The 47,822-nt window shown below is 69.2% G+C and carries 45 protein-coding genes and 4 pseudogenes; 33 read left to right on the top strand and 16 right to left on the bottom strand.

Annotation, left to right across the window (positions count from 1 at the left end; genetic code table 11):
- Positions 1 to 196: pseudogene (locus A5709_RS19180) on the bottom strand (lipid-transfer protein); the annotation flags it as partial.
- 44 nt (positions 197 to 240) lie between these two features.
- Positions 241 to 393: pseudogene (gene truB / locus A5709_RS27675) on the bottom strand (tRNA pseudouridine(55) synthase TruB); the annotation flags it as partial.
- Here truB and A5709_RS19185 point away from each other — a divergent pair.
- A pseudogene (locus A5709_RS19185) lies at positions 383 to 1,462 on the top strand (lipid-transfer protein); the annotation flags it as partial. The pseudogenes truB and A5709_RS19185 sit on opposite strands and share 11 nt — an antisense overlap.
- Before the next feature lie 142 nt (positions 1,463 to 1,604).
- Here A5709_RS19185 and mntR read toward each other — a convergent pair.
- Complete coding sequence (gene mntR, locus A5709_RS19190) at positions 1,605 to 2,297, bottom strand: manganese-binding transcriptional regulator MntR (RefSeq protein ID WP_067947237.1); 693 nt, start codon at positions 2,295 to 2,297, stop codon at positions 1,605 to 1,607.
- Between the two features lie 101 nt (positions 2,298 to 2,398).
- On the opposite strand from mntR, the gene A5709_RS19195 reads away from it, so the two are divergent.
- Positions 2,399 to 3,376, top strand: a complete 978-nt coding sequence (locus A5709_RS19195) for a bifunctional riboflavin kinase/FAD synthetase (RefSeq protein ID WP_068011367.1) — start codon at positions 2,399 to 2,401, stop codon at positions 3,374 to 3,376.
- Positions 3,377 to 3,388: 12 nt separating this feature from the next.
- Here A5709_RS19195 and A5709_RS19200 read toward each other — a convergent pair whose 3' ends face one another.
- Both A5709_RS19200 and A5709_RS19205 read right to left on the bottom strand, forming a co-directional pair.
- Positions 3,389 to 3,874: an SRPBCC domain-containing protein gene (locus tag A5709_RS19200; protein ID WP_068121677.1), complete on the bottom strand. Its 486-nt coding sequence runs from the start codon at positions 3,872 to 3,874 to the stop codon at positions 3,389 to 3,391.
- Between the two features lie 3 nt (positions 3,875 to 3,877).
- Positions 3,878 to 4,219: a helix-turn-helix transcriptional regulator gene (locus tag A5709_RS19205; RefSeq protein ID WP_067947271.1), complete on the bottom strand. Its 342-nt coding sequence runs from the start codon at positions 4,217 to 4,219 to the stop codon at positions 3,878 to 3,880.
- A gap of 171 nt (positions 4,220 to 4,390) precedes the next feature.
- Between A5709_RS19205 and rpsO the strand changes: the two genes are divergently transcribed.
- The 4 genes from rpsO (at position 4,391) to A5709_RS19225 (ending at position 9,614) form a co-directional block, all read left to right on the top strand.
- Positions 4,391 to 4,660, top strand: a complete 270-nt coding sequence (gene rpsO / locus A5709_RS19210) for a 30S ribosomal protein S15 (RefSeq protein WP_068121681.1) — start codon at positions 4,391 to 4,393, stop codon at positions 4,658 to 4,660.
- A 308-nt stretch (positions 4,661 to 4,968) separates the two neighbouring features.
- On the top strand, positions 4,969 to 7,224 hold the full coding sequence (locus tag A5709_RS19215) for a polyribonucleotide nucleotidyltransferase (RefSeq protein WP_082953430.1): 2,256 nt from the start codon (positions 4,969 to 4,971) through the stop codon (positions 7,222 to 7,224).
- The gene (locus A5709_RS19220) at positions 7,202 to 8,584 is read left to right on the top strand and encodes a pitrilysin family protein (RefSeq protein ID WP_068121717.1); all 1,383 of its coding nucleotides are present in this window, start codon (positions 7,202 to 7,204) and stop codon (positions 8,582 to 8,584) included. The genes A5709_RS19215 and A5709_RS19220 overlap by 23 nt, the downstream gene beginning before the upstream one ends.
- Positions 8,585 to 8,588: 4 nt before the next feature.
- Complete coding sequence (locus A5709_RS19225) at positions 8,589 to 9,614, top strand: nitronate monooxygenase (RefSeq protein ID WP_068011364.1); 1,026 nt, start codon at positions 8,589 to 8,591, stop codon at positions 9,612 to 9,614.
- Here the strand turns inward: A5709_RS19225 and ald are convergent.
- The gene (ald, locus tag A5709_RS19230) at positions 9,611 to 10,726 is read right to left on the bottom strand and encodes an alanine dehydrogenase (protein WP_067950756.1); all 1,116 of its coding nucleotides are present in this window, start codon (positions 10,724 to 10,726) and stop codon (positions 9,611 to 9,613) included. The two genes, A5709_RS19225 and ald, sit on opposite strands and share 4 nt — an antisense overlap.
- A 99-nt stretch (positions 10,727 to 10,825) precedes the next feature.
- Here ald and A5709_RS19235 point away from each other — a divergent pair, with 99 nt between their 5' ends.
- On the top strand, positions 10,826 to 11,287 hold the full coding sequence (locus tag A5709_RS19235; RefSeq protein WP_067950758.1) for an SRPBCC family protein: 462 nt from the start codon (positions 10,826 to 10,828) through the stop codon (positions 11,285 to 11,287).
- A gap of 9 nt (positions 11,288 to 11,296) precedes the next feature.
- Complete coding sequence (locus A5709_RS19240; RefSeq protein ID WP_067950760.1) at positions 11,297 to 12,757, top strand: NAD(P)/FAD-dependent oxidoreductase; 1,461 nt, start codon at positions 11,297 to 11,299, stop codon at positions 12,755 to 12,757.
- Here the strand turns inward: A5709_RS19240 and A5709_RS19245 are convergent.
- Both A5709_RS19245 and A5709_RS19250 read right to left on the bottom strand, forming a co-directional pair.
- On the bottom strand, positions 12,744 to 13,250 hold the full coding sequence (locus A5709_RS19245; RefSeq protein WP_082953429.1) for a GNAT family N-acetyltransferase: 507 nt from the start codon (positions 13,248 to 13,250) through the stop codon (positions 12,744 to 12,746). The genes A5709_RS19240 and A5709_RS19245 overlap by 14 nt on opposite strands.
- Positions 13,251 to 13,252: 2 nt before the next feature.
- A complete protein-coding gene (locus A5709_RS19250; RefSeq protein ID WP_369827378.1) occupies positions 13,253 to 13,828 on the bottom strand; it encodes a TetR/AcrR family transcriptional regulator in 576 nt (191 codons plus the stop codon).
- A 169-nt stretch (positions 13,829 to 13,997) separates the two neighbouring features.
- Between A5709_RS19250 and A5709_RS19255 the strand changes: the two genes are divergently transcribed.
- The gene (locus A5709_RS19255) at positions 13,998 to 15,005 is read left to right on the top strand and encodes a Rieske 2Fe-2S domain-containing protein (protein WP_067950764.1); all 1,008 of its coding nucleotides are present in this window, start codon (positions 13,998 to 14,000) and stop codon (positions 15,003 to 15,005) included.
- Complete coding sequence (locus A5709_RS19260; RefSeq protein WP_067950767.1) at positions 15,002 to 16,084, top strand: dihydrodipicolinate reductase; 1,083 nt, start codon at positions 15,002 to 15,004, stop codon at positions 16,082 to 16,084. Before A5709_RS19255 ends, A5709_RS19260 begins: the two co-directional genes overlap by 4 nt.
- 7 nt (positions 16,085 to 16,091) lie before the next feature.
- Here A5709_RS19260 and A5709_RS19265 read toward each other — a convergent pair whose 3' ends face one another.
- A complete protein-coding gene (locus A5709_RS19265) occupies positions 16,092 to 17,438 on the bottom strand; it encodes an HNH endonuclease signature motif containing protein (RefSeq protein ID WP_067950769.1) in 1,347 nt (448 codons plus the stop codon).
- A gap of 103 nt (positions 17,439 to 17,541) precedes the next feature.
- On the opposite strand from A5709_RS19265, the gene dapB reads away from it, so the two are divergent.
- Genes dapB through A5709_RS19280 form a run of 3 tightly spaced genes read left to right on the top strand, consistent with a single transcriptional unit; the run spans position 17,542 to position 19,183 of the window.
- Positions 17,542 to 18,279: a 4-hydroxy-tetrahydrodipicolinate reductase gene (dapB, locus tag A5709_RS19270; protein ID WP_067950771.1), complete on the top strand. Its 738-nt coding sequence runs from the start codon at positions 17,542 to 17,544 to the stop codon at positions 18,277 to 18,279.
- Positions 18,276 to 18,731 (top strand): hypothetical protein, encoded by a 456-nt coding sequence (locus A5709_RS19275; protein ID WP_068011359.1) that lies wholly within the window; start codon positions 18,276 to 18,278, stop codon positions 18,729 to 18,731. Before dapB ends, A5709_RS19275 begins: the two co-directional genes overlap by 4 nt.
- Complete coding sequence (locus tag A5709_RS19280) at positions 18,728 to 19,183, top strand: flavodoxin family protein (protein ID WP_067950775.1); 456 nt, start codon at positions 18,728 to 18,730, stop codon at positions 19,181 to 19,183. The genes A5709_RS19275 and A5709_RS19280 overlap by 4 nt, the downstream gene beginning before the upstream one ends.
- 5 nt (positions 19,184 to 19,188) lie before the next feature.
- Here the strand turns inward: A5709_RS19280 and A5709_RS19285 are convergent.
- Positions 19,189 to 20,023, bottom strand: a pseudogene (locus A5709_RS19285) (thioesterase family protein).
- Positions 20,024 to 20,061: 38 nt separating this feature from the next.
- Between A5709_RS19285 and A5709_RS19290 the strand changes: the two are divergent.
- Both A5709_RS19290 and A5709_RS19295 read left to right on the top strand, forming a co-directional pair.
- The gene (locus A5709_RS19290; RefSeq protein WP_197520197.1) at positions 20,062 to 21,597 is read left to right on the top strand and encodes a class I adenylate-forming enzyme family protein; all 1,536 of its coding nucleotides are present in this window, start codon (positions 20,062 to 20,064) and stop codon (positions 21,595 to 21,597) included.
- A complete protein-coding gene (locus tag A5709_RS19295) occupies positions 21,594 to 24,833 on the top strand; it encodes a carboxyl transferase domain-containing protein (RefSeq protein WP_068121684.1) in 3,240 nt (1,079 codons plus the stop codon). Before A5709_RS19290 ends, A5709_RS19295 begins: the two co-directional genes overlap by 4 nt.
- On the opposite strand, the gene A5709_RS19300 is transcribed toward A5709_RS19295, so the two are convergent.
- Positions 24,834 to 25,181: a PE-PGRS family protein gene (locus A5709_RS19300; RefSeq protein ID WP_067950780.1), complete on the bottom strand. Its 348-nt coding sequence runs from the start codon at positions 25,179 to 25,181 to the stop codon at positions 24,834 to 24,836. It abuts the gene before it with no gap.
- A gap of 89 nt (positions 25,182 to 25,270) precedes the next feature.
- Between A5709_RS19300 and A5709_RS19305 the strand changes: the two genes are divergently transcribed.
- From A5709_RS19305 to A5709_RS19320, 4 genes are all read left to right on the top strand, one after another.
- Positions 25,271 to 26,041, top strand: coding sequence for an SDR family oxidoreductase (locus A5709_RS19305; RefSeq protein WP_068121687.1), 771 nt, complete (start codon positions 25,271 to 25,273; stop codon positions 26,039 to 26,041).
- Between the two features lie 2 nt (positions 26,042 to 26,043).
- On the top strand, positions 26,044 to 27,249 hold the full coding sequence (locus tag A5709_RS19310; protein ID WP_067950785.1) for an acyl-CoA dehydrogenase family protein: 1,206 nt from the start codon (positions 26,044 to 26,046) through the stop codon (positions 27,247 to 27,249).
- Complete coding sequence (locus tag A5709_RS19315) at positions 27,246 to 28,370, top strand: acyl-CoA dehydrogenase family protein (protein WP_082974277.1); 1,125 nt, start codon at positions 27,246 to 27,248, stop codon at positions 28,368 to 28,370. Before A5709_RS19310 ends, A5709_RS19315 begins: the two co-directional genes overlap by 4 nt.
- A 196-nt stretch (positions 28,371 to 28,566) precedes the next feature.
- Positions 28,567 to 29,781 carry a glycosyltransferase gene (locus tag A5709_RS19320; protein ID WP_068121721.1) on the top strand — a complete coding sequence of 405 codons (1,215 nt, stop codon included), beginning with the start codon at positions 28,567 to 28,569 and terminating at the stop codon, positions 29,779 to 29,781.
- On the opposite strand, the gene A5709_RS19325 is transcribed toward A5709_RS19320, so the two are convergent.
- Positions 29,770 to 30,519: a dienelactone hydrolase family protein gene (locus tag A5709_RS19325; RefSeq protein ID WP_067950788.1), complete on the bottom strand. Its 750-nt coding sequence runs from the start codon at positions 30,517 to 30,519 to the stop codon at positions 29,770 to 29,772. The genes A5709_RS19320 and A5709_RS19325 overlap by 12 nt on opposite strands.
- Before the next feature lie 153 nt (positions 30,520 to 30,672).
- Here A5709_RS19325 and A5709_RS19330 point away from each other — a divergent pair, with 153 nt between their 5' ends.
- The 9 genes from A5709_RS19330 (at position 30,673) to A5709_RS19370 (ending at position 39,891) form a co-directional block, all read left to right on the top strand.
- The gene (locus tag A5709_RS19330) at positions 30,673 to 31,473 is read left to right on the top strand and encodes a thymidylate synthase (protein ID WP_068121691.1); all 801 of its coding nucleotides are present in this window, start codon (positions 30,673 to 30,675) and stop codon (positions 31,471 to 31,473) included.
- Positions 31,470 to 31,967: a dihydrofolate reductase gene (locus A5709_RS19335; protein WP_067950792.1), complete on the top strand. Its 498-nt coding sequence runs from the start codon at positions 31,470 to 31,472 to the stop codon at positions 31,965 to 31,967. The genes A5709_RS19330 and A5709_RS19335 overlap by 4 nt, the downstream gene beginning before the upstream one ends.
- An 86-nt stretch (positions 31,968 to 32,053) precedes the next feature.
- Positions 32,054 to 32,755, top strand: coding sequence for a DivIVA domain-containing protein (locus A5709_RS19340; protein WP_068121693.1), 702 nt, complete (start codon positions 32,054 to 32,056; stop codon positions 32,753 to 32,755).
- An 18-nt stretch (positions 32,756 to 32,773) separates the two neighbouring features.
- Positions 32,774 to 34,018: a winged helix-turn-helix domain-containing protein gene (locus tag A5709_RS19345; RefSeq protein WP_197520199.1), complete on the top strand. Its 1,245-nt coding sequence runs from the start codon at positions 32,774 to 32,776 to the stop codon at positions 34,016 to 34,018.
- Positions 34,018 to 35,391: a type I restriction-modification system subunit M gene (locus A5709_RS19350; RefSeq protein WP_068121697.1), complete on the top strand. Its 1,374-nt coding sequence runs from the start codon at positions 34,018 to 34,020 to the stop codon at positions 35,389 to 35,391. Before A5709_RS19345 ends, A5709_RS19350 begins: the two co-directional genes overlap by 1 nt.
- A complete protein-coding gene (locus tag A5709_RS19355; protein WP_068121700.1) occupies positions 35,388 to 36,449 on the top strand; it encodes a restriction endonuclease subunit S in 1,062 nt (353 codons plus the stop codon). The genes A5709_RS19350 and A5709_RS19355 overlap by 4 nt, the downstream gene beginning before the upstream one ends.
- Positions 36,450 to 36,459: 10 nt before the next feature.
- A complete protein-coding gene (gene thyX / locus A5709_RS19360; protein ID WP_068121724.1) occupies positions 36,460 to 37,212 on the top strand; it encodes an FAD-dependent thymidylate synthase in 753 nt (250 codons plus the stop codon).
- A gap of 80 nt (positions 37,213 to 37,292) precedes the next feature.
- Positions 37,293 to 38,195, top strand: coding sequence for a 4-hydroxy-tetrahydrodipicolinate synthase (gene dapA / locus A5709_RS19365; RefSeq protein WP_068011376.1), 903 nt, complete (start codon positions 37,293 to 37,295; stop codon positions 38,193 to 38,195).
- Positions 38,196 to 38,214: 19 nt separating this feature from the next.
- A complete protein-coding gene (locus A5709_RS19370) occupies positions 38,215 to 39,891 on the top strand; it encodes a ribonuclease J (protein WP_068121704.1) in 1,677 nt (558 codons plus the stop codon).
- A 63-nt stretch (positions 39,892 to 39,954) separates the two neighbouring features.
- Here the strand turns inward: A5709_RS19370 and A5709_RS19375 are convergent, their stop codons facing one another.
- Genes A5709_RS19375 through A5709_RS19385 form a run of 3 tightly spaced genes read right to left on the bottom strand, consistent with a single transcriptional unit; the run spans position 39,955 to position 41,966 of the window.
- Positions 39,955 to 40,827, bottom strand: a complete 873-nt coding sequence (locus A5709_RS19375; RefSeq protein WP_068121708.1) for an SAM-dependent methyltransferase — start codon at positions 40,825 to 40,827, stop codon at positions 39,955 to 39,957.
- A 6-nt stretch (positions 40,828 to 40,833) separates the two neighbouring features.
- Positions 40,834 to 41,655 carry a mycofactocin-coupled SDR family oxidoreductase gene (locus A5709_RS19380; RefSeq protein WP_066950641.1) on the bottom strand — a complete coding sequence of 274 codons (822 nt, stop codon included), beginning with the start codon at positions 41,653 to 41,655 and terminating at the stop codon, positions 40,834 to 40,836.
- On the bottom strand, positions 41,652 to 41,966 hold the full coding sequence (locus A5709_RS19385; protein WP_067949997.1) for a putative quinol monooxygenase: 315 nt from the start codon (positions 41,964 to 41,966) through the stop codon (positions 41,652 to 41,654). The genes A5709_RS19380 and A5709_RS19385 overlap by 4 nt, the downstream gene beginning before the upstream one ends.
- A 175-nt stretch (positions 41,967 to 42,141) precedes the next feature.
- On the opposite strand from A5709_RS19385, the gene A5709_RS19390 reads away from it, so the two are divergent.
- Positions 42,142 to 44,628 (top strand): DNA translocase FtsK, encoded by a 2,487-nt coding sequence (locus A5709_RS19390; protein ID WP_156768104.1) that lies wholly within the window; start codon positions 42,142 to 42,144, stop codon positions 44,626 to 44,628.
- Between the two features lie 20 nt (positions 44,629 to 44,648).
- Here the strand turns inward: A5709_RS19390 and A5709_RS19395 are convergent, their stop codons facing one another.
- Positions 44,649 to 45,176: an amino-acid N-acetyltransferase gene (locus tag A5709_RS19395; protein WP_068121713.1), complete on the bottom strand. Its 528-nt coding sequence runs from the start codon at positions 45,174 to 45,176 to the stop codon at positions 44,649 to 44,651.
- Positions 45,177 to 45,214: 38 nt separating this feature from the next.
- Between A5709_RS19395 and pgsA the strand changes: the two genes are divergently transcribed.
- From pgsA to A5709_RS19415, 4 genes are all read left to right on the top strand, one after another.
- A complete protein-coding gene (gene pgsA / locus A5709_RS19400; protein WP_197501022.1) occupies positions 45,215 to 45,814 on the top strand; it encodes a CDP-diacylglycerol--glycerol-3-phosphate 3-phosphatidyltransferase in 600 nt (199 codons plus the stop codon).
- A 117-nt stretch (positions 45,815 to 45,931) separates the two neighbouring features.
- Positions 45,932 to 46,270: a transcriptional regulator ClgR gene (gene clgR / locus A5709_RS19405; protein WP_067949991.1), complete on the top strand. Its 339-nt coding sequence runs from the start codon at positions 45,932 to 45,934 to the stop codon at positions 46,268 to 46,270.
- Between the two features lie 128 nt (positions 46,271 to 46,398).
- Complete coding sequence (pspA, locus tag A5709_RS19410) at positions 46,399 to 47,223, top strand: phage shock protein PspA (protein ID WP_067949989.1); 825 nt, start codon at positions 46,399 to 46,401, stop codon at positions 47,221 to 47,223.
- Between the two features lie 10 nt (positions 47,224 to 47,233).
- Positions 47,234 to 47,822: hypothetical protein (locus A5709_RS19415; RefSeq protein WP_067949987.1), on the top strand; the 589-nt coding region annotated here is incomplete at its 3' end.

The raw sequence follows: 47,822 nt of genomic DNA on the forward strand, positions 1-47,822 counted from the left end.
CCCGCTGCCCGGACGTCGAATCGCCGGCGACGTAGCCGACGTAGCCCTGCTGCACCTCGCGGTAGTCGATCCCCGCGTCGGCCAGGGCGTTGGTCCCGGACTCGCGCGCCATGTCGGGGTAGTCCCAGCCTTCGCGGCGGCCGGGCTTCTCGAATTTCGTCATGCCGACGCCGACGACGTAAACCTTGTTGGACATAGCGCGCCCCTTCTTCGACAGGCTGGAGAGATCCGCGCCTCAGCCTATTCCTGGAGCGTCGCGGGTCTGATCACAACCACCGACTTGGTGCGTGAGCCCTCGTCGCGCAGCAGCGCGATCACCCGCCCGGCGGCGTCGCAGGCGGCGTAGACGCCGTCGATGCCGGCAGGCGCGAGCGCTCGCCCGTTGGCCGCCGCGGGGATCGACTACCGCGAGGTGCAGCAGGGCTACGTCGGCTACGTCGCCGGCGATTCGACGTCCGGGCAGCGGGCGCTCTACGAGCTGGGCATGACCGGGATTCCGATCGTCAACGTCAACAACAACTGCTCGACCGGCTCGACCGCGCTGTTCCTGGCGGCCCAGGCCGTCCGCGGCGGGATCGTCGACTGCGCCATCGCGCTCGGTTTCGAGAAGATGCAGCCCGGCTCGCTGAGCGGCGGCGCCCAGGACCGCGAATCGCCGATGGGCAAGCACGTCAAGGCAATGGCCGCGATCGACGAGTTCGCGATGCCCGTCGCGCCCTGGATGTTCGGCGCCGCCGGCCGCGAGCACATGCGCCAATACGGCAGCACCGCAGAGCATTTCGCCAAGATCGGTTACAAGAACCACAAGCACTCCGTCAACAACCCGTTCGCGCAGTTCCAGGAGTCCTACACGCTCGAGGACATCCTGGCGGCGCGAATGATCTCCGACCCCCTGACCAAGTTGCAGTGCTCGCCGACGTCCGACGGTTCCGGCGCGGCGATCCTGGCCTCGGAGAGCTTCGTCGACCGCCACGGGCTGGCCGGCCAGGCCGTGGAGATCGTCGGCCAGGCCATGACGACGGACTTCGCGTCGACCTTCGACGGGACCGCCAAGAACCTGATCGGCTATGACATGAATGTGCAAGCGGCGCAACAGGTCTACGACCAGTCCGGCCTGGGCCCGGAGGACTTCCAGGTGATCGAGCTGCACGACTGCTTCTCGGCCAACGAGCTGCTGCTGTACGAAGCCCTCGGCCTGTGCGGTCCGGGCGAGGCGCCCAAGCTGATCGACAACGGCGACACCACCTACGGCGGGCGCTGGGTGGTCAACCCGTCGGGCGGCCTGATCTCGAAGGGTCATCCGCTGGGCGCGACCGGGCTGGCGCAGTGCGCCGAGCTGACCTGGCAGCTGCGCGGCTCCGCCGACAAGCGTCAGGTCGACAACGTCAGCGCCGCACTGCAACACAACATCGGGCTGGGTGGCGCGGCCGTGGTCACCGCTTACCAGCGCGCCGAACGCTAGAGCGCGGCGGCGCCGGCGTCGAACGTGCTCTCAGGGCGAAAAATCGGGCGAAATTTCGCCATGACTGCACGTTCGGCGCTCTGAGAGTCAGCCCGATGGCGGCGACCCGCGGCGCCCGGCTTCGCCGCGCTTGCGATCGCCGCTAGCCCACCACCCAGACGGCCCGGGCGGCCGGGCTGCCCAGGTCGACCGTCGTCTCCGCGCCGTCGCCGGCTTCGATCGCCACCGAGATCATGCCGGCGAATTCCCGGCGGGTCAGCACCCGCAGCCGCGAATCGAGGTTGATGCCGACGTCGGCGAAATAGCGCAGCATCTCCGGGTCGGCGTCGGAGATGCGGGCCACCGTTCCGGTCTCACCGTCGCCGCACGCCCACAGCTGGCGGGCCGGCGGCGTGGGCACCTGCCCGTCCGAGGCCGGGATCGGGTCCCCGTGCGGGTCGCGTTGCGGGAACCCGAGCTTGGCGTCGATGCGGGCCACCAGCCGGTCCGACACCGCGTGTTCGAGCACCTCGGCCTCGTCGTGCACCTCGTCCCAGCCGTAGCCGAGCTCGTTGACCAGGAACGTTTCCAGCAGCCGATGTCGGCGCACCATCGCCAGCGCCGCGCGCCGACCAGCTTCGGTCAGGGTCACCGCGCCGTATTTCTCGTGATCGACCAGGCCCTGCTCGGCGAGTTTGCGGATCGACTCCGAGGCCGTGCTGGCCGAGACCCCGATCTTCTCGGCCAGCATCTTGGTGCTGACCTTTTCCCGGGACCACTCCTGGGCGTTCCAGATGACCTTGAGATAGTCCTGGCCGACCGCGGTGAGACCGCCACGCTCTTCGTCAGCCCTCACAACGAGAAAGTTTAGGCAACCCAAGCCTGATCGTGTGCTCCTCGACACCCTCGCGCCGGCGGATCTCCCGGTGGACGGCGGCGGGCCGTAGGCTTGCGGTCGTGCAGCGGTGGCGCGGCCAAGACGAGATTCCCACGGACTGGGGCAGATGCGTGCTCACCATCGGAGTGTTCGATGGAGTGCACCGGGGCCACGCGGAGATAATCGCGCATGCCGTCAAGGCCGGGCGCGCCCGCAACGTGCCGACCGTGCTGATGACGTTCGACCCGCACCCGATGGAAGTGGTCTACCCGGGCAGTCATCCCGCGCAGCTGACGACGCTGACGCGCCGCGCCGAACTCGTCGAGGAGCTGGGCATCGACGTCTTCCTGGTGATGCCGTTCACCAGCGACTTCATGAAGCTCACGCCGGAGCGCTACGTCCACGAGCTCCTGGTGGAACACCTGCACGTGGTCGAGGTCGTGGTGGGGGAGAACTTCACCTTCGGCAAGAAGGCGGCCGGGAACGTCGAGACCCTGCGGCGCGCAGGCGAGCGGTTCGGGTTCGCGGTCGAGTCGATGTCCCTGCTCAGCGAGCACCTGAGCAACGAGACCGTGACGTATTCGTCCACGTATATCCGGTCCTGCGTGGACGCCGGTGACGTGGTGGCGGCCATGGAGGCGCTGGGCCGCCCGCACCGCGTCGAGGGCGTCGTCGTCCGCGGCGAGGGGCGGGGCATGGAACTGGGATTCCCGACGGCCAACGTGGCGCCGCCGATGTATTCGGCGATCCCGGCCGACGGCGTGTATGCCGCCTGGTTCACCCTGCTCGGGCACGGACCGGTGACCGGCACCGTCGTCCCGGGCGAGCGGTACCAGGCCGCGGTGTCCGTGGGCACCAACCCGACCTTCTCCGGCCGCACGCGCACCGTCGAGGCCTTCGTCCTGGACACCACCGCCGACCTCTACGGCCAATACGTGGCGCTGGACTTCGTCGCCCGCATCCGCGGTCAGCGCAGGTTCGACTCGGTCAAGGAGCTGATCGACGCGATGGGCAAGGACACGGACCGCGCCCGCGCGATGCTCTTGGCGCAGGACTGAACTGCCGCGACTTCAGGAAACGACCAGGTCGTCGATCTGGTTGATCGCCGACGTGGAGCCCTCGACGACGCCCATGTCCAGCACTCGCTGAAGATCCTCGGCGGATTCGAAGGTGCACACGTAGGTCGCGCGCGTGCCGCCGTTGTGCTCGGTGAAGGTGTAGACGTTCTGCGCGACCGGCAGGTCGGGGTTCGGGTTGAAGTCGGGGTCGGCGAACCCGTCGAGAAACGAGAAGCTGTTCGGCTCGTCGACGGCGGTGATCTCCCAGTAGCCGGCGTACTTCTCGCCGTCCGGGCCGGTCATGAAGTAGGTCGTTCGGCTTCCCGGCGTGAGGCTGTGGCTCACCACGGTCGCCGGGTGGGACGGCGGCCCCCAGACCTGCTCCAGTTGCCGCGGGTCGGCGTACACCTGCCAGATCCGGGCCACCGGGGCGGCGAAGTCGGCGGTGATGGTCAGCGTCAGGGCGTCCGGGTCATGCTTGACGTCGGTCACGGGCATGGGTCAGTCCTCCTTGTTCGGGTCGGTCGAGATGAGTTCGTCGATGCGGGCGATACGGCCCCGCCACACCTGTTCCAGCTCGGTGAGCATGCCGGCGACCGACCGCACCGCCGCCACGTCACCGCTGGCCAACTGCTCGCGACCGCTGCGCCGTTTGGTGATCAGGCCGGCCTTCTCCAGCACGACGACGTGCTTCTGCACGGCCGCAAAGCTCATGTCGTATTTCAGGGCGAGCGAGGAAACCGAGTGCTCCCCGGCCAGCGTCCGGCGCATGATGTCGCGCCGGGTGCGGTCGGCGAGCGCGTGAAAGAGGGCGTCCACCCGATCTTCCTGGTCTACGGTCACCGGCACAACGTACAACCAAATGGTTGTAGGTTGTCAAGTGCTGGGCGCTGGCCTGCGATTTCGGTGGACGTCGCCGCCGCTGATAGACTCGCCAGCCGATACGGCGTGTGCTGCAGTCCGCGGTGGCCACGCACGAGAATTTTCGCGGCACCGATTGATGGAGATGTTTTCGTGGCGCTGACCGCCGAGCAGAAAAAAGAAATCCTGGGCACCTACGGCCTGCACGGCTCCGACACGGGTTCCCCGGAGGCGCAGGTCGCGCTGCTGACCAAGCGGATCGCCGACCTCACCGAGCACCTCAAGGTCCACAAGCACGATCACCACTCGCGGCGAGGCCTGTTGCTGCTGGTCGGGCGCCGGCGCCGGCTGCTGAAGTACGTCGCCCAGATCGACGTCGAGCGGTACCGCTCGCTGGTCGAGCGCCTGGGCCTGCGCCGCTGACCGCGGTCTACTGACCGCTAGGTCCGTCCGTGTAGAGTGAGAGCGTTCTGGGCCGGTTCGGCCCGAGCGAATATGGTGCGGCCGCGCAGATCCGCGTGTGCCGTTCCAGCGTGTCATGACGGGAGCAGCCCAGTCTGTATCGGGCGGTCTTCGGTAGTGGCTGCCGGGCTCTCCGGATCTGGAGCAGGTCGGCCGCTTCGATCGACGGCCGCGGCCGCATCCAGACTTTTTCCTCTCGTAGGAAGCTCTCGGGTTAAAGCGTGACGACGCGAAAAAGCTGAATACCCAGAGAGGCCGTACGGACACCTATGTCTGTCGCTGAAATTGAAGAAGGCGTGTTCGAGTCGACCGCCGTTATCGACAACGGGAGCTTCGGCACCCGCACCATCCGTTTTGAGACCGGCCGGCTGGCCCAGCAGGCCGCCGGCGCCGTCGTCGCCTACCTCGACGACGAGAACATGCTGCTGTCGGCGACCACCGCCAGCAAGAGCCCGAAGGAGCACTTCGACTTCTTCCCGCTGACCATCGACGTCGAGGAGCGGATGTATGCCGCCGGGCGCATCCCCGGCTCGTTCTTCCGCCGCGAGGGCCGGCCCTCCACCGACGCGATCCTGACCTGCCGCCTCATCGACCGGCCGCTGCGCCCGTCGTTCGTGTCCGGACTGCGCAACGAGATCCAGGTCGTCGTGACGATCCTGAGCCTGGACCCCAACGACCTGTACGACGTGGTGGCGATCAACGCCGCCTCGGCGTCCACCCAGATCTCCGGCCTGCCGTTCTCCGGCCCCGTCGGCGGGGTACGCGTCGCCCTGATCGACGGCACCTGGGTCGCCTTCCCCACCGTCGAGCAGCTCGAGCGGGCTGTGTTCGACATGGTGGTGGCCGGCCGCAAGGTCGACGATGACGTCGCCATCATGATGGTCGAGGCCGAGGCCACCGAGAAGGTCATCGAGCTCGTCGAGGGCGGCGCCCAGGCGCCGACGGAAACCGTGGTGGCCGAAGGCCTGGAGGCGGCCAAGCCGTTCATCGCCGTGCTGTGCACCGCGCAGGAGGAGCTGGCTGGGGCGGCCGCGAAGCCGACCGCCGACTACCCGGTCTTCCCCGAGTACGCCGAGGATGTCTACTACTCGGTCGCCTCGGTGGCCACCGACGAGCTGGCCAAGGCGCTGACGATCGGCGGCAAGGCCGAGCGCGACGCCCGCACCGACGAGCTCAAGGCCGAGACGCTCGCGCGGCTCGCCGAGACCTACGAGGGCCGGGAGAAGGAGGTCAGCGCCGCGTTCCGCTCGCTGACCAAGAAGCTGGTCCGCCAGCGCATCCTCACCGACCACTTCCGCATCGACGGCCGCGGCATCACCGACATCCGCGCGCTGTCGGCCGAGGTCGCCGTCGTACCGCGGGCGCACGGCAGCGCGCTGTTCGAACGCGGCGAAACCCAGATCCTGGGCGTGACCACACTGGACATGGTCAAGATGGCGCAGCAGATCGACTCGCTGGGGCCGGAAACCTCCAAGCGCTACATGCACCACTACAACTTCCCGCCGTTCTCCACCGGCGAGACCGGCCGCGTGGGCTCGCCCAAGCGGCGTGAGATCGGGCACGGCGCGCTCGCCGAGCGGGCGCTGATCCCGGTGCTGCCCAGCGTCGAGGAGTTCCCGTACGCCATCCGGCAGGTGTCCGAAGCGTTGGGCTCCAACGGCTCGACGTCGATGGGATCCGTGTGCGCGTCCACTCTGGCGCTGCTCAACGCCGGTGTGCCGCTCAAGGCGCCGGTCGCCGGCATCGCGATGGGGCTGGTCTCCGACGACGTCGAGATCGACGGCAAGACCGAGCGTCGCTTCGTCACGCTGACCGACATCCTCGGCGCCGAGGACGCGTTCGGCGACATGGACTTCAAGTGCGCGGGCACCAAGGACTACGTCACCGCCCTGCAGCTGGACACCAAGCTGGACGGCATCCCGTCCCAGGTGCTCGCGGGTGCGCTGTCCCAGGCCAAGGATGCGCGCCTGACGATCCTCGAGGTCATGGCCGAGGCCATCGACGGGCCCGACGAGATGAGCCCCTACGCGCCGCGGGTCACCACCATCAAGGTCCCGGTGGACAAGATCGGCGAGGTCATCGGGCCCAAGGGCAAGGTCATCAACGCCATCACCGAGGAGACCGGCGCGCAGATCTCCATCGAGGACGACGGCACGGTGTTCGTCGGCGCCACCGACGGGCCCTCGGCGCAGGCCGCGATCGACCGGATCAACGCCATCGCCAACCCGCAGCTGCCGACCGTGGGCGAGCGGTTCCTCGGAACCGTGGTCAAGACAACCGATTTCGGTGCGTTCGTGTCGCTGCTGCCGGGACGCGACGGCCTGGTCCACATCTCCAAGCTGGGCCGCGGCAAGCGCATCGCGAAGGTCGAGGACGTCGTGAACGTCGGCGACAAACTGCGGGTCGAGATCGCCGATATCGACAAGCGCGGCAAGATCTCCCTCGTCTTGGTCGAGGAGGACAGCGCTGCCCCAGCCGATGCTCCGGCGGCCGCCCCTGCCGATGCCGCGACCGCCAGCAGCTGACCTGCCCCGGCCGCGCCCGTCTCGTGCGGGCGCCCTGCGCCGGGGTAAGCAGATCGCCGAGGCGGAACCGGACCGCCAATCCGCACTGCGCCGCAGCACGCTTCCGGGCGGTCTTCGGGTAGTCACCGAGTACCTCCCGTCGGTGCGTTCGGCGTCCGTCGGGGTCTGGGTCGGCGTCGGATCGCGCGACGAGGGCGCCACCGTGGCGGGGGCGGCGCACTTCCTCGAGCATCTGCTGTTCAAGTCGACTCCCACCCGCAGCGCCGTGGACATCGCGCAGGCGATGGACGCGGTCGGCGGTGAGCTCAACGCGTTCACCGCCAAGGAGCACACCTGCTACTACGCGCACGTCTTGGACAGCGACCTGGAGCTGGCCGTCGACCTGGTGGCCGATGTGGTGCTCAACGGCCGGTGCGCGACCGAAGACGTCGAGCTGGAACGCGACGTGGTGCTCGAAGAGATCGCGATGCGCGACGACGATCCCGAGGACGCGCTGGGGGACATGTTCCTGGGGGCGATGTTCGGTGACCACCCGGTGGGCCGGCCGGTGATCGGCACCGCGCAGTCGGTGTCGTCGATGACCCGGACCCAGCTGCACTCCTTCCATGTCCGGCGCTACACGCCGGAACGCATGGTGGTCGCCGTGGCTGGCAATGTCGACCACGACGAGGTGGTGGCGCTGGTGCGTGAGCACTTCGGGCCGCATCTGGTGCGCGGGCGGCGGCCCATCGCCCCGCGCAAGGGCGCCGGGCGGGTGACCGGACGGCCCGGCTTGATGCTGGGCAATCGGGACGCCGAGCAGACCCACGTCTCGCTGGGCGTGCGCACCCCGGGACGTAGCTGGCGCCATCGCTGGGCGCTGTCGGTGCTGCACACCGCGCTGGGTGGGGGGCTGAGTTCCCGCCTGTTCCAAGAGGTTCGCGAGTTGCGCGGGCTGGCATACTCCGTCTACTCGACGGTGGACATCTTTGCCGACAGCGGCGCGCTGTCCGTCTATGCGGCCTGCCAGCCCGAGCGGTTCGCCGAGGTGATGCAGGTGACCAACGAGGTCCTCGAGTCGGTGGCCCGCGACGGCATCACCGAGGCCGAATGCCGCATCGCGAAGGGGTCGTTGCGCGGTGGCCTCGTCCTCGGCCTGGAGGATTCCAGCTCCCGGATGAGCCGGCTGGGCCGCAACGAGCTGAACTACGGCCACCACCGCAGCATCGAGCACACGCTGCGCAAGATCGACCAAGTGACCGTCGAGGAGGTCAATGCGGTTGCCCGCCGGCTGCTGAGCCAGCCCTACGGCGCCGCCGTCCTGGGTCCGTATGCCTCCAAACGGTCACTGCCCCAACAACTTCGGGCGATGGTAAATTAGCCCCGTGGTACTGGGCTTTTGGGACATCATGGTGCCCATCGTGGGCGCGCCGATGGCCGGCGGACCGGGCACGCCGGAGCTGGCCGCGGCGGTGTCCAACGCGGGCGGGCTCGGCTTCGTCCCGGGCGGCCATCGGAGTGCCGAGCGCTTCGCCGAGGACATCGCGGCCGCGCGGGCGGCCACCACCGGGCCCCTGGGCGTCAACCTGTTCGTTCCGCAACCCAGCGTCGCCGACTGGATGGCGCTGGACTACTACGCCGAAGAACTCGAGGAGATCGCGGACTACTACCAGGTCGAGGTGGGTCACCCGCATTACGGTGACGACGACGACTGGGAGCGCAAGCTCGAGGTGGTCGCCGACGTGCGGCCCGAGCTGGTGTCGTTCACCTTCGGTGTGCCGCCGCCCGACGTCATCCGGCGGTTGGGGGCGCTGGGGCTGCTGGTGATGGTCACGGTGACGTCGGCGTACGAGGCCGGGATCGCCGTCGCCGCGGGCGCGGACAGCCTCATCGTGCAGGGACCCGACGCGGGCGGGCACCGGGGCACGTTCGCGCCCGACATGGAGCCCGGTAACGAATCGCTGCACCACCTGATCGATCGCATCCGCCACGCGCATGAGGTGCCCGTCGTCGCCGCGGGCGGACTGGGCACCGCGCGGGACGTCGCCGCCGTGCTGCACCGCGGTGCGGTGGCCGCCCAGGTCGGCACCGCGCTGCTGCTCAGCGACGAAGCGGGCACCAGCGCCGCGCACCGCACCGCCCTGAAGAATCCGGTCTTCGGTACCACCGTCGTCACCCGCGCGTTCTCGGGCCGGTACGCCCGCGGCTTGGAGAACAACTTCACCCGCCTGCTCGACAATGTGGCGCCACTGGGCTACCCGGAGGTCAACCAGATGACCTCCCCGATTCGCGAGGCGGCGGCCGCCATGGAGGACCCGAACGGGATACCGCTGTGGGCCGGAACGTCGTTCAAGGAGGCCCAGCCCGGGCCGGCGGCCGACATCATCGCGAGCCTGGTGGAAGCCGACTAGGCCAGCACGCTCGCCGGATCGGTGAACGGCAGCCCCAGGTCGCTGGCCACCCGTTCGGACAGCAACCCGCCGTCGTGCGTCGAAAGTCCTTTTGCCAGAGCGGGATCCGACCGGCACGCCGCCTGCCAGCCACGGTCGGCCAGGTCGAGCACGTACGGCATCGTCGCGTTGGTCAGCGCCACGGTCGACGTCTTGGGCACCGCGCTCGGCATGTTCGCCACGCAGTAGAACTGCGTGTCGTGCACGGTGAACGTCGGGTCGTCGTGCGTGGTCGGCCGGGAATCCGCGAAGCAGCCGCCCTGGTCGATGGAGATGTCCACCAGGACCGCGCCCGGTTTCATCTGCGCGACAAGCGAATTCGAGACCAGTTCCGGTGCCTTGGCGCCCGGCAGCAGGACCGCCCCGATCAGCAGGTCGGCCCGCGTGACCGTGCCCTCCAGCTCGTACGCCGACGAGTAGCGCGTGCGGACCTGCCCGCCGAACTCCGCGTCGAGCTGCCGGAGCTTGCTGATGTTGAGGTCGAGCACCGTCACGCTCGCGCCCATGCCGTTGGCGACCCGGGCGGCGTTGTAACCGGCCGTGCCGGCGCCGATCACCACGACGTCGGCGGGTTTGACGCCCGGGACCCCGCCCATCAGCACACCGCGCCCGCCGTGGGACCGCATCAGGTGGTAGGAGCCGACCTGCGCCGATAGCCGACCGGCGACCTCGCTCATGGGGGCCAACAACGGCAGGCTGCCGTCGGCCGCCTGCACGGTCTCATAGGCGATTGACGTTGCGCGGGAAGCCAATAACGCATCGGTGCAGGAGCGGGAGGCGGCCAGGTGCAGATAGGTGAACAGCACCTGATGCTGCCGCAGGAGGCCGTATTCGGCCGGAATCGGTTCCTTCACCTTGAGCAGCAGATCGGCGTCGGCCCACACCTGTTCGGCAGAGTCGGCCAGTTGGGCGCCCGCCGCCTTGAACTCCTCGTCGGGGATCGACGACCCTTCCCCGGCGCCGGCCTGGACGAGCACCTCGTGGCCGCGGCGCGTCAATTCGGCGACGCCGGCGGCCGTGATGGCCACCCTGAACTCGTTGGCCTTGACCTCGGTCGGTACGCCGACTCGCATGGTTGCCCCTTGCTTTGGAAGTTCGCCCTCAAGTGTGGAGAAAGTTTTGATGGGCCGCAATCGAGGTGAGACCGCGGGGGCGCTGGCTATGATCGGCCCATGACTGACCCCTGCGTGTCGGAAACCGTGCAGGTCGACGCCCGCCCGGATGTGGTGTACCGGCTCATCACCGACCTGCCCACGCTGGCCTCGTTCGCCGAGGAGGCGGTGGCGATGGAGTGGCGCAAGGGCGATGCGGCGCGCCCCGGGGCGGTGTTCACCGGTCACAACGAGAGCGGCAAACGGCGCTGGAGCACCAAGTGCACGGTCACCGACGCGGAACCGGGCCGCCTCTTCGCGTTCGATGTGCGGCACTCCGTGCTTCCGATCGCGCGCTGGCAATACGACATCGTGGCGGCCGACGGCGGTTGTCGGGTCACCGAAAGCACGTGGGACCACAGGCCCGGCTGGTTCCGCAAGATCGCCAGTAAGGCCACCGGCGTCCCGGATCGCGTGGCGGCCAACACCGAACACATCCGGCTCACCCTGCAGCGCCTCAAGACGCGCGCCGAGTCCGAGTAGCCGGCGACCATGGGACGCGATCCCGCCCTAGCCGTCGTCGGAGCCGGCATGTCGGGCATGTGCATCGCGATCGCGCTGCTGCGCAACGGGATAACCGACGTGACCGTCTATGAGAAGGCCGACGAGGTGGGCGGGACCTGGCGCGAGAACACCTACCCCGGTCTGGTCTGTGACATCCCCTCGCGGGTCTACCAGTACACGTTCGCCCGTAACCCCAACTGGTCGCACCTGTTCTCGCCCGGCCGCGAAATCCAGGCCTATTTCCGCGACGTCGCCGACCGCTTCGGGCTGCGCGAGCGCATCCGGTTCGGCACCGAGATAGTGAGCGCGCGCTTCGAGGGCGGCCGCTGGCGACTGCGCACGGATGCCGGGGACGAATCGACCGTCGACTTCTTGATCTGCGCGACCGGAGTGCTGCATCACCCCCGGCTACCGGCGATCCCCGGTCTGCAGGACTTCGGCGGCCGGGCTTTTCACTCGGCGCGGTGGGATCATTCGGTCGAGTTGCGCGGCCGCCGGATCGCCATCATCGGCAACGGGTCGACGGGTGTGCAACTCGTCTGCGGCCTCGCCGGCCTCGCGGGCCGGGTCATGCTGTTCCAGCGCACCGCGCAGTGGGTGCTTCGGCTGCCCAACCCCCGGTACAGCCGGTTCACCAACATCACCCACAACAGGTTCGGCTGGCTCGACCGGATGGCCTACCGCTGCTACAGCTTCGGCTTCGACCTCTTCGCTGCCGGCCTCACCAAGCCGGGCCTGCGCCGAAAGATCATGGGGGCGTTGTGTCGCGTCAGCCTGCGCGAGGTCCGCGATCCCGACCTGCGCCGCGCCCTGACCCCGAACTACACGCCGATGTGCAAACGGCTGGTGATGTCCAACGGCTTCTACCGCGCGATGCAGCGCGACGACGTCGAACTGGTCACCGCCGCCATCGATCACGTGGAACGGCGCGGCATCGTAACCGACGACGGCGTCCTGCACGAGGCGGACGTCATCGTGCTCGCCACCGGATTCGACACCCACGCGTTCTTCCGGCCGATGCGGCTGATCGGCCGCGACGGCATCGCCGCCGACGACGTGTGGCGCGACGGTCCCCGGGCCTACCAAACCGTGGCGCTGCCGGGCTTTCCCAACTTCTTCATGATGCTGGGCCCGCACAGCCCGGTCGGCAACCTCGCACTCACCACCGTCGCCGAATCGCAGGCCGACCACATACTGCGGTGGATTCAGCGTTGGCGGCGCGGCGAATTCGACACGGTGGAGCCGACCGGGCCGGCGACGGATAGTTTCAACGCCAAGCTGCGCGCGGCGATGCCGAACACGGTGTGGACCACCGGTTGCCAGAGTTGGTACCTGAACAAGGACGGGGTACCCGAGGTGTGGCCCTTCACCCCGGGCGAGCATCGCGCCATGCTGGCGAACACCGATCTCGGACAGTACGACTTGCGCCGAAACGTCACCGCCGGCTGAGCCGGTAGCCCAGATGTGCGACCCTGACGCCGGGCAGGGGCTCCCAGTCCAGGGTGCGTCCGTCGGCGTGAAAGTCGTTCTTCTCGTAAAAGGTTCGCGCTTGGGTGTTGCGTTCCGCGCACCACAGGACGACGTCACCCGAGGGGCTTTCGGCCAGAGCGGTGGCGAGCAGGCGCTCCCCGACACCGCGCCGCTGGCAGTCCGCCGCGATGTACAGCGAGTCGAGTTCGACCTGCTCGGGTTTCGCCGGGTCCGGTCCGAACATCGTCATTCCGATTGTCCGGCAATCTGATTCGGCGACCCACATGCTCCAGCCGGTGCGCTGCAGGATTCGCGGGTACGCCAGCACGGCCCAGCGCCGCGGCGATCCGAGAACGTCGAGGGTGGTGTCCGGCAGGATGCCGGTCCAGGATTGCCGCCAGACCGGATAGTGCATCTCGGCGACGTTCGCGAGATCGGCCGGTCCGGCACGGCGGATCGTGATGCCGCCCATCGTCACGGGCGTGATTGCTCCAGATAGGCGGCCAGCGCGTTGGTCAGGCCCCGCCGCGCCATGTCCAGGTCCGCGTACGAGCCGAGCTGGCGCTCGGACACCAGCCCGCGCATGGCGCCGGGGATCAGGGCGGCCACCTCGCGCACCCGGTCCGGGTCGACGTCCAGACCGGCGAAGGCGTTCTGGCAGGTCTCCAGCCAGCTTTTGCCCCAAGAAAACAGCTCGGCGGCGGTGCGCGGGAACAGGCGCTCCAGCTCGGCGGGGTCGCGGGGGAGCGCTGCGCGCAAATTCTCGATCGCGCGGGAATCCGGCGACGCCAATCCGGTGTAGAGGGTGTCGATGATGGCGCCGACGCGCTCGCGCAGGGGCGCGTCCGGTGAGATCGGCGTCGACAGGGTCGAGAAGGTCGCGGCGCGCCGCTCGGCGGTGCGGTGCAGCACCGCCGCCCAGAACCCGTCGGTGTCGCCGAACTGGTACTGCACGGCGCCCCAGGTCGCGCCGATCTCCTTGGCGATGCGGTTGGCCGACACCGAGCCGGGGTTGCCCGACGCCAACGATTTGAGCGCGGCTTCGAGCATGCTCTCGCGCGTGGCGTTGCCACGCCGGTTGGGGCGCCGGTTCGCGGTTCCGGCCCCGCTCACCTGCCGAGTCATCTGCCGAGCCTATCGCACGCCCAAAGTTTCATAGAGGGTACTTTGATTTCTCGGGGGGCGCGGCCTATCATTCGTTTTCAAGGAGGGATTCCGCATGGCTAAGCCGCCGTTGTCGATGAAACCAACCGGCTGGTTCCAGGTCGCCTGGTCCGACGAAATCGGGGTGGGCGACGTGCACAAGATGAAGTACTTCGGGCAGGAGATGGTCGCCTGGCGGGCCGAGTCCGGGCAGCTCACCGTGATGAACGCCTACTGCGAACACCTCGGCGCTCATTTGGGGTACGGCGGCAAAGTCGTCGGCGAGGTGTTGCAGTGCCCGTTCCACGGCTGGCAGTGGAGCCAGGAGGGCCGCAACGTCTGCATTCCCTACCAGGATCGGCCCAACCGCGGGCGGCGGATCCGCACCTACCCCGTGGTCGAGCGCAATGAGTCGGTCTACCTCTGGCATGACGTCGAGCGCCGCGAGCCGTACTTCGACGCACCGGACGTTTTCGGCGCGTTCCGAGACGGCAGCGGCGCGGGCGGCTATTACCCGCAGCAGCGGTTGTACCGGCCAGCCCTGGAGCTTCACCCGCAGTACGTGCTCGAAAACGGTGTCGACTTCGCACATTTCAAGTTCGTGCACAACACGCCGATCGTGCCGGTGTTCACCCGCCACGACTTCGCAGAGCCGGTGTCGTTCGTCGACTTCACCATCACCTTCGAGGGTGACGACGGGCAGAAGATCGAGGACGTCAACAGCGGCGTCGAGGCCATCAACGGTGGTCTGGGCATCGCGGTGACCAAGAGCTGGGGGATGATCGACAACCGCACCATCTCCGCGGTCACCCCGGTCGACGAGTTCACCTCCGACGTCCGCTTCATGGTCTACATCGGCCGCACGCCGCACAAAGACCCGGCCCGCGCCGAGCTCAAGGCGACCGAGTTCGGCCGTGAGGTGATCCGGCAGTTCGAGCAGGACATCGAGATCTGGTGTCACCAGCGCTATTCGGATCCACCCGCGCTGGCCACCGACGAGTACGAGGGCTTCACGGCAATTCGCAAGTGGGCCAAGCAGTTCTATCCGGATGCGTTCGCAATGCAGAAAGGCTCAACCGAATGACTAAAGCACCGATCCGCGTCTTCCAAGTGGCCACCGGAAACGTCGGCTCGGAGATGATCAAGCGGATCGCCACGCAGCCCGATCTCGAACTCGTTGGCGTGCATTGTTATTCGCCGGAGAAGGTCGGGCGCGATGCCGGTGAGCTCGCGGGCATCGAACCCAACGGGGTCAAGGCCACCGGCTCGATCGAGGAGATCATCGCCGCCAAGCCGGACGTGCTCACCTTCCACGGCGTGTTCCCCGACGAGGACCTCTATGTCAAAGTGCTCGAGGCCGGCATCAATATCGTCACCACCGCCGACTGGATCACCGGCTGGCACCGCGACAAGAACCATCCGCACCCGTCGGGCAAGCCGGTGAGCCGGCTGCTCGCCGAGGCCTGTGAAAAGGGTGGCGCGACGTTCTACGGGACCGGGATGAACCCGGGCCTGAACCAGATACTGGGCGTGGTGTGTTCGGCCGACGTCGCCGATATCGAGAACGTCACCACCATCGAGTCGGTGGACGTGTCGTGCCACCACTCCAAGGACACCTGGATCGAGGTGGGCTACGGCCAGCCGGTGGACGATCCGGAGATCCCGTCCAAGCTGGAGAAGTACACCCGCGTCTTCGCCGACAGCGTGTTGATGATGGCCGACTGCTTCGACCTGACCCTCGACGAGGTGAAGTTCAGCTACGAGCTGGGCGCGTGCACCAAGGATGTCGACCTGGGCTGGTACACCCTGCCCAAGGGATCGCTGGGGGGCAACTACATCAAGTACCAGGGCATGGTGGACGGGGTTCCCCGGGTCGAGACGCACCTGGAGTGGCAGATGACGCCGCACACCGACCCGAGCTGGAACATCAAGGGCTGCTACATCACCCAGATCAAGGGCGACCCGTGCATCTACAACAAGCACATGATCTTCCCCAAACCCGGCGTCGACCTGTCGAATCCGGACAACTTCGCCTCGATCGGGATGACCGTCACCGGCATGCCCGCGCTGGCGTCGATCAAGTCGGTCGTGGCGGCGCCGCCGGGGCTCATCACCAGCGCCGACCTGCCGCTGCGCGGGTTCGCCGGGCGGTTCAAGAGGTAGTCGCCGGTCAGGGGTCCGCGAGGCGTTCCGGGTGGTGGTAGTCGTTTGTGCGTTGGCCCCGGTCGAGATGCGGCGGCGGAATCCATTCGGTGCGCCCGTTGGGAAGTTTCCTTGTTCGCCAGCCCTTTTCGATGAGCTTATGGTCGGGCGTGCAGGCGAAGGTGAGCTTGTCAGCATCGGTCCTCCCGCCGGTGGCCCAGTCATCGACATGGTGGACTTCGGACCAATAACCGGGTACGTCGCAGCCGGGTTGAGTGCATCCGCGCTCCTTCGAGTAGAGGACAATGCGCTGGTCGGGCGAGGCGATTCGGCGTGAACGGCCAAGGTAGAGGGGGCGATTCGAGTGTTCGTCGAACACCGCCAGATAGTGGTAGGCGTGGCTGGCCATCCGAATTAGGTCGCGCATCGGCAGCACGGTTCCGCCGCCGGTCACCGCGCGGCCCGTCGCCGAGTTCAGCTCCTGCAGCGTGGTCGAGACGATGACGGTAACCGGTAGGCCGTTGTGTTGGCCGAGCTTTGGATCGCCCAGCTGGCCGCGCACCAGGGCGTTGAGCGCGTCGTGCTGGCGCTGGGCATGGCTGCGCGTGTCTCTGCCTGCCAGTTCCTCGCCCGGTTCGCCGTTGACGCAGGGCTTTTCGTCGTCCGGGTTGCACATGCCGGGGGCCGCGAACCGCGCCAGCCAGGCGTCGAGGTTGGCGCGCAACTCCGGGGAAGCAATTAGCTTGCCGACGCTCATTCCGTCGAGGCGTTGCGCGCCCCAGCTGAAGCCGCGCTGCCGGGCACGGTCGGCGTCGGAGAACTTCCCGTCGGGGTTGATCCACAGGGCGCACTGATGCGCGACTTTTTGCAGCTGGTCGGGACGCAGCTGCGCCGCCTGCGACGCCAGGAAACGCTCGGCCGCATCCACCGTCTCGGCGGCCACGGCGCCCGGCAGGTCGCGCACAAACCCCTGAATCACCCGCAGGTGCTGCCCGTCGAGTACGCCGTTACGCCACGCCTGGGCGGTGGCCGGCAGTTCCGGCGGCAACTCCTGGCCGGTGAGCGTCAGGCGAGGCGAGAGTTGCCTGGCGTCTCGAACCCGACGGCACGCGTCGGCATAGCTGATCCGTAGCCAGTCGGCGATCACCTTGTGGACCGGACCGCCGACGTCACCCGGATCCTCGTTCGCCAAGCCGGCGATCACGTCGGTGCCGAACGCGATTTGGCGCCGCCGGGAGGTCTCCATCGCGTCCAGCACGCGCAGCCGGACGACGGGGCTCAAGGCCGCGAAGTTGAGGTTGCCGATCCTGGCGACGGCCGTATCCAGCGCATCGAGCGCGGCGCTCACGTCGTCCGGAACGGAAATCGAATGCATGTTCGAATACTATCGGTCGCCGCAGACAGCGGCCACGAAACTTCGGGCCCCTGTGGATAAACACCCAACTGTGGATAACGTCCCCCGGTCTAGGGTGAAGCTCATGCGGGTAGGCGTCTTGGGAGCTAAGGGCAAAGTCGGTTCGGCGATGGTGGCGGGGGTGCAGGCCGCCGAGGACTTGACCCTGTCCGCGGAGGTGGACGCCGGTGACTCCCTGAGCATGTTCACCGACTCCGGCACCGAGGTGGTCATCGACTTCACCCATCCCGACGTGGTGATGGGCAACCTGGAGTTCCTGATCGGCAACGGGATTCACGCCGTCGTCGGCACCACGGGCTTCACCGCCGAACGGCTTGATCAAGTCGGGGAATGGCTGAAGAAAAGCCCGAACACGAGCGTCCTGATCGCCCCCAACTTCGCGATCGGCGCGGTGTTGTCGATGCACTTCGCCAAGCAGGCGGCGCGCTTCTTCGAGTCGGTGGAGGTGATCGAGCTGCACCATCCGCACAAGGCCGACGCGCCGTCGGGCACGGCGGCGCGCACCGCCAAGCTGATCGCCGAAGCGCGAAAAGGGCTGCCGCCCAACCCCGATGCCACCAGCACCAGCCTGCCCGGAGCCCGCGGCGCGGACGTCGACGGCATCCCGGTGCACTCGGTGCGGCTGGCCGGGTTGGTCGCCCACCAGGAGATCTTGTTCGGCACCGAGGGGGAGACGCTCACCATCCGGCACGACAGCCTGGACCGCACCTCGTTCGTGCCGGGCGTGTTGCTGGCGGTGCGGCGCGTCCAGGAACGGCCCGGCCTCACCGTGGGGCTCGAGCCCCTGCTCGACCTGCAATGACCAAGACGCTGCGCACCCAGTTCCTCATCGCGTTCCTCTGCGTGGCGATGCTGGCGTACTTCGTGCTGCTGGGTCGGATGGCCGTCGCGATGATCGCCTCGGGCCGCCCGGCCGCCGTGGGCCTGGGCCTGGCGGTGCTGATCATGCCCCTGATCGGACTGTGGGCCATGGTGGCGACCCTGCGGTCCGGGTTCGCCCACCAGAAGCTGGCACATCTCATCGCCGCCGACGGCATGGAGCTCGATACCAGCGCGCTGCCACGACGGGCGTCGGGCCGCATCGAACGGGACGCCGCGGACGCGCTGTTCGCCTCGGTGCGCACCGAAGTCGAAGACCACCCCGACGACTGGCGGCGCTGGTACCGGCTGGCCCGCGCCTACGACTACGCGGGGGACCGCAGGCGGGCGCGGGAGGCGATGAAGACGGCGCTGGAATTGCAGGGCCGCCAATGAGCAAGGTCCTGCTGATCGTCCACCACACGCCGTCCCCGCATTGCCACGAGATGTTCGAGGCGGTGGTCTCGGGCGCCACCGACCCGGAGATCGAGGGCGTCGAGGTCGTCCGGCGACCGGCGCTCACCGTGTCGCCGGCCGAGATGCTCGAGGCCGACGGCTACCTGCTGGGCAGCCCCGCGAACCTGGGCTACATGAGCGGGGCGCTCAAGCACGCGTTCGACTGCGCCTACTACCAGCTGCTCGACTCGACGCGCGGGCGCCCGTTCGGCCTGTACCTGCACGGCAACGAGGGCACCGAGGGCGCCGAACGCGGGGTCATGTCGATCACCACCGGGCTGGGTTGGACGAAAGCCGCGGAGAGCGTGCTGGTTTCGGGCAAGCCGGACAAGAGCGACCTGCAGGCGTGCTGGGAACTCGGCGCTACGGTGGCGGCGCAGTTGATGGAATGAGTCGCCTAGGTGTAAGCCGGCTTGAACGCCTCGGCCGGCTGGGCCAGGGCCAGCGCCGAGCTGGTGCCGATCGGTCCGTGCCGGTCGAACAGGGTGGCCGCCCCGGTCGCGACCCCTGCCGTTCCGTAGTGGCTCTGGGCCGCCAGGCCCAGGTATTCACCATCGGGCAGGCGGCTCGCGGTGACCGTGTAGTCGGCGTTGATGTAGCGCAATCCGCCGGTGCCCCAATGGGTCAGCGAACTCGTGATGTCTCCGACGAAGGCCAGGCGGGTGAACGGGGTCAGCGGGTGGCCGTGCACCATCGGGCGAAAGATCCGCGTCCACGCGAACTTCTGGGAATGGGACTGTTCCCACTCGCCGGCCGCGATGCCGGGACTGCCCGCGGCGGTGGCCCCGTAGCCCCAGATCAGGAACGGCATATCGGCAGGGAAGCCCGCGGAATCGGCCGGAAGCGGCGGCATTTGCAGGGGCGCGGACCACACCGCCCCCTCGGGATGATCCCCCCCGGCGCAGAAACAGCGCGCTGGCCCGCGCGACGGTGGTCCCGTTCTGGACCAGCGCCCCGTCGACGAGCTTGATCCGCCGGCCTTCCCGCTGTATCGAGGTCCGGATCTGCACCGGCTCGATCAACGCCGGGCGCAGCAGGTCGACCGTGAAGCGGGCGGCCTGGAAGTCGGGTTCGATGCCCGATTGCTCTATGCCCCAACCCAACAGACCGCCGACGATCTGACCGCCCATCGCGGCACCCCAGGGCCCCCGGGTCAGCACGCCCGGCAGGTAGGAGTCACCGTCGACAGTGAAGAACGCCTCGGGCATGATGGCGGGATCGTCGATCGTCACCGCTATCACGATAGGACACTGGATAGTAAGGAACGGGCATGCCTGCAGTGATCGAAATTTCGCGTGAAAACAACCCGTTCCCGACGACCGGCGTGACCCGCGACGCCGACGGCGTCCCGCACTACGACGATCTTCCCGCGACGCTGCTGGACATGCTGGCCGAACAGGTCGACCGGCGCCCCGACAGCGAGGCGCTGGTCGAACTCGGTGCCGGTCGACTGACCTACCGCCAGCTGTGGGACCGCGCCGCGCGCGTCGCCGGTGGGCTGCGGGCGGCCGGGCTGCGACCCGGCGACCGGGTCGCGGTGCGTTACCCGGCCGGCATCGACTGGGTGCTGGCGTTCTGGGGCGTCGTGATGGCGGGTGGCGTTGCGGTGGCGGTCAATACGCGCTCTGCGCAACCGGAAGTCGAATTCGTTCTGTCCGACTGCGGGGCGACGGCGGACCTGGCCGCGGACACCCCGCTGCCCGACGGCCAGCCATACGTGACCGAGCGGCTCGGTCCCGCCGACGTGGCCGCGCTGTTCTACACCTCGGGCACCACCGGCCACCCCAAGGGGGTGCCGACGACTCACGAGGCCTTCCTGACCAACACCGAGAACGGGATTCGCTGTCTCGATCAGCCGCGCGACCTGGGCGAGGCGATGCGCACGCTCATCTCGGTGCCGCTGTTCCATGTGACCGGTTGCAACACACAGCTTCTGGTCGCCGCTCGGCTGGGTGGCGCCTCGGTGATCATGCCCGCCCTCAACCTGGACGGGTTGATCACCACGTTGACGGCCGAGCGCATCTCCGTCATGGTCACCGTTCCGGCCGTCTACGCATTGATGTTGCGGCAGAAGGGCTTTGCCGAGGCCGACGTTTCCAGCGTCCGCTGGGTGGGTTACGGGGGCGCCCCGATCGCCCCGTCGTTGGTGCGAGCGGTGAAGGACGCCTTCCCGCAGGCCACGGTCTTCAACGGCTACGGCATGACCGAAACGTCGTCGCTGATGACGGTGCTGCCCAGCCGGGACGCCGTCGAGCACGCCGACTCGGTCGGCTACGCGGTCCCATCCGTCGACCTCGGCCTGGTTGCGTTCGGCGGCGACCAGCCGGGCGTCGGCGAGCTGGTGGTGCGCGGGGCGAACGTGACCGCCGGGTACTGGAACCGGCCGGAGGCGACGGCGGCCACCATCGTGGACGGCTGGTTGCACACCGGCGACGTCGTGCGGGTCGACGACGCGGGCCGGGTGCACATCGTCGACCGGCTCAAGGACATCATCAACCGCGGCGGTGAGAACGTCTCCAGCGTCGAGGTGGAAGCCGTGCTGCTGGGGGCGCCCCAGGTGCAGGACGCGTGCGTGCTGGCGGTTCCCGACGACGTCATGGGCGAAAAAGTGGGCGCCGTGTTGGTCGGCGGTACGGACGGGATCGACGTGCCGGCGGTGCTCGAACACTGCCGCGAGCAGCTCGCCGACTTCAAGGTGCCGCAATACGTCACGGTGGTCGACAGCGCGCTGCCGCGCAACGCCGGCGGCAAGCTGCTCAAGGGCAAACTCCGTGAACAGGTGCAGTGGGGAGAGCCGCTGCGATGAGCGCGACCGTGCTGGTGGCCAACCGCGGCGAGATCGCGCTCCGAATCATCCGCACCGCAGTCGAATTGGGCATGCGAACGGTCGCGGTCTACGCCGAGGACGACGCCGAAAGCCCGCATGTGCACGCCGCCGACGAAGCGATCGGCCTCCCCGGGGCCGGGCCGCGGGCCTACCTGGACCAGCCGGCCGTGCTGGCCGCGGCCAAGAGCTCCGGCGCCGAGCTGATCCACCCCGGTTACGGATTCCTCAGCGAGAACGCCGAATTCGCTCGCGCCTGCGCCGGCGCCGGCTACGCGTTCGTGGGACCGGACGCCGGCGCGCTCGAACTGGTGGGCAACAAGTCCGCGGCCCGCGGCGCCGCCATCGCCGCCGGGGTGCCGGTGTTGCCCGCGACCGACGGGCCCAGCAGCGTCGCCGAGATCGAGGCGTTCTTCCAGGCCCAGGGCGGCGCCATCATGATCAAGGCGCTCGCCGGCGGGGGCGGGCGGGGGATGCGGACCGTGCGCGGCGCCGACCAGATCGCAGGCGCCTACCAACAGTGCGCCGCGGAGGCCCAACTGGGCTTCGGCGACCCGGCGCTGTTCGCCGAGGCGCTGCTCGACGGCGCGCGGCACATCGAGGTCCAGGTGGTCGCCGCTCCGGCCGGGCACCAAACCCGCGCGCTGGCGCTCGGCGACCGCGACTGCAGCATCCAGCGGCGTTACCAGAAGCTCGTCGAAATGGCGCCCGCGCAGGGGCTTTCCGACGCATTGCGGCGCGACTTGCACCAGGCCGCGGTCCGGCTGTGCGCGCGGGTCGGACTGCGGGGACTGGCCACCGTCGAATTCCTGGTCGCCGGTGAGGAATTCGTCTTCCTCGAAGTCAATCCGAGAATCCAAGTGGAGCACACCGTCACCGAGGAGACGACCGGGTTTGACCTGGTGGCCGTCCAGCTGGCCATCGCCGGGGGTGCCTCCTACTACCAGCTCGGGCTGCCCGCCGGCATCGCCTCCGACGGCAACGAAATCATCGGGGAGCCCGCGGCGCATCGCGGCATTGCCATCCAGGCCCGGGTCAACATGGAGACTTTCGGCCCCGACCTCTCGGTGGTACCGGCGGCCGGCACCCTCACCGCGTTCTCGCCGCCGAGCGGGCCCGGGATTCGCGTCGACACCTACGGCCGGGCCGGCCTGGCGGTCAACCCGCAATACGACTCACTGCTGGCGAAGGTCGTCGCCCACGTGCACGGGTCGTCGCCGCAGTCCGCGTTGCGGAAGGCCCGGACCGCGCTCGCCGAGTTCGGCATCGAGGGGGTCCGCACCAACATCGACTTCCTCCGCGAGCTGTTGAATCACCCCGCCGTTCAATCCGGTTGGGTGAGCACCGGTTTCGTCGACGAGAAGCTGCCCGAGCTGGCGGCGGCGGCCTCGTCGCACCAACTCGACGTCCGTGCGGCTCCGGTCGAGCTCTATCCCGGCGAGGACGTGCTGCGCGCCCAACTGGCCGGCACGGTGGTCGAGGTGGCGCCCGAGGGCGCCGAATACCCCGCGGGTGGCCAGCTCGTCGTCTTCGAAGCGATGAAGATGCAGCATGTGCTCGTCGCGCCGGACGCACTGCAAACTGTGCGCAATCTGGTGACGCCCGGGCAGGTCGTCGGGACCGGTGACCCGTTGCTGGTGTTCGCCCGCACCGCCAGCGGTGCACAGGGCGATTCGGCAACGGCCGCAACCGATCTCGACCGCCCACGCGCCGACCTCGACGAGGTGCGCAGGCGGCATCTGCTCACCCTCGACGAGGGCCGCGAGGCCGCGGTCGCCAAGCGGCACAAGCAAGGCCGCCGCACCGCGCGGGAGAACATCGCCGATCTGGTCGACCCCGGCAGCTTCGTCGAGTACGGCGCGCTGGCCATCGCGGCGCAGCGCAGCCGGCGCTCGGAGGACGACCTCATCGCCAACACCCCGGCCGACGGCCTGGTCGCCGGGCTGGCCACCATCGGCGCGGACCGTTTCGGGCCGGCGGCGGCCGAGGCCGTCGTGGTCTCCTACGACTACACCGTGCTGGCGGGCACGCAAGGCATGCGCAACCACGCCAAGACCGACCGGGCGTTCGACCTGGCCGCCCGGAAACGGCTGCCGGTGGTGCTGTTCGCCGAGGGCGGCGGCGGCCGGCCGGGGGACACCGACGTCGGCGGCGCCGCCGGCCTGGACGTGCCGACCTTCCGGATGCTGGCCGCGCTGAGCGGCCGGGTGCCGCTGGTGTCGATCGTCTCGGGCCGGTGCTTCGCCGGGAACGCCGCGCTGGCCGGGGTCTGCGACGTGATCATCGCGACCCCGGACGCCAACATCGGGATGGGCGGGCCGGCCATGATCGAGGGCGGCGGGCTCGGGGTTTACCCGCCGGAGGCGATCGGGCCGATAGGCGTGCAGCGGCGCAACGGCGTGGTCAGCCTGGTCGCCCGCGACGAGGCGCACGCGGTCTCGTTGGCCAAGCAATACCTGTCGTATTTCCAGGGCCACGTGGACGATTGGGCCGCGCCCGATCCGCGGCTGGCCCGGCATGTGGTGCCGCAGAACCGGTTACGCGCCTATGACGTGCACCGCGCCATCGAGGCGATCGTCGACACCGGCTCCGCGCTGGAACTGCGCCCCGACTACGGCGTCGGCATCGTCACCGCCCTGGTCCGGGTCGAAGGGGCGGCCTACGGGCTGATCGCCAACAGCACCCATCACCTCGGCGGCGCCATCGACGCGGAGGCGGCCGACAAAGCCGGCGATTTCCTCGCCCTGTGTGAATCGTTTGGGCTGCCGGTGATTTCGCTCTGCGACACCCCGGGCTTCATGGTTGGGCCCGAGGCGGAGAAGGAGGCGGCGGTCCGGCGGTTCGGGCGGATGTTCGTTCTGGGTGCACGCTTGACGGTGCCCGTCGGAATGATCATCTTGCGCAAGGGATACGGGCTCGGGGCGATGGCGATGGCCGGCGGTTCCTTCCGCGCTCCGCAGTTCACCATCGCCTGGCCCACCGGGGAGATCGGCGGGATGGGGCTCGAGGGTGCGGTGCGCCTCGGGTTCAGCAAGGAGCTGGCGGCCGAGGGCGACCCCGTCAGGCGCCAAGAGTTGTTCGACAAGCTGGTGGCGGCGGCCTACGAGCACGGCAAAGCGCTGCGCGCGGCCACTACCTTCGAACTTGACGACGTCATCGACCCCGCGGACACCCGGGCCTGGATCGCCAGGCTCCGGGAGCCGCGTTCATCGAACTGATCAGGCGTGGCCGGAACCGCAGCCGACGCCGGGCAGGCAGCCCTGGCCGCCGGGAACTCCGCCGGGTCCGGCGTTTTGGCCGCCGGAGCCGCAGCCGACGCCCGGGACGCAGCCCTGACCGCCGGGGCCGCCGCCGGGGCCGCTGTTTTGGCCGCCCGAACCGCAGTTGCCGTTGGCGTCACAGCCCCCGCCGCTGGGGTCGTCCTTGAACACCACGTGCGTGGGCGCCGCGGACTGCCCGGGTGCGGATGCCAGGGAATCGGTTACGGCGATCGGCGCGACCGCGATTGCTGCCGCCGCAGCCCCGCCCACCACCAGTCTTTTCGTGAGGGTTAATTTCGTGGACATGCGGTTCGCATACCACGCTGACACACGTGTAAACACATCCATATAGCAAACGGTAAACCGTTGGCTTTCCCGACGGAAGGCGCAGCTCAATGACCTCACTGGATCTGACCGGCCGAACCGCGATCGTCACCGGCGCATCGCGCGGGATCGGGCTCGCGATCGCCCAGCAGCTCGCGTCCGCCGGGGCCAACGTGGTGCTCACCGCCCGCAAGCAGGAGGCCGCCGACGAGGCCGCGGCACAGGTAGACGGCAACGCGCTGGGCGTCGGCGCGCACGCCGTCGACGAGGACGCCGCCCGGCGCTGCGTGGACCTAACGCTTGAGCGTTTCGGCAGCGTGGACATCCTGATCAACAACGCCGGCACCAACCCGGCGTACGGCCCGCTGATCGACCAGGACCACGCCCGCTTCACCAAGATCTTCGACGTCAACCTCTGGGCCCCGTTGCTGTGGACCTCGCTCGTCGTCAAGTCGTGGATGGGCGAGCACGGCGGCGCGATCGTCAACACCGCGTCCATCGGAGGCCTGCACCAATCGCCGGCCATGGGCATGTACAACGCCACCAAGGCCGCGCTGATCCACGTCACCAAGCAGCTGGCGCTGGAACTGTCGCCCCGGATCCGCGTCAACGCGATCGCTCCGGGCGTGGTGCGCACCCGGTTGGCCGAGGCGCTGTGGAAGGACCACGAGGATCCGCTCGCATCCTCGATCGCGCTCGGACGCATCGGCGAGCCCGCCGACGTGGCCGCCGCCGTGGCCTTCCTCGTCTCCGACGCGGCCAGCTGGATCACCGGCGAGACGATGGTGATCGACGGCGGCCTGCTGCTCGGTGCCGCGCAAGGCTTCCGACCGCAGGGCTAGCCATGAGCTCCGATGATCTGGTGACGGACCTGAAGGCGCGGGTGCAGGCGCTGCTGGACGAATACGACCCGGCCACCACGGAGCCGCGCGAATTCCTTGGCGCGCAGTACGACGCGGGCCTGGCCTGGGTGCATCTGCCGCACGGCTTCGGCGGGTTGGACCTGCCGCGCAAGGCCCAGGAACTCGTCGACGCCCAGCTGGCAGCCGCCGGCGCGCCGGTGGGCGGCACCGCCAAGAACTACATCGGCATGGGCATGGCGGCGCCGACGATCGCGGCGTTCGGGACCGACGAGCAGAAGCGAAAGTTCCTGCGCCCGTTGTTCACCGGCGAACAGATCTACTGCCAGCTGTTCAGCGAACCCGGTGCCGGCTCGGACCTGGCCGGCGTGTCCACCCGGGCGGTCCGCGCGTCCGGTTTGCAAGGGGACGACTGGATTGTCAACGGGCAGAAGGTGTGGACGTCGCAGGCACAGCACGCGACCATGGCCATCCTGGTCGCGCGCACCGACCCGGCGGTGCCCAAACACGCCGGCCTGACGTATTTCCTGTGCGACATGACGCAACCCGGCGTCGAAGTGCGCCCGCTGCGCCAGATCACCGGCGAGGCGGAATTCAACGAGGTGTTCCTCACCGACGTCCGGGTTCCCGACGCCAATCGGCTCGGACCGGAGGGCGGCGGCTGGCGCGTCGCGACCACCACCCTCAACAACGAGCGCGTCGCCATCGGCACCCGCGCCGGAACTCCGCGCGAGGGCGGCCATATCGGCAAGGTCACCAGGGCCTGGCGAAACGAGCCCGCGCTGCGCGACCCCGCCATGCACGACGAGCTGATGCGGCTGTGGGTCGAGGCGGAGGTCCTGCGGCTCGCGGGTGAGCGCCTGCGCCAGCAGGCCACCGCGGGTCAGCCCGGCCCGGAGGGTGCGGGCATGAAGGTGGCGTTTGCCCGCCTGGCTCAAGCGATCTCGGGCTTCGAGATCGAACTGCACGGCGAGGCCGGGCTGCGCTACGACGACTGGACCATGCGCCGACCGGAAACCGTCGACCTGGTGGGGCGCGAGCCCGGATACCGCTACCTGCGGGCCCGCGGCAACTCCATCGAGGGCGGCACCTCGGAGATCCTGCGCAACACCATCTCTGAGCGCATCCTCGGCCTGCCCGGTGAGCACCGCGTCGACAAAGACGTCGCCTGGAAGGACCTGGATCGGTGAGTGACCTGCTCTACTCGGACACCGAGGAGGCCCTGCGCGACAGCGTTCGGCACCTGTTCGCCGACCGCTGCCCGCCCGAATCGGTGGCCCGCGCCTACGACCCGCAACCGCAAGACTTCTCCAGCGTCTGGCGGACATTGGCCGTCGAGCTCGGGGTGGCCGGCCTGCTCGTCCCCGAGTCGCTCGGCGGGGCGGGGGCGGGCGCCCGCGAGGCCGCGGTCGTCATGGAGGAGATCGGCCGGGCCGTCGCGCCGGTGCCGTTCCTGTCCAGCGCGGTGCTGGCCACCGTTGCGCTGTTGCATGCCGGCGACGTCGAGACCGTGTCCGCCCTGGCCCAGGGCGAGCTGACCGCGGCGCTGGTGGTGCCGCTCTCGACCGCACCCGGGGATCCGCTCGGGGTGATGACCCGCGGCACGGACGGACTGAACGGATCGGTCACCAGCGTCGCCGGTGCCGCCGAGGCCGACGTGCTGGTGGTGCCGGTCGCCGGCGCGGACGGACCCGAGCTGCATACCGTCCCGCGCACCGCGACCGGTGTGGAGGTGACGCCACTGCTGGCGCTGGACATGACGAGACCCATTGCGAACGTGGGTTTTTCGGCAGTCGCCTCGTCACACGTCGGGCCGGCCGACGGCCCGGTCACCGAGGCGCTGCGCACGGGGGCGGCCCTGCTCGCGTCCGAGCAACTCGGGATCGCCCAATGGTGTTTCCACACCACGCTGGAATATGCCAAGCAGCGCAAGCAGTTTGGCCGCGCGATCGGCTCGTACCAGGCGATCAAGCACCGGCTGGCCGATCTGTGGTTCGAGGTCGGCGCCGCGACGGCCGCGGCCCGCTACGCGGCCGATACGTGCGCCCGCGGCGACGGCGACGCGGCCGATACGTGCGCCCGCGGCGACGACGACGCGGCCGTCGCGGCGGCCGTCGCCCAGGCGTATTGCAGCGGTGTCGCCGTGCACGCGGCCGAGGAGTGCGTGCAGCTGCACGGCGGCATCGGCATGACGTGGGAGTATCCCGCGCACCTTTATCTCAAGCGCGCCAAGAGCGATCAGTTGACCTTCGGCACCGCCTACCGCCACCGCGCCCGGCTGGCGGAGTTGGTCGACCTGCCCCCGAACTAGTTGGGCTCGGGTTGATTTTTTCCCCGCGGGACGTCGGGGAGCAGCGAAATTCGTTATCGCGCTGCCCTATTCGCGGCGCCATGGGAGTCTCCTGCGGGTCGGCGCAAGGCCACCGGCCGCCGTTTCATGCGAAGGTGTCGGTCCGCGGTGGGCGAACAAGGTGGCCGACCGCACGCCGGAGGTGAAAAACATCGGAATGCGCGTGCTGCTGTCCACCCACGATTCGCGCGGGGCGGTCGAACCGCTTGCGGCGCTCGGGGTTCAGTTGCGGGCGCTCGGCGCGGAGGTTCGGGTGTGCGCGCCGCCGGACCGGGAATTCGCGGATTTGCTGGCCCGTATCGATCTGCCGCTGGTGCCTTTCGGCGATTCGTGGCGTGCGCGGGCGGCAGGCCTCACGCCGTCCGAGGACGACCTGCGCCGGCACTTGGACGGGCTGGTGGCCGGGCAATTCGACGCGGTGGCCGCCGCGGCCGATGGATGTGACCTGCTGGTGTCGACCGGCTTCCCACCGGTGGCCGCGGGCGCGCGGTCGGTGGCCGAGCGCCTGGGCATTCCCTACGTCTACGTGAGCTACCAACCGACGATCCTGCCGTCGCCGCATCACCTGCCGCTGACCTATGCCGGCCAGTTTCCGCCGGGCGTGATCGACAACCGGGTGCTGTGGCAGCTGGACGCCCAGCACATCAACACGCTGTTCGGCGCGACGCTCAACGCCCATCGTGCGTCGCTGGGCCTGCCGCCGGTGGACGACATCCGCGACTACGCCCTCACCAAGCGTCCGTGGCTGGCGGCGGATCCCACGCTGGGCCCGTGGCCGGAGCGAAGCGGGCTCGACGTGGTCCAGACCGGGGCGTGGCTGCTGGCCGACGAACGTCCCCTCCCCGCCGACGTGGCGGAGTTCCTCGACGCCGGCCCGGCGCCGGTGTACGTGGGCTTCGGCAGCATGCCGATGCGCGCCGCGACCGACCTTTCCCGGGCCGTCGTCGAGGCCGTCCGCACCCATGGCCGCCGGGCGATTCTCTACCGGGGCTGGTCCGGCCTGGCCCCGATAGACGACCGCGACGACTGCCTCGCCATCGGTGAGCTCAACCACCAGGCGCTCTTCGCCCGCGTCGCCGCCGTCGTGCACCACGGCGGCGCTGGCACCACGACCACCGCAGCGCGGGCCGGCGCGCCGCAGGTGGTGGCGCCGCAGGGGGCCGACCAGCCGTACTGGGCCGGCAGGGTGGCCGAGCTGGGCATCGGCACCGCGCACGACGGGCCGGCCCCCACCGCCGGGTCGCTGGCGGCCGCGCTCGAGACCGCCCTGTCGCCGGATATCCGCGCGGGGGCGAGTGCCGTGGCCGCCAAGATCCGCACCGACGGCGCGGCGATGGCCGCGGCGCTGCTGCTGAACGGGTTAGCGGGGTAACGCCGAACCGAAGAGCTCGGTCATGGCCTGCCAGTGCCGCTCGGCCGCGGCGGCGTCGTACGGCGCGTTGTCCGGCACCGCGAACCCATGGCCCGCCGGGTACCACTCGATGGTGTGCTGCACGCCGGCTGCGGTCAGCGCCTTGTCGAGCTGCTCGGCGTCGTTGCGCGTGAAGGACGCGTCATCCTTGGCGCCACCCACGTACACCGTCGCGCTGATCCGGTCGGCCAGCAGGTGCGGGCTGTCCGCCGCGTCGGTTACCAGGCCGCCGCCGTGGAAGGACGCCGCAGCGGCGACGCGCTCGGGCACCCGGCCGGCGACCACCAGGGACGTGCGGCCGCCCATGCAATAGCCGCAAACGCCGAAGCGCTCCCCGGACACCTCCGGCCGGGCCGACAGGTAGTCGAAGAAGGCGACGGCGTCGCTGGCCATCTTGTCCGGGGTGATGCCGCCGATCATCCCGAACAGCCGCCTGCGTTCCTTCTCGTCGGCGAACACGGTGGCCATGTCGAACGGGGCCCACTCGCCGCTGCGGTAGTACACGTCGGGAAGCAGCACGGCGTAGCCGTATCCGGCCAATTTGGCCGCCATTTGTTCGAAGGTGTCGCGCAGTCCGCCGGCGTCGGGGTACATGACCACGCCGGGCCACGGGACTTGAGCTTCCGGACCATCGGGGGTGAGCAAATGGACGGTGCAGGTCCCGTCAGCGGTGGCGATGGTGTCGATGATGTTCGGCATGGGACCCGTTCTACTCCTGGCCCTGGGAGTTAGATTTTTCGGCGTCGACCCGCCGCGCCCGGCTTCGCCGCGCTTGCGATCGCCGCGGGAAATATGGCGTCGACCCGCCGCGCCCGGCTTCGCCGCGCTTGCGATCGCCGTTAAGCTGGCCGCGTGCCGATCCCGACGCCCTACGAGGACCTGTTGCGCCTGGTGCTCGAGCGGGGCACGGCCAAAGCCGACCGCACCGGCACCGGGACCCGCAGCCTGTTCGGCCAGCAGTTGCGCTACGACCTGTCGGCCGGTTTCCCGCTGCTCACCACCAAGAAGGTGCATCTGAAGTCGGTCATCTACGAGTTGCTGTGGTTCCTGCGCGGCGACTCCAATGTCGCCTGGCTGCACGAGCACGGCGTCACCATCTGGGACGAATGGGCAAGCGAGACAGGCGATCTCGGGCCGATATACGGCGTGCAGTGGCGGTCCTGGCCGACGCCGAGGGGCGAGCACGTCGACCAGATCACCGCGGCGCTGGACTTGCTGCGCACCGATCCGAACTCGCGGCGCATCATCGTGTCGGCGTGGAACGTGGGGGAGATCCCGCAGATGGCGCTGCCGCCGTGCCACGCGTTCTTCCAGTTCTACGTGGCCGACGGTCGGCTCAGCTGCCAGCTGTACCAGCGCAGCGCCGACCTCTTTCTCGGCGTGCCGTTCAACATCGCCAGCTACGCGCTGCTCACCCACATGATGGCCGCCCAGGCCGGTCTGTCGGTCGGTGAGTTCGTCTGGACGGGTGGTGACTGCCACATCTACGACAACCACGTCGAGCAGGTGCGTACCCAGCTCAGCCGCGAGCCGCGGCCGTACCCGGAACTTGTGCTGGGACATCGGGATTCGATCTTCGACTACACCTACGACGACGTCGTCGTGAAGAATTACGACCCGCATCCCGCGATCAAAGCCCCCGTCGCTGTATGACCGACCTCGGCCTGGTGTGGGCGCAATCGACGTCGGGCATCATCGGCCGTGGTGGCGACATCCCATGGCGAGTGCCCGAGGACCTGGCCCGCTTCAAAGAGCTGACCATCGGGCACACCGTGGTGATGGGCCGGCGCACCTGGGAGTCGCTGCCGGCCAAGGTCCGGCCGCTGCCCGGTCGCAGGAATGTCGTACTCTCGCGCCGGAGGGACTTCGTGGCCGACGGCGCGCAGGTCGTCGGGTCGCTCGAGGCGGCTCTTGCCGATTCCGCGGACGAGCCCGAGACGTGGGTGATCGGGGGCGAGCAGGTCTACCTGCTCGCGCTTCCCCAGGCCACGCGGTGTGAGGTCACCGAGGTCGAAGTCGACCTGCGGCGCGACGACGACGACGCGCTCGCGCCGGTGCTCGACGACGCCTGGCTGGGTGAGACGGGGGAGTGGCAGGTCAGTCGCACGGGGCTGCGGTACCGGCTGCACAGCTACCGTCGGGCATAGGCCTTGGTCTCCGCGCCCGTGACATACTCGGACGCGGGGGTCGGTCTCTCCACGTCACCACACGTTGCCAGGAGGGGGAATTGGCAGTGATAACCGAACCCACGAAAGCGTTCACTCGCATGTTCAGGGGCTACGACCCGGCCGCGGTCGATGCCCACATCGAGATGTTGACCACCAAGCAGCAGTTGTTGCTCGACGACGTCGAGAGCCTGCGGTCCCGGCTGAAGGAAGCCGGCGACCAGACGGCCGCGCTGCGCAAGGAGGTCGCCGTCCTCACCGACACGTCACCCTCACCCCACGCGGTGCAGCGCCGGATGGCGAAGATGCTGCAGCGCGCGGTCGAGGAGGTTTCCGAGATGCAGGCCGAGGCGCGGAGCGAGGCGGACGCGCTGATCGCAGCGGCCGAGGCCGAGGTCGAGGCCGCGCAGCGAAAGCACGAAGAGGAGTTGGCGGAGATGGCCGAACAGCGAAAAGCCATGGAAACCGATTACGAGGAAGCCAAAAAGCAGCTGGAGGCCGAAATGGCCGGGATGCGTGCCGAGACCGAAGCGGCGATCGACAAGGCGTGGCGCGACGCCCAGCGCGAGGCCGATCACTACCGCGAGCAGGCCCGGCGCGCGGCGGACGAGGCGATCAAGCAACGGATCAACGTCCTCGAGCAACTGATGGGCGTGTACCGCGACCTCGAAGCGGTCCCGGCCGCGCTCGAGTCGGCCTACCAGGAGCAGAAGAACGCGCCGGAGCCGAGCGTCGCGGTGCCGCTGGACGGGAAAGTCAGCACGGGCTAGCCGCGTCGTCGCCGGGAGCTGTCGCACCCGAGCGGTATTGTCGGCGCCGTGTCGATCCGGACCCCCAGGCTGTCGGCCGCGCAAGCCCGACGGATCGCCGTTGCGGCCCAAGGATTTAGCGAGCCGCGCCCCGCCGGTCCGGTCACCCGCGCCCACCTGAAGCGCCTGATTTCGAGAATCCAAGTGCTGCAATTGGATTCGGTTTCGGTCGCGGTGCGCGCCCACTACGCGCCCGTGTTCAGCCGGCTCGGTCCCTACGACCGCGACGTGCTGGATCGCGCCGCCTGGGGCCCGCGCGCGGCGCGGCTGCTGGCCGAGTACTGGGCGCACGAGGCGGCGCTGATGGCCGTGGACGACTGGCCGCTGCTGCGCTGGCGGATGCGCCAGTACCGGCACGGCCGCTGGGGCGTCCACATCGTCAAGGCCAATCCCCAGCTTGCCGAGGACATCGTCGCCGCCGTCGCCGAACTCGGCCCCAGCACCGCCGGGCAGATCGAAGCGCATCTGGCGGCCGAGCCGCGCCGCAAGAAGGGAACCTGGTGGAACCGCAGCGACACCAAGTGGGTCGCGGAGGCGCTGTTCGCGGCCGGCGTGCTCACGACGGCCACGCGGGTGGGCTTCGCACGGCACTACGACCTGGTGGAACGGGTGCTGCCGGCGAGCGTACTGGCGCGCGACGTCGACGACGAGGAAGCCGTCCGGGAACTCACGCTGCGGGCGGCCACCGCGCTCGGCGTGGGCACCGAGGCCGACATCCGCGACTACTTCCGGCTGTCGGCCCAGCAGGCCAAGCCGGCGGTCGCCGACCTGCTGGCCGCGGGCGAGATCGAGCGGGTCGACGTCGACGGCTGGCCCGCGCCGGCCTATCTGCGCACCGGCCGCGCGGTGCCGCGTGCCGACCGGGGCACCGCGCTGTTGTGTCCGTTCGACCCGCTGATCTTCTTTCGGCCCCGGGTCGAGCGGCTGTTCGGATTCCATTACCGCATCGAGATCTACACCCCGGCCCACAAGCGCCAATACGGCTACTACGTGTGGCCGCTGCTGATGGACGGGCAGCTGGTCGCGCGTGTCGACCTCAAGGCCGACCGGGCCGCCGACACGCTGCGCGTCGTCGGTGCGTTCGGCGAACCCGACGCGCCGCGACCGCGCGTCGTCGAGGCGCTGGCCGGGGAACTGCGATCCATGGCCTCGTGGCTGGGACTGGGCGGGTTCAGCGTCGCCACCCGGGGCGACCTGGCCGCCGGTCTGCGGGCGGCCGGCTGATGCGGGCCACGGACAAAGATCTCAAAGAGACGCTGTGGAAGGCGGCCAACAAGTTGCGCGGCTCGCTTTCGGCCGGCCAGTACAAAGACGTCATCCTCGGGCTGGTGTTCCTCAAGCATGCCTCCGAAGCGCAGTGGAAGTCCTTGGCGCACAATGCGGATTCGCCCGACATCGGCCGGCTCGTGGACGAGGCGATGGAGACCGCGACGCTGCCGCGGCTGTACGAAAACCTCGACCCGCGCCGCCTCGGTGAGCTGCTGCGCCTGCTGGACACCGCGCGACTGGGTGGGCGTGGCAACGCCAGGGACGTGCTGGGCGAGGTGTACGAGTACTTTCTGGGCAATTTCGCACGCGCGGAAGGGCGCCGCGGCGGCGAATTCTTCACCCCACCCAGCGTGGTCCGGGTGATCGTCGAGGTCCTAAAACCCTCGAGCGGGCGGGTGTATGACCCGTGCTGCGGCTCGGGCGGGATGTTCGTGCAGACCGAGCGGTTCATCGCAGAGCACGAGGGCGATCCCGCGCGGGTCACCATCTTCGGACAGGAAAGCGTCGAGCAGACCTGGCGGATGGCGAAGATGAACCTCGCCGTGCACGGCCTCGACAGCGCGGGGCTGGGCGAGCGGTGGGGGGACACGTTCCGTGACGATCTGCACGCCGGCGTGCAGATGGATTACGTGATGGCCAATCCGCCCTTCAACATCAAGGATTGGGCCCGCGACGAGCGTGACCCGCGGTGGCGCTTCGGTGTCCCGCCCGCCGGCAACGCCAACTACGCGTGGATTCAGCACGTCCTGTCCAAACTGGCCCCGGGCGGGAAGGCCGGCGTGGTCATGGCCAACGGTTCGATGTCGTCGAATGTGGCCGGGGAAGGCGAGATTCGCGCGCGGATCGTCGACGCCGACCTGGTGTCGTGCATGGTCGCGCTGCCCGGGCAGCTGTTCCGCAGCACGTCGATTCCGGTGTGCCTGTGGTTCTTCGACACCGACAAGGGCAAGCGGTCCGGGCAGGTGCTGTTCATCGACGCCCGCGGGCTCGGCCATTTGGTGGACCGCACCGAGCGGGTGCTGACGCACGAGGAGGTCGTCCGCATTGGCGACACGTATCACGCGTGGCGCGGATCGGAATCGGCCGCCGCGAAAGTCCTTACCTATCAAGATGTTCCGGGTTTCTGCGGCTCCGCGTCGCTCGACGATATCGCCGCGGCGGGATACGCGCTCACGCCGGGGCGCTATGTCGGCGCGCCCGTCCCCGAGGACGACGGCGAGCCGGCCGAGGAGAAGATCGCCCGCCTGACCGGCGACCTGCTCGCGGCGCTCGACGAATCCGCACGCCTGGAAGGCGTTGTGCGCCAACAATTGGAGCGCCTGCGATGATCACCACGCTGGGTGACCACCTGGCCTTCAGCAGCGGCGGCAGCTCGCCGCCGCGCGCGCCGGGCGGACGCTTCCGCGTCTACGGCGCCAACGGGGCCATCGGTTACGCGGCCGAACACAACGCGGCCGGCCCGCTGATCGTCCTCGGGCGCGTCGGGTCGCGGTGCGGCAGCCTGCGGTACTGCGACTCCGACGTCTGGGTCACCGAGAACGCACTGGTATGCCGGGCCAACGACCCACGCGAGACGCGGTATTGGTACTACGCGCTGCAAACCTGTCGGCTGGGCGATCACCGCTGCGGATCGGGGCAGCCGCTGCTCAGCCAGCGCATCCTGCGTGACGTCGCGGTGCGCAGCGTGCGCGCGCCGCAGCGCCGGGCGATCGCCGAATTGCTCGGCTCCCTCGACGACAAGGTGTCCGCCAACGGGCGCGTGATCGAGGCCGCCGAGAACGTGATGGTCGCCATCGCGGAGTCGGCCCGCGAACGCGCGCCGCTGTCCAGCCTTGCGACCCGGTTGACGGCGTTCCTCAACGTCGCCGAGTTCGACGACGTGGTCGCACACTTCAGCCTCCCGGCGTTCGACGACGGGGCGCAGCCCCGCGTCGTGAGTGCGGAGTCCATCAGGAGCGGCAAGTTCCTCCTGTCGGGCCCGTGCGTGCTGTTCGCGAAGCTCAATCCCCGGATTCCGCGAATCTGGAACGTGCCGAGCCTTCCGCCGCAGATGGCCGTGGCCAGCAGCGAGTTCGTCGTCCTGAAGCCCAGCGGCGTCGACGCCTCGGCCCTGTGGTCGGCCGTCCGGCATCCCGACGTCTCCGAACGGCTGCAACGCCGGGTGGCCGGGACGTCGGGGAGCCATCAGCGGATCCAGCCGCGCGACCTCTTGGACGTTATGGTCCCGGACGTTCGGCGCCTGCCCACCACGGCGCTACGAACGATCACCGGCCTGGGGGCGCTACGCCACGCGCGTCGCACCGAGAGCGCGCGGCTGTCCGCCTTGCGCGACGCGCTGCTGCCCCTGCTGATATCGGGTGAGCTCACGGTCCGGTCGAAACGTTAAGGTGAGCGCCGTGGCCGAGACCGCGCCGCTACGCGTGCAACTGATCGCCAAGACCGAGTTCCTGGCGCCCCCGGGCGTGCCGTGGACCACCGACGCCGACGGTGGCGCCGCGCTGGTCGAGTTCGCCGGCCGGGCCTGCTATCAGAGCTGGTCGAAACCCAATCCCAAGACCGCGACCAACGCCGGCTACATCAAGCACATCATCGACGTCGGGCACTTCTCGGTGCTCGAGCACGCCAGCGTGTCGTTCTACATCACCGGCATTTCGCGATCGCTCACGCACGAGCTGATCCGGCACCGGCATTTCTCCTACTCGCAGCTGTCGCAACGCTACGTGCCGGAGGGCGACTCGCGCGTCGTCGTGCCCCCGGGCATGGAGGACGACCCCGAACTGCGCCGGATCCTGACCGAGGCCGCCGACGCCAGCCGGGCCACCTACGCGGAGTTGCTGGCCAGGCTCGAGGCGAAGTTCGCCGACCAACCCAACGCGATTTTGCGCCGCAAGCAGGCGCGCCAGGCCGCCCGGGCGGTGCTGCCGAACGCGACGGAGACCCGCATCGTCGTCACGGGCAACTACCGGGCCTGGCGGCACTTCATCGCCATGCGCGCCAGCGAGCACGCCGACGTGGAAATCCGGCGGCTGGCCATCGAGTGCCTGCGCCAGCTCGCCGGCGCCGCGCCCGCGGTGTTCGCCGACTTCGAGATCTCGACCCTGGCCGACGGGACCGAGGTGGCCACCAGCCCGCTGGCCACCGAAGCCTGACGCTGACCGCCCCGGCGGCCCGTCAACGCACGTCCGCGCCGTTGCCAAATACCTTGCCGCCGCCAGGTAACCTAATGACCGTGAGCACCGTCGGATTCGACGCCCCGGCCCGGTTGGGAACCGTGCTGACCGCGATGGTGACACCGTTTGATCCCGACGGCTCGCTCGATACCGCCGCCGCGGCGCACCTGGCGAACCACCTGGTGGACGCGGGGTGTGACGGCCTGGTGGTCTCCGGCACCACCGGTGAGTCGCCGACCACCACCGACGACGAGAAGCGGGAATTGCTGCGCGTCGTGCTGGAGGCGGTGGGCGACCGCGCCCGGGTCGTCGCCGGCGCGGGCACCTATGACACCGCTCACAGCGTCCGGCTGGCCAAGGCCTGCGCGGCCGAGGGCGCCCACGGATTGCTGGTGGTCACCCCCTATTACTCCAAGCCGCCGCAGAGCGGGCTCATCGCGCACTTCACCGCCGTCGCCGACGCCACCGAACTGCCGGTGCTGCTCTACGACATCCCGCCGCGCTCGGTGATCCCGATCGAGACCGAGACCATCCGCGCGCTGGCCGCCCACCCGAACATCGTGGGAATCAAGGACGCCAAAGCCGACCTGCACAGCGGCGGCCAGATCATCGCCGAGACCGGGCTGGCCTACTATTCCGGCGACGACGCGCTGAACCTGCCGTGGCTGGCCATGGGTGCCACCGGCTTCATCAGCGTGATCTCTCATGTGGCCGCCGGTCAGCTCCGAGAGATGTTGTCCGCCTTCGCTTCCGGTGACATCGCCACCGCGCGGAAGATCAACGTCTCCGTCGCCCCGCTGTGCAACGCGATGGGCCGGCTGGGCGGCGTGACGATGTCCAAGGCGGGTCTGCGCTTGCAGGGCATCGAAGTTGGCGATCCCCGCCTGCCGCAGATGCCGGCGACGCCCGAGCAAATCGATGCGCTGGCCGCCGATATGCGCGCGGCGTCGGTGCTCCGGTGAGTCAAAGGGTGACCCGTAAGTGGATGTAGACCTCGCCCCTCCTGGTCCCTTGACCACCGGTGGGTTGCGGGTCACCGCGCTGGGCGGCATCAGCGAAATCGGCCGGAATATGACGGTTTTCGAGCATCTCGGCCGGTTGCTGATCATCGATTGCGGGGTGATGTTCCCCACCCATGACGAGCCCGGCGTGGACCTGATCCTCCCGGACCTGCGCCACATTGAGGATCGGCTGGACGACATCGAGGCGCTGGTGCTCACCCACGCGCACGAGGACCACATCGGCGGCATCCCGTTCCTGCTCAAGCTGCGCCCGGACATCCCGGTCGTCGGGTCGAAGTTCACCCTGGCGCTGGTCGCCGCGAAATGCCGTGAGCACCGGCTCAAGCCGGTGTTCATCGAGGTCAGCGAACGCCAGCGGAGCACCCACGGCGTCTTCGAGTGCGAGTACTTCGCCGTCAACCACTCCATCCCGGATGCGCTGGCGATCGCCGTGCACACCGGCGCGGGAACCGTCCTGCACACCGGCGACATCAAACTCGACCAGCTTCCCCTCGACGGCCGGCCCACCGATTTGCCCGGCATGTCCCGTCTCGGCGACGCCGGGGTGGACCTGTTCTTGTGCGACTCGACCAACTCCGAGATCCCAGGTGTGGGGCCGTCGGAAAGCGAAGTGGGACCGACGCTGCACCGCCTGATCCGGGGCGCCGAGGGCCGGGTGATCGTGGCGTGCTTCGCCTCCAACGTCGACCGGGTGCAGCAGATCATCGATGCGGCCGTCGCGTTGGGCCGGCGGGTGTCGTTCGTCGGGCGGTCCATGGTGCGCAACATGGGCATCGCCCGGGAGCTGGGGTTCCTGCGGGTCGCCGATTCCGACGTGATCGACATCGGCGCCGCCGAGATGATGCCGCCCGAGCGGGTGGTGCTGATCACCACCGGCACCCAGGGCGAGCCCATGTCGGCGCTGTCGCGGATGTCCCGCGGCGAGCATCGCAGCATCACGCTCACCGCGGGCGACCTGATCGTGCTGGCGTCGTCGCTGATCCCCGGAAACGAGGAGGCGGTCTACGGCGTGATCGACGCCCTCGCCAAGATCGGGGCGCGCGTCGTCACCAACGCCCAAGCGCGCGTGCACGTTTCGGGCCACGCCTACGCCGGCGAGCTGCTCTTCCTCTACAACGGTGTGCGGCCGCGCAACGTCATGCCGGTGCACGGCACCTGGCGGATGCTGCGCGCCAACGCCAAGTTAGCGGCCAGCACCGGGGTGCCGGAGGAGTCGATCCTGTTGGCCGAGAACGGCGTCAGCGTCGACCTGGTCGCCGGCACCGCGTCGATCGCCGGGGCGGTGCCGGTGGGCAAGATGTTCGTCGACGGGCTCATCAGCGGCGACGTCGGCGACATCACGCTGGGGGAGCGGCTCATCCTGTCGTCGGGCTTCGTCGCGGTGACCGTCGTCGTCCAGCGCGGCACCGGGCGTCCCGTGGCCGCGCCGCACCTGCATTCGCGCGGCTTCTCCGAAGACCCCAAGGCGCTGGAGCCCGCCGGGCGCCGGGTCGAGGCGGAGCTGGAACTGCTTGCCGCCGACAACATCACCGATCCGGGCCGCATCGCCCAGGCCGTGCGCCGCACCGTCGGCAAGTGGGTGGGCGAGACGTACCGCCGGCAACCGATGATCGTGCCGACGGTCATCGAGGTCTAGTGGCGATCGCGAGCGCGACGGAGCCGGGCGAAGCGGGTCGCCACCGTCGAGGTCTGACCCGCCCTACAGCTTTTCCGCGTATGCCGACCATTCCAGCTGCGAGGCCTTGAGCTTGCGCCCGGTGGGCTGCACGTAACGCTCGAGGAGTTCGTCGGGCCCGGCCTGCTCGAGCAGCCGCCAACCGTATTCCCCGATGAATTCGCCGACCTCCTCGGGCTGTAAACCGAAGTGCCACAACTGCCTCCGCTGGCGGACGCTGCGATAGAGCGTACGCGTACCGTACCGATTGGTACCGTCGATGAAATCCCGCCGGACGTAGGTGAATACCAAACGGCTGCCGGGTGCGGCCGCGCGCAGGCCCTCCAGCGTCCGGCGAACGGTGGCTTCGGTCAGGTATTGGGTGACACCCTCGCAGATGAAGAAGGCCCGGTAATCGGTGCGATAACCGTGCTCGGCCAGGGCGGTCAGCAAGTCGTCGCGCTCTAAGTCCAACGCGACCTGCCGCACCGACATCGGCGGCCCGCCGAGCACCCGCCGGACGGTCTTCACCTTCCTGGCGACGTTGACCGGCAGGTCGACCTCGAACACGGGGATGCGGATCTGCCGGGTCAGCAGGTAGGCGCGGGTGTCCAATCCGGCGCCGAGGATGACGACCGCGTCGACGCCCTCGAGCGCCTCGGCCAGCTTGTCGCCGATGAAACGCTTGCGGCAGGCCATGTTCGCCCACAGACCGCGCCCGGTCCACTCCGATGCGCGGATCATCACGCGGCGCACCGGCGCCACCCGGGTCGCCGCGACGAGCCAGCGCAGCGGCGCCGGCAGAAACAGTTCCGCGAGGTCGTCGTCCACCAGGCGGCGACCCGGCGGCTCGTTCTGTTCGACGGCGGCCAACACCATCGGGCCGAAAGCGGTCTGCGCGGCGGGATTTCGTGCCATGCGCCGCTACTTGTTCAGGAAGCCCGCGTCGACCGGCAAAGTGACGCCGGTGATGTAGCGGGCCTGGTCGCTCACCAACCACGCCACCGCGTTGGCGACGTCCTCGACATCCAGCACCTCCACCGGCATGGCATTGCCCATGGCGCCGGGCGTGTCGGTTGCGGCCGCCATCTTGGCCAGCCATTCCCGGGTGAACTCGTTGTTGATCATCGGGGTCTCGACGCCGGACGGATGGATCGAGTTGACCCGGATATACTGTGTGGCAAGCAGATTCGCGTACACCCGCATCAGCCCCACCACGCCGTGCTTGGCGGCGGCATAGCCTACGGAACCGGCGTCGGGGCTGCCGACGCCGGCCAGTCCGGCGCTCGAGCTGATCAGCACGATCGAGCCCCCGGTGCCCTGCTTGACCATGGTCGGGATGGACACCTTGATGGTGTTGTAGACGCCGGTCAGGTTGACGTCGATGACGTCGCGCCAGCCGTCGTCGCCCGACTGCATCGGTGCGATACCGGCGTTGGCCACGACGATGTCGAGCCGGCCGAACTCGTCGAGGCCCGCCTGCAGGGCCGCCGACAGCGACGCCCGGTCGCGGACGTCGCCGCGAGCGGCGACGATCCGGGCGCCGGTGTCCTCGACCAGCTTGACCGTTTGCGCCAGGTCGTCCTCGGTGGCCAGGGGATAGGGCACGCTGGCGATCTGGTCGCACAGGTCGACCGCGATGATGCTCGCGCCGTCGGCGGCGAGCCGCACCGCGTGTGCGCGTCCCTGGCCGCGCGCCGCGCCGGTGATGAAGGCGATCTTGCCTTCGAGGGGCCGCGTCATCAGGACCGGAGCTGACCCTTGTCCGGGTCGCCCGCGGGCACCGGCTGGAGCATCTTGATGTCCGGCGCCCCCGCGAGGTGCTCGCCTGCCGCGCCGAACATCTTGCCGATGGCCGGGGCGGTGCTGTGCGTCTTGAGCGCCTCCTCGTCGGCCCACTGCTCGACGAAGACGAAGGTCTCGCCCGATTGGTGCAGGGAGTACAACTGGCAGCCGGGTTCGTTGTGCACTTCCTCCACAGCCTGCGTGAGGATGTTGCGGACCGTGTCGACCGATTCCGGTTTGACGGTCATGGTGGCAACGACGACGACGGGCATGCTCGGGCCTCCTGGGTTACGGGGTGGGTGACGCGCATGACTTGTGTTATTCAGGTCACCGGTTGTCACCCTACTCACGCGCCGCCGCGGCCGGCCCGTCAGATGGCTCACAAGCCGAACCGTTACCAGTGTGGCGGGTGGTGCAGATGATGGCGGTGCGACTACCCTTGCCGACATGGCTAACAAGACCGCCGCCCGCTCCAAAGCCAGAACGAGCAGGTCAAAGGCCCCTTCGCGAACTGGGTCGGGTCGCGCGCGGCCGGCGGCGCCCCGCAAGCGGCCGAGCAGGCCCGCCAAGCGGCGTAACCATTCACTCCTGGTGGCCGCCGGGCTCACCGGCGGCCGCGCCCTGCGCGCCACCTGGCTGATGGCGGCCCGCAGCACCGGCGGCGCGGCGCGGTCGATCGGCCGCGCCCGTGACATCGACCCGGGGCACCGCCGCGACGGGATCGCGCTGATGCTGCTCGGCCTTTCCGTCGTGGTCGCCGCGAGCTCGTGGTTCAACGCCGCCCGGCCGGTCGGCGCGTGGGTTGACACGCTGTTGCGCACCTTCATCGGGGCGGGCGTCCTGGCGCTCCCGGTCGTCACCGCCGCGGTGGCGGTGGCGCTGATGCGAACCCAGCCCAATCCCGACGCGCGACCCAGGCTGATCCTGGGCGCCACCCTGATCGCGCTTTCCGCGCTCGGCCTGCGGCACCTGTGGTCGGGCTCGCCGGAAGACCCGGAAGCGCGGCGCCGCGCGGCGGGGTTCATCGGCTTCGCCATCGGCGGCCCACTGTCGGACGGGCTGACGGCCTGGATCGCCGCGCCGTTGTTGTTCATCGGCTTCATGTTCGGCCTGCTCTTGCTGACCGGGACCACCATCCGGGAGGTGCCCGACGCCGTCCGCGCCATGTTCGGCGCGCGGCTGCTCGGCGACGACGAGTACGACTACGACGACTACGACGACGCGGATCCCCCTGGGGCCGAAGACTTTTCCGACGACTACTACGACGACGGTTCGCTCGATCCCGAAGGCGGGCCGCCGCCCTGGGCGACGGCGGAGCCGGCCCCCGCCTTGCGCGACAACGAGGACGACATTCCCACCACGCCGGAGCCGGCCATCGGGAAGGGCCGCCGCCGCGACAAGAAGAAGACCGAGGTGCTGGACCGCGTCGTCGAGGGTCCCTACACCCTGCCGTCGATGAGCCTGCTGGTGGCGGGCGACCCGCCGAAGAAGCGCAGCGCCGCCAACAACGTCATGGCCGAGGCCATCGGCGAGGTGCTCACCCAGTTCAAGGTCGACGCCGCCGTCACCGGCTGCACCCGCGGGCCGACCGTCACCCGCTACGAGGTCGAGCTCGGGCCGGGCGTGAAGGTGGAGAAGATCACCGCGCTGCAGAAGAACATCGCCTACGCGGTGGCCACCGAGAGCGTGCGCATGCTGGCCCCGATCCCCGGCAAATCCGCCGTGGGCATCGAGGTGCCCAACACCGACCGGGAAATGGTGCGCCTGGCCGACGTGCTGACCGCGCCGTCGACCCGCCGCGACCACCACCCGCTGGTGATCGGCCTCGGCAAGGACATCGAAGGCGACTTCATCTCGGCCAACCTGGCCAAGATGCCGCACCTGCTGGTCGCGGGCTCCACCGGATCGGGCAAGTCCAGCTTCGTCAACTCCATGCTGGTGTCGCTGCTGACCCGGGCCACACCCGAAGAGGTCAGGATGATCCTGATCGACCCCAAGATGGTGGAGCTCACCCCGTACGAGGGCATTCCGCACCTGATCACCCCGATCATCACCCAGCCCAAGAAGGCCGCCGCCGCGCTGGCCTGGCTGGTCGAGGAGATGGAGCAGCGCTACCAGGACATGCAGGCATCGCGGGTGCGCCACATCGACGACTTCAACGAGAAGGTGCGGTCGGGGGCCATCACCGCGCCGCTGGGCAGCCAACGCGAATACCGGCCCTACCCGTACATCGTGGCGATCGTCGACGAGCTGGCCGACCTGATGATGACGGCCCCGCGCGACGTCGAGGACGCGATCGTGCGGATCACCCAGAAAGCCCGGGCCGCCGGCATTCATCTGGTGCTAGCCACCCAGCGCCCGTCCGTCGACGTGGTCACCGGGCTGATCAAGACCAACGTGCCGTCGCGGCTGGCGTTCGCCACGTCGTCGCTCACCGACAGCCGGGTGATCCTGGACCAGGCCGGCGCGGAGAAGCTGATCGGCATGGGCGACGGCCTGTTCCTGCCGATGGGCGCGAGCAAGCCGCTGCGCCTGCAGGGCGCCTACATCACCGACGAGGAGATCCACGCCGTCGTCAACGCGTGCAAGGACCAGGCCGAGCCCGAATACACCGAGGGCGTCACCACGGCCAAGCCCACGGGCGAACGCACCGACGTCGACCCCGACATCGGCGACGACATGGACGTGTTCCTGCAGGCGGTCGAGCTGGTGGTGTCCAGCCAGTTCGGCTCCACCTCGATGCTGCAGCGCAAGCTGCGCGTCGGCTTCGCCAAGGCCGGCCGGCTGATGGACCTGATGGAGACCCGCGGCATCGTCGGGCCGAGCGAGGGTTCGAAGGCGCGTGAGGTGCTGGTCAAGCCCGACGAGCTGGCCGGAACGCTGGCGTTGATCCGGGGCGGCAGCGACGCCGACGGCGGCGACCCCGACGACTAGCGCGGGGCGCCACTTTCGGGCTAGAGCACCAGCAGCATCCGAGAGTTGCCCAGGATGTTGGGCTTGACGTAGCTCAGGTCCAGGAACTCGGCGACACCGATGTCGTAGGACCGGCACATTTCCTCGAACACCTCGGCGGTGACCGGCGTGCCCTCGATCTCGGTGAACCCGTGCTTGCCGAAGAACTCGGTCTCGAACGTCAGCACGAACAGCCGCTTGAGCTGCAGCTCGCGCGCGACCTCCAGCAACCGGTCGACGATCGCGTGGCCGATGCCGTGGCCTGTCATCGCCGGGTCGACCGCGACCGTGCGGATCTCGCCCAGGTCGGACCACATCACGTGCAGCGCGCCGCAACCGACCACGTCGTCGCCGCATTCGGCCACCCAGAACTCCTGGACGGCCTCGTACAGCGTCACCAGGTTCTTCTCCAGCAGGATCTTGCCGGCGTAGGTGTCGACCAGGCGCTTGATGGCGGGGACATCGGACGTTCGCGCGCGTCGCACCAGGCAGTCCTGTGAGCTTTCGGTCACGGCTAACAGTATCGGCATCGGGGACGGGCATGCTGACCAACGGTTATTCTGTTGCCGTGTCGGGGCAGCCGCAAACGGGTCCGGTGATGGGACCCCCAGGCCGCGTCCACATCGCAAACCTGGCCAACACGCTGACGCTGCTCCGGCTGGTGCTGGTCCCGGTTTTCCTGCTCGCGCTGTTCGCCAAGGACGGGCACGAGGTCGCCTTCCGGGTGGTGGCGTTCGTCATCTTCACGGTCGCGGTCATCACCGATCGGCTGGACGGCCTGCTGGCCCGCAATTATGGAATGGCAACGGAATTCGGCGCGTTCGTCGATCCGATCGCGGACAAGACGCTGATCGGGTCGGCGCTGATCGGGCTGTCGATGCTCGGCGACCTGCCGTGGTGGGTCACGGTGGTGATCCTGGCGCGCGAGTTCGGGGTCACCGTGCTGCGGCTGGCGGTCATCCGCCGCGGGGTCATCCCGGCCAGCTGGGGCGGCAAGGTCAAGACCGTGGTCCAGGCGGTGGCGATCGGCTTGTTCATCCTGCCGCTGGCCGGGCCGTTCCGGGTGACGGCGGCGGTGGTGATGGGTGCGGCGATCGTGCTGACGATCGTCACCGGCATCGACTACGTGGTGTCGACCGTTCGGGAAGTGCGCCGGACAACGGACTGATTTTCCGGTCGCCGAACGGGAACCAAGGCCCCGTCGCCCGCGTTTCACGTAATGAGCATCTGCCGGACGCGGTCGATTTCGTGCCGAGCGGGGCCGACTTGACGAAGGAGGGCGGGAATGCCGTCATTAGTGCGCGAGGTCATCGGCGACGTGCTGCGCGAGGCCCGGGTGACGCAGGGCCGGACGCTGCGCGAGGTGTCCGATTCGGCGCGGGTGAGCCTTGGATACCTGTCCGAGGTGGAGCGCGGGCGCAAGGAGCCCTCCAGCGAGCTGCTCAACGCGATCTGCGAGGCGTTACAGGTCCCGCTGTCGTCGGTGCTCACCGACGCCGGCGAGCGGATGGCCGGCCAGGAACGGGCGGCCAGGAGTGCGCCCGTCGACGGGGCGCGCGGTCCCAGCATCGATGCCGGCACGAAGGTCGTCATCCCGCCGGTGGCTTCCCTGGCGATCGCCTGAGCGGTGCCCCGGCGCGGCGTTCCAGCGCCAGGGGTAGGGCGATCGGCCCCGACGCATTAAATTGAGCGACAAGCGACGGCCCATCCAGGGACCATCCGGCCAACAAGAAGCGAAGGTGGAGCTCACTCATGGCCAATCCGTTCGTCAAAGCGTGGAAGTACCTGATGGCGCTGTTCAACGCGAAGATCGACGAGCACGCCGACCCCAAGGTGCAGATCCAGCAGGCCATCGAGGAAGCGCAACGCACGCATCAGGCGCTGACGCAGCAGGCGGCGCAGGTGATCGGGAACCAGCGCCAACTGGAGATGCGGCTGAACCGGCAACTCGCCGACATCGAGAAGTTGCAGGTCAACGTGCGTCAGGCCCTGACGCTGGCCGACCAGGCCACCGCCGCCGGTGACGCCGCCAAGGCCGCCGAGTACAACAACGCCGCCGAGGCGTTCGCGGCCCAGCTGGTGACCGCCGAGCAGAGCGTCGAGGACCTCAAGACGCTGCACGATCAGGCGCTGAGCGCGGCCTCCCAGGCCAAGAAGGCGGTCGAGCAGAACGCGATGGTGCTGCAGCAGAAGATCGCCGAGCGCACCAAGCTGCTCAGCCAGCTCGAGCAGGCCAAGATGCAGGAGCAGGTGAGCGCCTCGCTGCGGTCGATGAGCGAGATCGCCGCCCCGGGCAACGTGCCCAGCCTCGACGAGGTGCGCGACAAGATCGAACGCCGCTACGCCAACGCGATCGGCTCCGCCGAGCTCGCGCAAGGGTCGGTGCAGGGCCGCATGCTCGAGGTCGAGCAGGCCGGGGTGCAGATGGCCGGTCACTCCCGGCTGGAGCAGATCCGCGCGTCGATGCGCGGCGAAGCGCTGCCGACCGGTGGGACACCCGCCGCCGGGGCCACTCCGGAGGCCCGGCCCGCGTCCGCCGAGACTGGCGCGGTCACCGAGAAGCCCTTTGGCCAGTAACTCGGGTGTCGTGGCGGTGAGCGAGGCGCGACGCGGGCTCTGGCGCACGCTGCTCGGGCGCGGGCTGGCCACCGCCGCCGACCTGTCCGATCTGGTGGCCCAGAAGCTCAGCGCCGCCGCGGATCCGCGTGCGCGGCTGCTGCGGCGGCAACGTCGCGCGCTGCGGTGGGGCCTGATCTTCGCCGCCGGCTGCGTGTTCTGGGCGGCGGTGACGATGCTGCTGGCGGCGTGGGGATGGTTCGCGCTGCTGCTGGAGATCACCGGCGCCGTCGCGGTCATCATGGCCGTCCCGGCGACGCTGTTGTTGTTCCGCTACCGGTGGCTGCGCTCCGAGCCGCTGCCCACGCCCCGCCCGGCGAACGCGCGTCGGCTGCCGCCGCCCGGGTCCGCGGCGCGGCCCGCCATGTACGCGCTGGGCGCCTCCGAACGCGGATTCCTCTCGCTGCTGAACGTCATCGAGCGCGGCTCGATGTTGCCGACCGCCGAGATCCGTGACCTGACCGCGGCCGCCAACAAGACCTCCGCGGCCATGGCGGCCACCGCCGCGGAGGTGGTGTCGATGGAGCGGGCGGCGCAGTCCAGCGAATCATCGCGGGCGT

This window comes from Mycobacterium sp. E1386 (assembly GCF_001672745.1).
GTDB lineage: Bacteria > Actinomycetota > Actinomycetes > Mycobacteriales > Mycobacteriaceae > Mycobacterium.

Coding starts and splice junctions, on each gene's coding strand:
- A5709_RS19200 (WP_068121677.1), bottom strand. CDS start 3,874: ATGCCCGTGACCGACGTCAAGCATGACCCGGACGCCCTGACGCTGACC.
- A5709_RS19215 (WP_082953430.1), top strand. CDS start 4,969: ATGTCTGTCGCTGAAATTGAAGAAGGCGTGTTCGAGTCGACCGCCGTT.
- A5709_RS19220 (WP_068121717.1), top strand. CDS start 7,202: ATGCCGCGACCGCCAGCAGCTGACCTGCCCCGGCCGCGCCCGTCTCGT.
- ald (WP_067950756.1), bottom strand. CDS start 10,726: ATGCGAGTCGGCGTACCGACCGAGGTCAAGGCCAACGAGTTCAGGGTG.
- A5709_RS19235 (WP_067950758.1), top strand. CDS start 10,826: ATGACTGACCCCTGCGTGTCGGAAACCGTGCAGGTCGACGCCCGCCCG.
- A5709_RS19240 (WP_067950760.1), top strand. CDS start 11,297: ATGGGACGCGATCCCGCCCTAGCCGTCGTCGGAGCCGGCATGTCGGGC.
- A5709_RS19245 (WP_082953429.1), bottom strand. CDS start 13,250: ATGGGCGGCATCACGATCCGCCGTGCCGGACCGGCCGATCTCGCGAAC.
- A5709_RS19250 (WP_369827378.1), bottom strand. CDS start 13,828: ATGCTCGAAGCCGCGCTCAAATCGTTGGCGTCGGGCAACCCCGGCTCG.
- A5709_RS19255 (WP_067950764.1), top strand. CDS start 13,998: ATGGCTAAGCCGCCGTTGTCGATGAAACCAACCGGCTGGTTCCAGGTC.
- A5709_RS19260 (WP_067950767.1), top strand. CDS start 15,002: ATGACTAAAGCACCGATCCGCGTCTTCCAAGTGGCCACCGGAAACGTC.
- A5709_RS19265 (WP_067950769.1), bottom strand. CDS start 17,438: ATGCATTCGATTTCCGTTCCGGACGACGTGAGCGCCGCGCTCGATGCG.
- dapB (WP_067950771.1), top strand. CDS start 17,542: ATGCGGGTAGGCGTCTTGGGAGCTAAGGGCAAAGTCGGTTCGGCGATG.
- A5709_RS19275 (WP_068011359.1), top strand. CDS start 18,276: ATGACCAAGACGCTGCGCACCCAGTTCCTCATCGCGTTCCTCTGCGTG.
- A5709_RS19280 (WP_067950775.1), top strand. CDS start 18,728: ATGAGCAAGGTCCTGCTGATCGTCCACCACACGCCGTCCCCGCATTGC.
- A5709_RS19290 (WP_197520197.1), top strand. CDS start 20,062: ATGCCTGCAGTGATCGAAATTTCGCGTGAAAACAACCCGTTCCCGACG.
- A5709_RS19295 (WP_068121684.1), top strand. CDS start 21,594: ATGAGCGCGACCGTGCTGGTGGCCAACCGCGGCGAGATCGCGCTCCGA.
- A5709_RS19300 (WP_067950780.1), bottom strand. CDS start 25,181: ATGTCCACGAAATTAACCCTCACGAAAAGACTGGTGGTGGGCGGGGCT.
- A5709_RS19305 (WP_068121687.1), top strand. CDS start 25,271: ATGACCTCACTGGATCTGACCGGCCGAACCGCGATCGTCACCGGCGCA.
- A5709_RS19310 (WP_067950785.1), top strand. CDS start 26,044: ATGAGCTCCGATGATCTGGTGACGGACCTGAAGGCGCGGGTGCAGGCG.
- A5709_RS19320 (WP_068121721.1), top strand. CDS start 28,567: ATGCGCGTGCTGCTGTCCACCCACGATTCGCGCGGGGCGGTCGAACCG.
- A5709_RS19325 (WP_067950788.1), bottom strand. CDS start 30,519: ATGCCGAACATCATCGACACCATCGCCACCGCTGACGGGACCTGCACC.
- A5709_RS19335 (WP_067950792.1), top strand. CDS start 31,470: ATGACCGACCTCGGCCTGGTGTGGGCGCAATCGACGTCGGGCATCATC.
- A5709_RS19350 (WP_068121697.1), top strand. CDS start 34,018: ATGCGGGCCACGGACAAAGATCTCAAAGAGACGCTGTGGAAGGCGGCC.
- A5709_RS19355 (WP_068121700.1), top strand. CDS start 35,388: ATGATCACCACGCTGGGTGACCACCTGGCCTTCAGCAGCGGCGGCAGC.
- A5709_RS19375 (WP_068121708.1), bottom strand. CDS start 40,827: ATGGCACGAAATCCCGCCGCGCAGACCGCTTTCGGCCCGATGGTGTTG.
- A5709_RS19385 (WP_067949997.1), bottom strand. CDS start 41,966: ATGCCCGTCGTCGTCGTTGCCACCATGACCGTCAAACCGGAATCGGTC.
- A5709_RS19390 (WP_156768104.1), top strand. CDS start 42,142: ATGGCTAACAAGACCGCCGCCCGCTCCAAAGCCAGAACGAGCAGGTCA.
- A5709_RS19395 (WP_068121713.1), bottom strand. CDS start 45,176: ATGCCGATACTGTTAGCCGTGACCGAAAGCTCACAGGACTGCCTGGTG.
- clgR (WP_067949991.1), top strand. CDS start 45,932: ATGCCGTCATTAGTGCGCGAGGTCATCGGCGACGTGCTGCGCGAGGCC.
- pspA (WP_067949989.1), top strand. CDS start 46,399: ATGGCCAATCCGTTCGTCAAAGCGTGGAAGTACCTGATGGCGCTGTTC.